Consider the following 44,550-nt stretch of genomic DNA (forward strand, 5'->3'; position numbering starts at 1 on the left):
CCCCGGTTCCCGGCCCCCGCGCGTCCCCGCCCGGCCGCCACGAGCCGGGCAGCGGGGCGCCGCCGGCCGCCGCGCCGAAGCGGACCCGGATCGTGCTGGCCGAGGTCTCCCGGGTCGGCAATCCGGCCGACCGCACCCGCTCCGAGCTCACCCAGCAGACCCCGGTCGGTGAGACGCTCGTGCAGGGGCTGATGCGCGCCCAGCTCTCCCTAGCGCTGCGGCTCAGCCTGCTGGTGCTGATCGGGCTCGGCGGCCTGCCCTGGCTGTTCGCCATCGCGCCCACGGTCGGCCGGGTCACGGTGCTCGGGGTCAACCTGCCGTGGCTGCTGCTCGGCGTCGTGTCCTTCCCGTTCCTGATCGTGGTCGGCTGGGCGTACGTGCGGCTGGCCGAACGCAACGAGCAGGACTTCGTCGACCTGATCCGACGGCCGGAACGCTGATGGCCAACGACTACGTGGTCCCGGCGATCGTCGCCGTCACCCTGGTCACCGTCGGCATCGGCTTCTACGGGTTGCGGCTGGCCCGCACCACCTCGGACTTCCTGGTCGCGTCCCGGGCGGTCAGCCCGACCTGGAACGCCGCCGCTATCGGCGGGGAGTACCTGTCGGCGGCGAGCTTCCTCGGCGTCGCCGGGCTGATCCTCAAGTACGGCGTGGACGTGCTCTGGTACCCGGTCGGCTTCGCCGCCGGATACCTGGCGCTGCTGCTGTTCGTGGCCGCGCCGCTGCGCCGCTCCGGCGCGTTCACGCTGCCCGACTTCTGCGAGGTGCGGCTCGGCTCCCGCCGGCTGCGCACGCTCGCCACCGTATTCGTGATCTTCATCGGCTGGCTCTACCTGGTGCCGCAGTTGCAGGGCGCCGGGCTGACCCTGGCCACGCTCACCGGCTCGCCGTATCCGCTCGGGGCGCTGCTCGTCGCCGTGGTGGTGACGGCGAACGTGGCGCTGGGCGGCATGCGGGCGATCACCTTCGTGCAGGCGTTCCAGTACTGGCTGAAGCTCACCGCGCTCGCCGTACCCGCGATCTTCCTGGCGTTGCAGTGGCAGGCCGACGCCCGCCCGGCGGTGACCCCGCCCGACGGCCCGACGTTCCGGACCGCGACCACCGTCGTGGTCGAGCACCGCGCGACGCTCACCCTGCCCGCCGGCGACATCCGGGAGGTACGCCCCGGCGACCGCCTCGAGTTCGCCGCCGGTGACCCGGTGCCGGAGGTGTCCGGCGCGGCCACCGGAGCCACCGAGTGGCTGCTGCCGGACACCGCGGGCGAGGACGACAGGGGACTGTTCGCCACGTACTCGCTGATCCTGGCCACGTTCCTCGGCACGATGGGCCTGCCGCACGTGCTGGTCCGCTTCTACACCAACCCCGACGGCGCCGCCGCCCGCCGGACCACGCTCGTGGTGCTGGCGCTCGTCGGCGTCTTCTATCTGCTGCCCACCGTCTACGGCGTGCTGGGCCGCATCTACACCCCGCAACTGCTGGTGAGCGGCCAGACCGACGCGGTGGTGGTGCTGCTGCCCGGCGCGGCGCTGGGCGACGGCACCACCGGCCGGCTGCTCGCCGCGCTGGTCGCGGCCGGCGCGTTCGCGGCGTTCCTGTCCACCTCGTCCGGCCTGCTCACCAGCGTCGCCGGGGTGATCTCGACGGACGTGCTGGGCCGCGGCTCGGTACGCGGCTTCCGGCTCGCCACGGTGATCGCCGGTGGGGTGCCGGCGGTGCTCTCCCTGAACGTCTCCGGGCTGGACGTGTCGCAGGTGGTGGGGCTGGCGTTCGCGGTGGCCGCATCCAGTTTCTGCCCGCTGCTGGTGCTCGGCATCTGGTGGCGCGGCCTGACCGACCTGGGCGCCGCCGCCGGGGTGCTGGTCGGCGGCGGCGCAGCGGTCGGCGCGGTGCTGCTCACCGTGCTCGGCCCGCCGCTGACCGGCTGGCCGGCGACGCTGACCACCCAGCCGGCGGCGTGGACGGTGCCGCTGGCGTTCACGGTCATGGTGGTCGTGTCGATGGCGAGCCGGCGGCGGCTGCCCCGCGACGTCCGCGCGACCATGCTCCGCCTGCACACCCCGGAGTCCCTGCGCCTGTGAGGCGGGGCCCGCTCGCGCCGGCCCCGCCGCACACCCGAGCACCAGTCAGCAGGTGTCCGTGCCGGCGCAGAGGCGGTTGACCACCCACCCGACCACTCGCTTGGCCTCGCTCGGCGTGGTCTGGTGGTCGACCCGCAGTTGGGCGACCAGGTCGCCCTGCCGCACCACCACCCAGCGGGCAGGCGTCCCCATGTCGCCGCCCACGAGCACCGCGTCGTCGCCGCCGAGCGACTCCGCCATGATGGACAACGAGTCCTCCGGGCGCGTCGGCCGGCAGCCCGTGACCAACTGGCGGACCCGCTTCATGACAGTGTCGGCGGAGGTGCCCGAGTGCCGCGTCACCCGCTCGACGATCCAGTCGCTGGGTGAGTCGAACTGCACCGACCTGCTGGCCACCTGACCGGCGTTCAGCGCCGGCGACTCGTTCTCGCAGTAGATGGTCACGGACTCCAGGGACCAGTCCCCCTCCACCTTGGTCGTCATCGTGAAGCCCGTCGGCAGGTCGGCGAGCTGGAGCATCGCCGCCGCCGGAATCGTCCTGGTCGGCGCGCGGCCGGTCTCGCCGCCGGTCGTGCCGGGTGGCCGTCCGGTGGTGCGGCTCGGCGTCGGCGACCCGCTCTCGGACGGCTCGGCCGATGGCGTGGAACTCGGCGTGGGCGCCGGCGTCGGCGTCGGCGGGGTGGGAACGACGGTGGCCGGCGGCACGGGTGGCGGTGCGGCGTCGGGACGGGCCAGCGCCACACCCGACGCGACGACGCCCACCGCTACCGCGGCGGCCAGACCGGCGGCGATCTGAATACGCCGCGTCCGCTGCCGACCTCGACGCCGCACCTGCTCGGTGGGTGGCCAGACGAGGTGCTCGGTGTCCCGGTACAGGTCCGAGAAGATCGGATCAGGCATTGCGGATCTCCTCCGGCAGGGTCATGTCGAGCAGGGCGGCGAGGGCCTTGCGGCCCCGGGAGAGGCGAGCCTTGACCGTCCCGCTGGGTACGCCGGTCTGCGCGGCGATCTCCGCGACCGACAGGTCGGCCAGGTGATAGAGGACCACTGCCTGCCGCTGGTCCGCGGAGAGCTGCCGCAGTGCGGCGACCAGCGCCACCGTGTTCTCCGAGGGTGGCCGCACCGGCGGTGGTGGACCGTGCCGCCGGTAGGCGACGACGCTGTTGCGCACCTTGCGCCACCGGTTGACCAGCAGGCGGTGGCCCACCGTACGGACCCACGCCTCCGGGTCGTCGTACTCGCTGACCTGCGACCAGCGCTGCCAGGCCCGCGCGTACGCCTCCTGGGCGGCGTCCTGAGCCTCGGCCCGGTCACCGCCGAGCGCGTACAGCACCGTCACCACGCGTTGTCTGCTGCTCCGGTAGAACTCCTCGAACGCACTGTCCGCATCCATGTCTCTCCCCGCTGCCGTCCCTGGGACTGACACCCACCGCCCGGGTCGCCGGTTGCAGGCCGTCGGCAATGCGACTCGTACCTCTCAGGGATGATGCGAGATCATCCTGCCGTCCGAGCAGCCCCTGGCCGGAGCCCGATACGGTCGGACCATGACCGATCAGCACCCGGCGCTGTCCCTTCGTGGTCTGGCCAAGCGCTTCGACACCAAGGTCGCGGTGGCGGGCGTCGACCTCGCCGTGCCGACCGGCTCGTTCTACGGCCTGCTCGGCCCGAACGGCGCGGGCAAGACCACCACCCTCTCCATGGCCGTCGGCCTGCTGCGGCCCGACGCCGGTGAGGCGCGGGTGCTGGGGTACGACGTCTGGGCCGACCCGGTACGCGCCAAGAGCCTGCTCGGTGTGATGCCGGACGGCGTACGCCTCTTCGACCGGCTGAGCGGGGCGGAGCTGCTGGCGTACCACGGTCTGCTGCGCGGCATGGACCCGGCGGTGGTCGACCAGCGGGCGGCGGAGCTGCTCGACGTGCTGGCGCTCTCCGACGCCGGCCGCACGCTCGTGGTCGACTACTCGGCGGGCATGAAGAAGAAGATCGGGCTGGCCTGCGCGCTGCTGCACGGTCCGCGCCTGCTGGTGCTGGACGAGCCGTTCGAGGCCGTCGACCCGGTCTCGGCGGCGCTGATCCGCGACATCCTGCACCGGTACGTCGGCGGCGGCGGCACGGTGATCTTCTCCAGCCACGTGATGGAGGTGGTCGAGCGGCTCTGCTCCCACGTGGCGATCCTGGCCGAGGGCCGGATCAAGCGGGTGGGCACGCTGACCGAGGTGCGCGGCGACCGGTCACTGGAGGACGTCTTCGTGGAGGTGGTCGGCGGCCGGACCGCGACCGGCGAGGAGCTGTCGTGGCTGTCCCGGTGACCGTGCCCGAGCGCCCGGCCCGGCGGGTGTCGCCCTGGCACTTCGTCCGGCTCAAGCTGCGGGTGCTCGGCAACAACTTCCGGGGCCAGACCTGGCGGGTCGCGTTGTTCGTCCTCGGCCTGCTGTTCGGGCTCTGGTTCGCCGCCGTCGGGTTCTTCCTGCTGGCCGCGCCGGGCCTGGCCGGTGAGTCCCGGTACGCGCTGATGATCGCCGCCTTCGGCGGTGGCCTGCTCACGCTCGGCTGGTTGCTCCTGCCGCTCGTCTTCTTCGGCGTGGACGAGACGCTCGACCCGGCCCGGTTCGCGCTGCTGCCGCTGTCCCGCCGCACCCTGGTCACCGGCCTGCTCGCCGCCGCCCTGGTCAGCGTGCCGGCGTTGGCGACAGCGATCACGGCGGCCGGGCTGGTGGTCACCGCCGGTGCGCTCGGTGGATGGGCGGCCGCACTGGTCGGCGCGCTCGGCGTGGTCGTCGGGCTGCTCGTCTGCCTGGCCGGTGCCCGCGCGCTCACAAGTGCGTTCGCGACGATGCTGCGCTCTCGCCGGGTCCGCGACCTGGCCGCCGTGCTGCTCGCGGTGCTGGCCGCGCTGCTCGGGCCGTTGCAGTTGCTGGTGCTCGCCGCGGTACGGCAGACCGACTGGGACCGGCTGGACGGTGTCGCCCGGGTGGTCGGCTGGACGCCGTTCGGCGCACCGTGGACCGCCGGTCTGGACGTGGCCCAGGGGCGGACCGGCGCGGCGGTGGTGAAGCTGCTGATCGCGCTCGCGACGCTCGGCGTACTCCTGTTCTGGTGGTCCCGGTCGCTGGAGACGGCGATGGTGGGCGCGGCGAGCAGCGGCCCCGCGCGGACGCCGCGCGCTGTGGCCGGCGGCGCGGTCGCGCAGCTCTTCCCCCGCGCGGTGGGCTGGGCCCGGCGGGACCGGTTCGGCGCGCTCGTCGCCCGCGAATGCCGCTACTGGTGGCGGGACGCCCGCCGCCGGGCCAACCTCATTACGGTCGCCGTGGTCGGCGTGTTCGTGCCGGTGATGGTCAACCTCGGCGGCGTGTCGTTCACCACCGAGGGTGGGGCGGAACTCGGTGGCGCCGATTCCTCACCGGCGCTGGTCAGCCTGTCCATGATCTTCGTCGGGGCGCTCGCGTCGCTGACGCTGGCCAACCAGTTCGGCTTCGACGGCAGCTCGTACGCGGCGAACGTGGTCGCCGGTGTGCCGGGGCGGGTGGAGCTGCGGGCGCGGATGGCCGCGTTCTCGATCTACGTGGTGCCGATGCTCGTGGTGATCGCGGTGGCGCTGGCGGTCGTCCTCGGCCGGCCCGAATGGCTCGGCGTGATGGGTGGCGCGTTGTTCGCCGCGTACGGCTGCGGGCTGGCGATCAACGCGTTCGTCTCCGTGCTCGGCGCGTACTCGCTGCCCGAGTCGAGCAACCCGTTCGCCCTGAACAGCGGCGCGGGCTTCACCAAGGGTCTGCTCACCCTGGTCTCCATGGTCGGCTCGGCGGTGGTGGCGGTGCCGTTCGTGGTGGCCGCCGCGCTGCTCGGCGACGTGTGGCTCTGGCTGGCGCTGCCGCTCGGCCTGGCGTACGGCGGGGGCGCGGCGCTGCTCGGCGCGTACATGGCCGGGGACACGCTCGACCACCGGCAGCCGGAGCTGCTGGCGAATGTCACCCCGAGGCGCTGATGCCTGTCGTCGAAGCGGTCGTCACCGTCCCGGTCCCCCCGGAGCTGGCGTTCGCCGTCTCCCAGACCACCGCCCCGGTGCGGTACCGCTGGGATCCGTTCGTCCGGGAACAGCACTTCGTCGACGGCGCGACGCGGCCCGGGCGGGGCGTGCGCACGTACACCCGCTCCCGGCACGGCCTGGTCATGGTCAGCGAGTACGTCTCCTGGTCGCCGCCGACGAACGTCGGCATGAAGATGGTGCGCGGACCGTGGTTCTTCGAGCGGTTCGGCGGCGGCTGGCGGTTCGCTCCCGGCCCGGATCCCGGCACCACTGTCGCGACGTGGCGGTACAACTTCCGCTGCCGCCCGGCGTTCCTGCGCCCCGTCGCCGAGCGGATCGGGGAGTGGCTGCTCGGGCGGGACATCCGGCGCCGGATCGCCGGGTACGCGGCCGGCTGCGCCGACCCGGAGGTGCTGGCCGCCGCCCGCCGGTTGCTCACCGACGACTGATCCGTGCGTCTCGGCCCGCCGTCAGGCGGTGCGGCGCATCGCCGCGTAGACGTGGTGGCCGTCGCCGACACTGGTCATGGTGACCAGCTCCCAGCCGTAGTTGGACAGGTGCTCGACCGCTTCCATCAGCGGCTGGTACGCCCTGCGGCCCCAGGTGTTGTTCGCCCTGACCAGCAGGTGCCGGTGCGGATAGGCACGCAGGTCGACCTGGCCGCCGAGGATGGCGTCGGCGGCGACGACCCGTTCCTGGGCGAGCTGCTGCGGGGGGATGAGATTCATGCCCGGCAGGGTAGGGCGTTCCGTCGAACCTCGCCCGGTGGCGGGCGGCACAATGTTTCACGTGAATCCAGAGCCGGGCGCGCAGATCCACTCCACCGACCCGTTCGCGGCGCCGGCCGCGCAACGCTCGCCGGTACGCCGGCTGCGCGGACGGCTGGCCGCCCCGGTGACGCTCTGGACCGCGCCCGGCCCGGCCGGGCTGACCGTCTCCTCCACGCTGGTAGCCGAGGGTGAGCCGGACCGGCTGCTCGGTCTGGTCGACGCGGAGTCGGACCTGTGGGCGGCCATCGAGGAGGCGGGACGGTTCGCGGTGGCCCCGCTGGGCCCGCAGCACCGGCAGCTCGCCGACCGCTTCGCCAGCCTGTTCCCGTCGCCCGGCGGCCTGTTCGCGCTGGACACCTGGACCGAGACGCCGTACGGGCCGGTGCCCGCGGACGCCGGTGGATGGGCGGGCTGCCGCCTGGACACCGCCCGCGAGTACGGCTGGGCCCTGCTGGTGGAGGCGACGATCGAATCGGTGGACCTGCCCCGGGACACGCCCCCGTTGCTGCACTACCGAGGCCGCTACCACGACCTCCCCGGCTGACCTCCGCTCCGCTTCGCTCCGTCGATCATGAGGTTGGCCGCGTTCCGCGTCCGATTCGTCGCCGCCAACCTCATGATCGACCGGGTGGGGGTGACCGGTTAGCGGAGTGACGTGGGTCACTGGGCGCAGTGGGGGTGCCGTTCGGCGCAGCCGTCCGCCGCCGGGCGGCGGAGCCTTCCCGGGCCGGGAGCGCGCTCTCTACCGTGCGCGAAACTCCCCCACGCCTTGCGAAGGTGGTGATCCACAGATGTCCACGGACACACCCGCGTCCGCACCCGCCGAGTCGGCGGCGGAACGGTACCTCGCCGTCCAGCGGTCGGACGAGTTCGCCGGGTTGCGGCGCACGCTGCGCGGCTTCGTCTTCCCGATGACCGTCGCGTTCTTCCTGTGGTACGCGCTCTACGTCATCCTCTCCGCGTACGCGCGGGGATTCATGGGCACGAAGCTGATCGGCAACATCAACGTCGCCCTGGTCTTCGGCCTGCTCCAGTTCGTCTCCACGTTCCTCATCGCCTGGTTCTACTCGCGGTTCGCCAGCCGCCGGATCGACCCGGTCGCCGACCGGATCCGCGACGAGATGGGGGAGGTGACCCATGAACACGGTCCTCGCGGCTGAGGCGGGCAGCACCACCGCCCGGAACCTCACCATCACGCTGTTCCTGGTCTTCGTGGCGATCACGCTGGCGATCACCGTCTGGGCCAGCCGGCAGACCAAGACCGCCACCGACTTCTACGCCGGCGGCCGGTCCTTCTCCGGCTTCCAGAACGGCATGGCGATCGGCGGCGACTACATGTCGGCGGCGTCCTTCCTGGGTATCGCCGGCATCATCGCGCTCTACGGCTACGACGGCTTCCTCTACTCGATCGGCTTCCTGGTCGCCTGGCTGGTGGCGCTGCTGCTCGTGGCCGAGCTGCTGCGCAACTCCGGCCGGTACACGATGGCGGACGTGCTGGCGTTCCGGATGCGGCAGCGGCCGGTCCGGACCGCGGCGGCGGTCTCCACCATCACGGTGTCGATCTTCTACCTGCTGGCCCAGATGGTCGGCGCCGGCGCGCTCGTCGCCCTGCTGCTCGGCATCAAGCCGGGCACCACGTTCCTCGGCATGGACGCCGACACCGCCAAGGTCGCCACCATCATCATGGTCGGCGCCCTGATGGTCATCTACGTGACGGTCGGCGGCATGAAGGGCACCACGTACGTCCAGATCGTCAAGGCGTTCCTGCTGATGGGCGGCGCGCTGGCGATGACGCTGCTGGTGCTCGCCAAGTACAAGTTCAACCTGTCCTCGCTGCTCGGCGACGCGGCCAGCGCCTCGGGCAAGGGAGCGGCGTTCCTCGAACCCGGGTTGCGCTACGGCGTGGAGACACCCGGGGACGCGCTGAAGACGTTCTACAGCAAGATGGACCTGCTCTCGCTGGGCATCGCGCTGGTCCTCGGCACGGCCGGCCTGCCGCACATCCTGATCCGCTTCTACACCGTGCCGACCGCGCGGGCGGCCCGCAAGAGCGTGCTCTGGGCGATCGGCATCATCGGCACGTTCTACCTGCTGACCCTGGCGCTGGGCTTCGGCGCGGCGGCGATCGTCGGCGGGTCGGAGATCACCGCACAGGACAAGGCCGGCAACACCGCGGCGCCACAGCTCGCCGAGAAGCTGGGCGAACAGTTCCTCGGCGGGGACCTGGGCGGCGCGACACTGCTGGCGATCATCGCAGCGGTCGCGTTCGCCACGATCCTCGCGGTGGTCGCCGGGCTCACCCTGGCGTCGTCGTCCAGCCTGGCGCACGACTTCTACGCCAACGTGATGAAGAACGGGCAGGCGTCGGAGCGGCAGGAGGTGACAGTCGCCCGGGTCTCCGCGCTGGTCATCGGCGCGATCTCGATCGTCCTGTCGATCTACGCGCAGAACCTGAACGTGGCGTTCCTGGTCGCGCTGGCGTTCGCGGTAGCCGCGTCGGGCAACCTGCCGGCGATCCTCTACAGCCTGTTCTGGAAGCGGTTCAACACCTCGGGCGCGGTCTGGGCCATCTACGGCGGCCTGCTCGCCGCCGTGGTGCTCGTCTTCTTCTCGCCGGTCGTCTCCGGCGCGCCGACGGCGATGTTCCCCGACCACGACTGGCAGTGGTTCCCGCTGTCGAACCCGGGCATCATCTCGATCCCGTTCGGCTTCCTGTGCGGCTGGCTCGGCACGATCCTGTCCAAGGAGAGCGACGAGGAGAAGTACGCGGAGCTGGAGGTGCGCTCGCTCACCGGAGCCGGCGCCCACTGAGCACCACAGTCGAGCGGGGCCCCTGCCTTACGCGGGGGCCCCGCCTCGCGTGTATAGGCTGACCGCCATGAAGGTCGCTCCCCGCTTCGGTTCCGGACACCGCATCCTCGTCACCGGCGGCGCCGGTTTCGTCCCGTCCCACCTCGTCGACCGGCTCGTCGAGCGCGGCTGCACCGTCGTGGTGCTGGACAACTTCGTGACCGGGTCCAAGGACAACGTGGCCCACCTGCTGGACGAGCCGACCTTCACGCTCGTCGAGGCGGACATCTCCGACGGGCTGCCGCAGCACCCGGCGATGGCCGAGCGGTTCGACGCGATCCTGCACATGGCGTCCCCGGCCAGCCCCACCGACTTCGAGAAGCTGCCGGTGGAGATCCTCCGGGTCGGCTCGGTGGCGACGCTGGCGCTGCTGGAGCGGGCCACCGACGACGGCGCGCGGTTCCTGATGGCCTCCACCTCCGAGGCGTACGGCGACCCCAAGGAGCACCCGCAGCGCGAGACGTACTGGGGCAACGTCAACCCGATCGGCATCCGGAGCGTCTACGACGAGGCGAAGCGCTTCTCCGAGGCGGCCACCATGGCCTACCACCGCAGCCGGGGCACCGACACCGCGATCGTGCGGATCTTCAACACGTACGGCCCGCGGATGCGCCCGGACGACGGCCGCGCCATCCCGACGTTCATCTCCCAGGCGCTGCGCGGCGAGCCGATCACCGTGCACGGCACCGGCAACCAGACCCGTTCGATCTGCTACGTCGACGACCTGGTGCGCGGCATCCTGCTGCTGCTCGACTCGACCCAGACCGGGCCGATCAACTGCGGCACCGAGCACGAGATGTCGATGCGGCAACTGGCCGAGACGATCGTGTCACTCACCGGAAGCACGTCCGAGGTGAGCTACATCACTCGTGCCTCCGATGACCCGGAGATGCGCCGTCCGGACCTGACCCTCGCCCGCGAACTGCTGGGATACGAGCCGAGCGTCACGCCCGAAGACGGCCTCCGACGCACGATCGAGTACTTCCGCGGGCGTCTCGGGTACTGAACCCGCCGGGGACGCGGCTGACATCGGCGCGCGTACGAGGGCGTCGGTGGCCCGGCCGACCTACCCTCGGTTACATGTCAGCGACCTCGTCTGCCGGCGCCCCGATCCCCCGACACCTCAGCCGGGGCGCGGGCCGCGCCTCGGTTCCCGGCTCCGACCGGGCCGCCACCGGGCGCGCCCGGCCCTCGGAAACCAGGTGGTACCCCGCACACGACGAGGCGCCCCGCTCCGGCGGTCCCGGCGGTCCGGCCGGGCCGACCGGGCCGACCGGGCCCGGTGGTCCGGGCGGTGGCGGTCCGGGCGGGTCCGGGCGGCGTGGCCCCCGGCCGCGCTGGGGGCGCATCGGCTTGGTGGCGGGTGTCGCGGTGCTGGTGCTGGCGCTGCTCGGCGGCCTCGGCGCGTGGTTCTACGCCCGCAACCTGGACGACGACCTGGCGCGCACCGACCCGTTCGCCGGGATCACCGGCGGCCGGCCGGCCAAGCAGGTCGAGGGCGCGTTCAACATCCTGCTCGTGGGCAGCGACTCGCGGGATCCGGACGCCCCTGTCGACGGTTCCGGCAAGTGGCGCGCGGACACCGTGATCGTCATGCACATCCCGGCCGACCACAAGAGCGCCTACCTGGTCTCGGTGCCGCGTGACCTGTACGTGCCGATTCCGGAGAGCGCCGGCGCGTCCTGCGACTCGGGCTCGCGCAACAAGATCAACGCGGCGTTCGCGTTCGGCGGCCTGCCGCTCGCGGTGAAGACCGTGGAGTGCTTCACCGACGTACGGATCGACCACGTCATGGCCATCGACTTCGGCGGTTTCAAGGAGGTCACCGACGCGCTGGGCGGGGTCGACCTCAAGGTGGAGCGGACCATCACCTCGATCCACAAGCCGTACCGGACGTTCACGAAGGGCGTGAACCACATGAACGGCGCCGAGGCTCTGGACTGGGTCCGGCAGCGCAAGCAGTTCCCGGACGGCGACTTCGCCCGGATGCGGCACCAGCAGGAGTTCCTGAAGGCGCTGATGGACAAGGCGGCCAGCACCGGGACGCTCACCAACCCGAAGAAGCTGAACGACTTCCTCAAGGCGGTCACCGCCGCCGTCACGGTCGACCAGGGATTCTCGTTGACCGACATGGCAGTGCAGTTCCGCAGCCTGCGGGGCGAGAACCTGACGTTCGTCACCAGCCCGCACCTGGGCGGCCAGACCATCGACGGCCAGTCGGTGGTGGTCTCCGACCGGGAGAAGGCGCTGGCGATGTACAAGGCGATCGCCGCGGACCGGATGGCCGAGTGGATGCAGGCCAACCAGAAGGGTTCGGGCGACAACGCGGGCGGCTGACGCCGGCACGACATGACCGGTAACGAGCGCTAGGGCCTCGCCACCACGGAGGCCAACCGCCGACCGGCTCCTTACCCCTGCCCGTTCGGCCACAACCCGAGGATGTAGGCCGGTATTGACGGGAATTGCGAGCCTACGAGGTCGCGAATACGGGAACAGATACGTAAAGTGGTCCCGCCCCCGATCACCGAGCTGGAGCACGCATGTCGGTCCAGACCAGCCGTCGCCCGCAGTCACCGGCACCCGGATCATCCGGGCGGGTCCCTCCGGTCATCCCCACACAGCCCGGTTCCGGCGGTCGCGGTCCCGGCGGTGGCAAGAAGAAGCGCACCAAGCGCAAGGACCCGCTCTGGGCCAAGCTCACACTGGTGCTCGGCGCGGTGCTGATGGTGACCAGCGGCGTCGCGATCGTCGGCAGCAAGGCGGTGATCGGCCAGGCCACCGACAACATCGCCCAGCGCAATCTGCTCGGCGAAGCGGGCAAGACCGAGGCCGAGGGCGGCAGCAGCCTCGAAGGCCCGATCGACATGCTGCTGCTCGGCGTGGACGCGCGGGCCCGCTGGGCCGCCGACGACGTCCGGTCGGACACGATCATCGTGTTGCACATCCCGGCCAGCCACGACCAGGCCTACCTGATCTCGATCCCCCGGGACACCGAGGCCCGCATCCCGGCCTTTGAGAAGAGCGGATACCGAGGCGGCGTCGACAAGATCAACGCCGCCTTCTTCCACGGCGCACAGAACGGCGGTGGCTGGGAGGGCGGTGCCCAGCTCATGGCCAAGACGATCAAGGGCATGACCGGCATCAGCTTCGACGGCGCCGCGATCATCAACTTTGGCGGCTTCAAGAATGTCATCGACGCGATCGGCACGGTCAACATCTGCGTGACCCAGGACGTCTCTTCGCTGCACATGTCGTACGTCGACGGCAAGCCGATGTGGAACGCGGACGCCAAGAAGACCGGCAAGAGGATGAAGCCGGTGAGCTACAAGAAGGGTTGCCAGGAGATGGAGGGGTGGCAGGCGCTGGATTACTCCCGGCAGCGCAAGACACTCCGCAACGGCGACTACGACCGGCAGCAGAACCAGCAGCAACTGATCAAGGCGATGGCGAAGAAGGCGAGCCAGAGCGGGACGTTGACCAACCCGATCAAGCTGAACGCGCTGATCAAGGCGGCCGGCAAGGCGTTCGTCCTGGACACTGGCGGTGTGTCGATCGAGGACTTCATCTTCACCATGAAGGGTGTGACCGGCAACGATTTGGTCATGCTCCGCACCAACGGCGGCACCTTCAACGGCAACGGCAACCGGGAGATCCTCAACGAGGTCAGCATGGACATGTTCAGGGCGGTCAAGAACGACAAGCTGGCCGACTTCGTGGTGAACAACCCGGACGTCCTCTCCACCCGTAAATGACCCGCTGACCTGCGCGAAAGCGATACCGGTCGGCCGATCCCCCCGTAGCCTGACGTGAGCGGGTCTCATGTCGCGGCTACGGGGGGATCGTCACGTCCAGGCCAGCACGGAACCGACGCGGGCGGGGTGGACCCGTCCGCTGGGCCCGATTCCTGCTCGGCGCCGGGCTCGCCCTGGTCCTGCTCGCCACGCTCGGCGTCGCCGGGCTGCACTGGCTCACCTCGCGCTACGACCGCACGGTGGCCAAGGAGCAACTGCTCGACCCGGCCGCCCGGAAGAAGCGGACGGACCTGGACGGCGCGCTCAACTACCTGCTGATCGGCTCCGACCACCGGCCCGGCGCCAACCCGGAGGACCAGCGCTCGGACAGCATCCTGATCGTGCACGTACCGGCCGGGATGCGGCAGGCGTACCTGATCTCCGTGCCGCGCGACCTGCTGGTGGCGCTCCCGCCGGCACCGGGCTTCCCTGGCGGCCAGGACAAGGTCAACGCCGCGTACGAGCACGGCGGCGGCGGTGAGGGTGGCGCGCGCCTGCTCAGCACCACCCTAAACCGGCTCACCGGGATCCGCTTCGACGGCGCGGCACTCGTCGACTTCTCCGGCTTCAAGGAGGTGATCGACCAGCTCGGCGGCATCCGGATGTGCGTGGACACGCCGGTGCGCTCGATCCACACCCGGTACCAGTTCGAAGCCGGCTGCCAGCAGATGGACGGCGCGCGGACGCTCGACTACGTGCGGCAGCGCTACGACCTGCCCGGTGGCGACTTCGACAGGCAGCGGCACCAGCAGCAGATGCTGCGAGCAGTGCTCGACCGGGCGGGCGAGACACGGCTGCGCAGCGACCCGGTCAAGCTGGACCGGGTGCTGCGCGCGGCCGGCGGGGCACTGACCGTGGACACCAACGGCGTACCCCTGGACGAGCTGTTGTTCGCGTTGCGCGGCCTGCCCGCGGACGCCCTGCGCGGGGTCCAGGTGCCCTCCTACCCGCAGACCATCGACGGCGTCTCGTACGTGGTGCTGGACGACGGCGGCGCCGGGCTGTTCGGCGCGCTGCGCGACACGCGCGTGCCGGAGTGGGCCGGCGCCAACCCGCGCTGGGTCAACCGGCTGTGAGCGCCGCGGGCGACTAGGCTTGGTTACCGTGTTCGGAGCCTCACTACCCAGCGTGCCCGCGTCGGCCGTGCCCGACGACATCTACCTGCTCGACGTCCGCGAGGACGACGAGTGGGCCGCCGGCCACGCGCCGGCCGCCCACCACCTGCCGATGACCGAGCTGCCCGCCCGGATCGCCGAGATCCCGCAGGACCGCGACGTGGCGGTGATCTGCCGCTCGGGCGGCCGGTCCGCCCAGGTGGTCGGCTACCTCATGCGCAACGGCTGGGACCAGGTCCGCAACGTCGACGGCGGGATGGGCGACTGGGCCGCCGCGGGCCGTCCGGTGGTCACCGACGACGGGCAGCCGGGCCGGGTCGCCTGAGCCGGTGACGCGGCCATGACCGTCCCCCTGGTCTTCGCCCATCGCGGCGCCTCGTACGACCTGCCGGAGCACACACTCGCCGCCTACCTGCGCGCCCTGGACGAGGGCGCGGACGGGCTGGAGTGCGACGTCCGGCTGACCCGCGACGGGCACCTGGTCTGCGTGCACGACCGCCGGCTGGACCGCACCAGCAACGGCCACGGCCTGGTCAGCGCGCGAACGCTCGCCGAACTCGAGGCGCTGGACTTCGGTTCCTGGCACCGGGCCGCGACGCTCGCCGAGGACGACGTGCCGCTCGACGAGTCGCACACCCGGCTGCTCACGCTGGAGCGGCTGCTCGACGCGGTGCTGGCCGCCGGGCGGCCGGTCCGGCTGCTGATCGAGACCAAGCACCCGTCGCGCTACCGGGGCGAGGTCGAGCGGCGCCTGGTCGAGATGCTGCGCCGGTACGGGCTGGCCGAACCACGGCCGGAGCATCCGGTCCAGGTGACGGTGATGTCGTTCTCGCCGCTCGCCGTACGCCGGGTCCGGGAACTCGCGCCGGCGCTGCCCACCGTGCTGCTGCTGGAGGTGCTGCCGCGCCTGCTGCCGCTGGGCCGGCTGCCGTTCGGCGCCCGGATCGCCGGCCCCGGCGTGGACCTGGTCCGGGCCCGCCCCCGCCTGGTCCCCTCGCTGCGCGCCGCCGGCAACTCGGTGTACGTCTGGACCGTCAACGAGCCGGAGGACCTGGAACTCGTGCTGGAAGCGGGCGTGGACGGGGTGATCACCGACCGGCCGGCCCACGCGCTGGCCCGGTTGGGCCGGTGAGCCCCGTCGATCGGTACCGGAGACGGTCGACCGGCCGGGGGTGTCCCGGACGCGGACGGCGCGGCACACTCGGGACATGCCGGAGCGAACCGACTACCCCGCCTTCATCGCCGGCCACACCGCAGTGATCAACATGATCAACTCGGGCGAGTCCGGCCTCGCCGTCCTCACCCGCCTGCTCCGCGAGGTCGAACCCGCGGTCGGCGCGGCCGGCCTGGTCTTCGTGGAGTTCACCCCGGCCGGCGGACGGGTCGTCGCCGCGACCGGCAGCGCCGAGTTCGTCCTCGGCCGCCCGCTGCCCGCCACCGACCCGGCCACCGTCTGCCTGCTCGCCGGCCCGCCGGTACGGGAGGTCCGGGTCGACGCGATCCCCGGTGCGCTCGCCGACGAGGTCGCCGGCCGGGGCCTCTGCCGGATGATCGTGGCGCGCGCCGAGATCGGCGGGCTCACCATCGGCAGCCTGCACGCGCTCTACCCGCTGGGCGAGCCGCTGCAACCCTCGCAACGCGCCGTCATCGGCTACATCGCCGCCTGCATCGCCCACATGTACGGCGACCAGACCGGCCTGCCCGTACACGGGGACGGCCCGGTCGTGGCGGCGCTCGCCGACGGCCTCGCGGTGGTGGACCGGGACGGCCGGGTCCGGCTCTGGAACCCGGCCGCGGTCGAGGTGACCGGCCGGCCGGCGGACGAGGCACTGAGCCGGCCGCTGCCGTTCCCGCTGCCGCCGCCCGGCCAGGTGCTCGACCACCGGCTGCCGGACGGCCGCTGGCTGCGGATCACCTCCGGCGAACTGCCCGGCCCGAACGCGCTGCGCGTGGTCAGCTTCCGCGACACCACCGACCAGCAGCGCCGCGACCACGACCGGGACCTGTTCGTCGCGGTGACCAGCCACGAACTGCGCACCCCGGTCACCGTCATCAAGGGGTACGCGGACACGCTCACCGACCACTGGGACTCGCTGAGCGACGGCGACCGCAGGCAGGCCGCCCGGATCATCGGCCAGCGCGCCAACGAACTGGCCCGCCTGGTCGACCGGCTGCTGACCACCGCCACCGAGAACCGTCCGGGCGGTGAACCGGCCGCGCCGTTCGACCTGGTCGACGCGCTGCGCGCGGCGGTGGTGGACCTGCCGGCGGACGTCCGGCACCGGGTCGTGCTCGACCTGCCCGCCGACCTGCCCAAGGCGCTCGGCGACCGGCACAGCCTCGCCACGGTGCTCACCGAACTGGGCACCAACGCCGGGAAGTACTCGCTGCCGGACACACCGATCGAGATCACCGCCGAGGCGAACGAGCGGACCGTCTCGTTCCGGGTCGCCGACCGGGGCATCGGCATCCGGCCGGAACACGTGGAGCGGGCCTTCGACCGGTTCTGGCAGGGGGAGTCCGGCGACCGCCGCCGGTATCCCGGTGCCGGGCTCGGTCTCTATCTCGTCCGCCAGATCGTTGAACAGCAGAATGGATGGGTATCCCTCCGGCCCAGACCCGGTGGCGGTACGGTCGCAGAGGTGCGGCTGCCCCGGGGTTGACCGGGGCGCTCACGGGCGGGGAAGGAACGACGTGTCGACTGGTCCGGCCGAACGGTCGTGGTGCGTGGTGGTGCCCCACGACGCCACCGGCGCGCGCCTGGCCCGGCATCGGCTCGCCGACGAGCTGACCGGTGTCGTACCCCCGGGCCTGGTGGCCGACCTGGTCGCGGTCCTCGCCGAGCTGGTCGGCAACGCGGTCCGGCACGCCGACTCCCTGCCCGGCGGGGTGGTGCGGGTCGCCTGGCGGCTGCGCCCGACCGAGCAGGGGCCGAGCGTCGAGCTGCGGGTCACCGACGGCGGTTCCGGTGCCGGCCCGTGCATGCGTACCGCCTCGCCGGACGCGGCCGACGGCCGCGGGCTGCACATCGTCGCCGGGCTCGCCAGCGGCTGGGGCGTGGAGCGCGACGGCTTGGGCCAGAGCGTGTGGGCGCGGTTCGAGCCGGTCCCGGCGCAGCGGACCGACCTGGTCGCCGCCGGCTGACCGACGCGGCGGACGGGTCCGGCCCCCGCCGCCGAGACCCGGCATCTAGGCTGTCTCGCCATGACCGAGCGGAGCGGAGCGGGCGCATGAGCAAGCGTCGGAAGAACCAGCGGGCCGGCGAGGCCACCCCGAAGCGGGAGAAGGTGCGCGACGTCTTCGTGCCCCGGCCGTTCGAGGGCCTGGCGGACGAGCCGGAGTGGATCGCCCTGCGCGAGCTGGTCCCGGCGGCGTCCGCGCCGCTGCGGCTGACCCCGGAACTGATCGAGGAGTACGGCGACCGGCCGGTCACGCTGGCGACTGTGCTGCCGATGGCCGCACCGGCGATGACCAAGCCGGACGGGCGGGTCTTCATCGGCCTGCAGCGGCACCAGCAGTCCGGCGACGTCTCCCGCGACCTGGCCGACGCGCTGATCTCCGCGCTGCGCACCGAGCCGGGCGGCCAGGTGAGCGTGCCGCCGCTGCCCGGGCCGGGCCCCCGCCTCCAGGACATCCTGGTGGACGGCCCGCTGGAGATCACCATGCACGACGGGTTCGACTTCTGGCTCGACCCGGGTGCCGCCGACGACCTGAACGTCCAGGCGTCCCTGGAGCGGGCCAACTCGGCCATCTACCCGACCGTCAAGCTGGCCGCCGCGCCGGCCGCGTACTGGTGCCAGGTGCCGGAGAAGGCCCACGTGCGCCTGGTCCTGCCGGAGGACGAGGACACCGCGCTCGACGCGTTGTCCCGGCTCGCCGCGGCGGGCGCGCTGACGCTCGGCGACGACACGAAGTTCGCGGGCATGTTCCGGGCGCACGGGCGCCTCGCGCCGGTCTGGGACCTGCCGGAGGACACCCCGGCCGCCGAGTGGGAGGCGCCGGTGGCGGAGTTCGCCAAGCGCTACGCCGAGGCGGTCGCGGAGCGGGAGCCGCTCGACGCGGCCGGCCGCCGGGCCCGCCAGGGCCTGCTCGGCCGCCAGCTGACGCTGCGCTGACGTCTCCGGGTCAGGCGGCCCCGCCCTTCTCCCGCACCAGCGGGCAGGACATGCAGCGCGGGCCGCCCCGCCCGGAGCCCAGTTCGGACCCGGCGATCGCGATCACCTCGATACCGGCGCGTTCCAGTTGCGCGTTGGTCTCCACGTTGCGCTCGTAGCCGACGCACAGCCGGGGCGCGAGCGCGAGCGTGTTGTTGCCGTCGTCCCACTGCTCGCGTTCGGCGGTGACCGGGTCCAGACCGGTGTCGATCACCCGGAGCTGGTCCAGGTCCATCGCGTCGGCGGCGGCCCGCAGGAACGGCGCGGGGCCGTCGACCCGCAGGTCGTCGCCGTCCGCGCCGGCGATGACCGTGTACGCGGACAGCTCGTGGGCGACGTTCGGGTACATCAGCACGGCGTCCACGTCGACCATCGTGCAGATGGTGTCCAGGTGCATGGTGGCGCGTTCCTGCGCGATCGGCACCACCAGGATGGTGTGCGCCAGGCCGGCCGCGAACACCTGCCGGGCCAGCCGTTCCGCGCCGGCCGGGGTGGTGCGTTCGCCGACGCCGACGGCGAGCACCCCCGGCGCGAGCAGCAGCACGTCGCCGCCCTCCAGGTGCTCCATCCGGGGGTGGTAGACGAACTCGGTGCCGACGAAGCGCGGGTGGTAGCGGTAGATCGCGTCGGTGAGCGTGGTCTCCCGCCGCCGGGCCGGCATGGCCAGGCTCGTCACGCCGACCCGGTCGCCGATCCAGACCGACGAGTCGCGGGTGAACAGCAGGTTGGGCAGCGGGTCGATGACGAAGTCGTGCCGGTCCATGAGCGTCCAGACCAGGCCGCCGGGGCGGTCGGCGCCGAGCCGCAGTTCCTCGTGGGCGAGCCCGGCGGTGAGCACGTCGGCCAGCCCGGCCGGATCGAGGTACGCCAGATGGTCGGCGACGCGGCGCCGCAGGGTGTGGCCGAGCCGGCGGGACCGCAGCACCTGCTCGGTCAGTTCGGCCCGGGCGTCGGGTACGGCGAGCGTCTCGGCCAGCAGGTCGGCCAGATAGAGCACCTCGACCCCGCGGGACCGCAACGCCGCCGCGAACGCGTCGTGCTCCTCCTGCGCGCGTCCCACCCATGGGATAGCGTCGAACAGAAGGCTGTCGTTGTTGCGTGGGGTGAGGCGGGCCAGTTCCGGTCCCGGGCGGTGCAGCAGCACCGTCCCGAGCCGGGCGACTTCGCTGTCCACATAGTGGGTCACCCACGCAGCCTAGGGCAGGCTTACGCACCATCCGGAAAAGAAGTGTGAATGAATATGGCATTCATCCGCACTCACTCCGGCGGTCCAACTTGCCGAGCCCCCGGGGGCGCAACGTAGGGTAGTGGAGACATAACTTCGAGAGACCTTTTGCCGGAGGTCGCGATGACTGTCTTTCCCGCTCGTCAGGCTGTACCGAGCAGGGCGTTGCCGCCCCGCACGGTGCCGCACTCCCGGGTCGAGCCCACCTCGGTGCTCGAGCCGGCCCGACCGACTCCATTGGAGTGGGCCCGGCGTCGCCGGGCGGAGCGGGGGGCCCGCCGGTTGGAAGCGGCAGGGGCTCGCGCCCTGGGCCAACTCGACCACCTCGGTCCCGCCTGGCACGTCATAGAGTGGCCCCGGACGGACCCGGCCGACATGCTGCTCGACCGCGGCCGCGACGACCGGGCCGGGTTCCTGGCCATCGGCCCGAGCGGTCTGTTCGCGGTCACCATCGCCGACCACGGCCGGGCCCGCGTGCTGGTGGCCGGTGACGTGGTCCAGATCAACGGCAAGCGCCCGCCGTACGTGCAGGAGGCCCGCCGGGACGCCAAGCGCGCCAGCAAGGCCCTCTCCGACGCGGTCGGCCTACCCATTCCGGTGACGCCGGTGCTGACGTTCGTCGGCTCCGGGGTGATCAGCGTCTACGGCCTGCCGAAGGACTGCCTCATGGCCACCCACCGCGAGCTGGACCGCCTGCTCGTGGCCGGTGGGAACCGGATCAGTCCGGCCACCGCCGAGAAGCTCTCCCGCGTCGCGCAGGCGCCGGCCACGTGGTTCAACGGCACGTACCGTCCAACCGCCGACTACCGGTGGTATGACGAGGGCCGAACGGCCGCTGACAAGCGGGCCGCCCGCCGGTAACGTCTCCGGCGACGCCACGCGGCCCACGGCACCGCCCCCGACTGGTTCCGTCGGTCCGCGCCGTCGCCGGCCGCCCGGCAGCCGATGCTTCCGCCGCACCGACCGGCTAGCGTGGACAGACCGTCGGTGTACATAGGAGGCGCGGTGGCCCACGTCGAACTCTCACTCTCGGAAGTGTTCGCGCCTGCGGCATCCACCGAGCAGGAGTCCGACAACTTCGGGCAGTGGTCCGGCATGGTCTCCCGGGCCGCCGAGCCGTGCCTGCTGATCGACGCCGGCACCACCGTCGTGGCGATCTCCTCGTCCGGCTGCGACCTGCTCTGCCTGGGCGCCCCGGAGGACGTGATCGGCCTGCCGCTGCTGGAGGGCGGCCTGCGCCTCGTCGACTTCACGGCGAGCCCGAGCGAGCTGACCGAGCAGGAGACCGACAAGATCCCGCCGCTGCTCGCGCTGCACTCCGGGCGGCTCGCCCGCGGCCTGCTGCGGGTGCAGGGGCCCGGCTCCGACGCCGGCCGGACCGTCGACGCCATCTCCACGCCGGTGCTCACCGACGGCGCGGTGGCCGGGTCGCTCACCTTCCTCTCCGCCGTCTGACCCGGCGCGCTTCACCCGGGCCGGTCCTGCTCCTACGATGACCTCGGCCCCACCGTACGACGACATCCCTCGATGCCCGAGGACGCCCCCGTGCCCCGCACCCCTCACCCCCGACGCCGCCGGCGCCCGCTGGCGCTGCTGACGCTGCTCGCCCTCGCCTCCTGCGGCACCCCGCCCGAGCTGCGAGCCCCGCCACCCGCCGCCGCCACTCCGGTCCCGTCGGCGTCCGCCTCGCCCAGCCCGAGCGCCACGCCGACCCCACCCGTACCGGTTCTCCCGTCCACGCTCTCCCCGTCCGCGCCGGCGTCTGCGGCGCCCTGCCGGGGGCGGCCCTCCGGCGACCGGATCGTCGCGCTGCTGCGCGGCTCCGCCGGCGTGCTGCCCCGCGACGTCCGGGTCACCGTGTCGACCGGTCCGCTCTGCGCCGACGGCTGGCAGTACACCGTGCTGTCGGTCACCGGGCACGAGGAGTTGCAGGTGGTCACGCGCGGCGAGAGCGGCACGCCGCGGCTGGTCACCGCCGGCACGGACGTGTGCGGCGTCGAGGTGCGGACCGTGGCGCCGGCCGGCATCCGTACCCTGGCCTGCGACGGCACGCCGGGTGCGTAGGCTGGTCGGCATGCCGGGAACACCGCCGACCCGCTTCGTCTACCTGGGCCCCGAGGGCACCTTCGCCGAGCAGGCCCTGCGTACGGTGCCCGCCGCCGAGCGCGGGGACCGCACGCCGGCCCGCAGCGTCGGCGAGGCACTCGACGCGGTACGCGCCGGAGAGGCGGACGCGGCGCTGGTGCCACTGGAGAACTCCATCGGCGGCGCGGTCGGGGTGACGCTCGACGAGCTGGTCGAGGGCGACCCGCTGGTGATCACCCGCGAGGTGGTCCTCCCGGTGGAGTTCGTGCTGGCCGCCCGCACCGGCACCACGCTGTCCGACGTCCGTTCCGTCGCGGCCCACCCGCAGGCGTCCACCCAGTGCCGGGGCTGGCTGCGGGAACACCTGCCGGACGCCACAGTGGTCGACGTGCTATCCAACGGCGCCGCCGCGGCCGGGGCGGCGAGCGGCGAGTACGACGCCGCCATCTGCGCCCCGATCGGCGCGAGCCGGCACCGCCTGGCGGTGCTGGCCGACAAGATCGCCGACCACCCGGACGCGGTGACCCGGTTCGCGCTGGTGTCCCGCCCCGGGCCGCCCCCGCCGCCCACCGGCGACGATCTGACCTCGCTCGCGGTGTGCCTCGCCCACGACCGGGTGGGCGCGCTGCTGGCGGTGCTGATGGAGCTGGCCGTACGCGGCGTGAACATGACCCGGATCGAGTCCCGCCCGACCGGCGAGGCGCTCGGCCGCTACGTGTTCTTCCTGGACTGTGCCGGGCACGTCGCCGACGTACGCCTCGGCGAGGCGTTGCAGGGGCTGCGCCGGGTCTGCGCGGACGTTCGGTTCCTGGGGTCGTACCCCCGGCACCGCTGGAGCACGGCGGCGGGTGACCAGCAGACGCCGGTGCCGCCGGGGCTCACCGACGCCGACTACGCCGACGCGGCGGCCTGGGTGGCCCGGCTGCGGGCCGGCGAGCTGAGCTGACCGGCCCGGGGCGACCTCGGCGGACGCCCCGGGCACCGGACGGTCACTGCAACAGGCCGCCGAGCACGCCGCCCTGCTGCTGGGAGCCGCTGCCGGCCACCGGAGGCTCCTCCGAGGGCTGGACCACGACGAAGCCCTGACCGGCGAAGCTCATCGTGAACGCCTCACCGGTGCTGCGGCCGAGCAGCGTGCCGAGGCCGAGCTGTTCGGCACGGTGGTAGCCGGTCTGGAGGTTCGCCGACCAGCAGACGGCCGCCTGCGGGTCCACGTACGTCGGGGCGTCCACGTTGAGCACCACCGGAGTGCCCTTGGTGGTGATGGCGATCCGGCCGTGGCCGGTGAAGACGCAGTTGAACAGGCCGGACGAGGACGCGAAACCGGCACCGCCGACCATCTTGATGTCGTACTGGAGCGTCGAGTCGAACGCCAGCACGCTGGAGCCGTTGATGGACAGCGCGTCGCCCGGCTCCAGGTCGATGATGTGCACGTCCTTGGCGAAGTCGGCGAGGAAGACGTCACCGCGCCCGGAGACCTTCATCAGCGGCACGCCCTCACCGGTGAGCCGCTGCTTGATGAACTTGCCGATGCCGCCGGAGCCGAGCGCCTGGAACTGCACCTGCCCCTGGTAGGCGACCATCGACCCGACCCGGGCCATCGCCTCGCCGTTCAACTCGATCTTCAGCATCTTGGAGTTCTGCAACCGCATGCCCGGCTGCTGGGACTCCTTCTCAAGGTTCTCCGCGGAGAACAGCGCGCTGCGCATGGGTTTTCCTCCTGCATCAGGATCTGCCTGATCCGCAGGTTAGGGGACCGGCGCAACCGCCGGGATCAGCCGGGCGGGGACGCGCCGGAGGCCGGTCAGCCCCAGCCCAGGGCGTGCAGGCGCTCGTCGTCGATGCCGAAGTGGTGGGCGATCTCGTGCACCACTGTGATCGCGACCTCGTCGACGACGTCGTCGTCGGTGTCGCAGATCGCCAGGATCGGGTTTCGGTAGATCAGGATGCGGTCGGGCAGCACGCCGGAGTAGTCCCAGCCGCGAGAGGTGAGCGCGTGCCCCTCGTACAGGCCGAGCAGGTCCTCACCCGGCGGCGGGTCGTCCTCCACCAGGATGACCACGTTGCTCATCAACCCGAGCAGTTCCTCGGGTACCTCGTCGAGCGCCTCGCCGACCAGTTCCTCGAACCGGTCCCGGCTCATCTCCACGGCCACGCGGCCCGGTCACTCCCTCCGGATCGGGCACACCGCACGGCGAGGGCGTCCCGCAGGACACCCCCGCCGTGCCGTACGCGATGTCAGGCCAGACGGGCGTTCAGCGTGATCTGCGCGCCCGGCGACAGCAGCCGGGAGATCGGGCAGTTCTCCTTGGCCGCCTCGGCGAGCTTGGTGAACTCGGCCTGGTCGATGCCCGGAACCTGACCCACGGTCTCCAGGTCGATGCGGGTCACTGTCATGCCGGCGTCGGTCTTGTCGAAGTGCACCTTGGCGGTGGTCTCCACCGCCGTCTCCTGGGCGCCGGCGTCGGCGAGCTGCTTGGAGAGGGCCATCGAGAAGCAGCCGGCGTGCGCGGCGCCGATCAGCTCCTCGGGGTTGGTGCCCTCGCCCTCCTCGAAGCGCGACTTGAAGGAGTAGTTGCCGGACAGGCCGCCCTTGCCGGTGCGGACGGTGCCGGACCCCTCGGTGAGGTTGCCCTGCCAGCGAGCGGATGCGGTACGGATAGGCATGGCACCGACGCTAACCGAAAGCGGGCCGCCCCGCACCGGACCCCGGGGTCGCGATCCGGGCCGGCGGGAGCGGGCTGTGCCATGATTCGACGCAGGCCCGCGTACGGGAAGGGTGGCCATGTCGCAGGATCTCCCCGTTCCCCGGCAGGACAAGCGAATCCCCATGCAGGACACCAGGTCCGACGACACCACGATCGTCGAGTGGGGCGACACCGAGCCGGAGTCGTCCGGCCGGGCCGCGCGCTCGCTCGCCGCGCTGGGCCGGGACCGCCGTCTGCCGCCCGTGCTCACCGGGCTCGGCGCGGTGGCCGCGCTGGCCTCGCTGATCGGCGAATGGCTGACGATCACCGTGCCGGCCGAGACCCGGGGCGAGGACGCACCGGCCCGGTTGACCAGCGGCATCTCCGAGATCGGCGGGCTCGGTACGGCGTACCTGGTGGGCCTGCTCGGGCTGTCGGTGGCGGTGGGGCTGGCGCTGCGCGGTGCCCCGGCGGTGCGGCAGCACGCCCGGCTGGCCGGGCTGGGTCTCGCGGCGGCCGTGCTCGGGGTGCTGGTCGCGACCGCCGCCTCCCTCGAACAGCTGGCCCGGCGCATTCTGTTCTTCGTCAGCGAGCAGAGCCTTCAGGTCGAGCACGGACGCGGCCTGGTCAGCGCGTTCGTCGCTGTCGCACTGCTGGCGGCCGCGCTGCACCTGGCCGGCCGGGCGGCCGGCGTGACCTCCACCGACGGGGAGCCGGACGAGGACCGGCCCGAGCGCCGCCGCCGGGCGGACGAGGACGACGTGCCCCCGGGCCCGGCGGACCTGACGGTGCAGCCCACGGTGCCGTTCGCCGGCCCCGAACGGGCGTACTGAACCAGCTCCGGCAGCGCGTCCGGCGGCCACCGGAGCTTCGCCGCCGATTCGCCGGAAAGCTGTGGTTGCCGTCCGTTCCGCGAGATACGGTTGCTGCCCGCCGTCCCATGGTCGCGGCACCGAGGACCTGGTCGGCCGGCGTGACGGCGGCGGGCGAAGGAGGAACCATGACCCGCCCGGGACTGCCCAAGCTGATCGCCACCGACCTGGACGGCACGCTCGTCCGCAGCGACGAGACCGTCTCCGCGTACACCCATCGGGTGCTGGACCGGGTGCGGTCCGCCGGGATCCCGGTGGTCGGCGCGACCGGCCGCGGACCGCGCCTGACCGAGCTCACCCGTAACGACATCCGGGCCGCCGACTTCCTGGTGATGGCCGGCGGCGGCCGGGTGGTGGACCAGAGCGACCCGGAGGGGCCCCTGGTGCTGCGGGACGAGCGGCTGCCCGGTGAGGTGCTGGCCCGGATCCTCACCGACCTGGAGGCGGCGGTGGGCCCGCTCACCGTGATGGTGGAGGCGTCGGACGAACACGACGCGCCGCTCTGGGGCGACTACCACCCGAGCTGGCCCTACCCGGACCGGTTCGAGGCCCGCAGCCGGGTCGAGTGCCTGTCCTGCGACGTGATCAAGGCGTTCGCCCGTACCGCCGACCACCACGTGGACGAGCTGCTGGCCGCGGCGCGGGCGATCGTGCCGCCGGACGTGGCGACGCTCACCCAGGCCGGGCTCGACTTCGTCGAGATCTGCCCGCCGCGCACCGACAAGGCCAGCGGGCTCAGCGTCATCGCCGAACGGCTCGGCGTGGACCCGGCCGACGTGCTGGTCTTCGGCGACCAGCCGAACGACCTGCCGATGTTCGGCTGGGCGGGATGGGCCCGGGTGGCGGTGGCGAACGCCCACCCGGAGGTACGCGCCGCGGCGGACGAGATCACCTTGCGCAACGACGACGACGGCGTCGCGGTCTACCTGGACCGGCTACTCTCCCGGTGATGGAAGATCCACCTCGGCTCGTCGCCTCCGACATCGACGGCACGCTGCTGCGCGACGACCGGACGCTCAGCCCGCGTACCGCCGCGGTGCTGGCCCGCATCGCCGCCGCCGGCACGCCGGTGGTCCTGGTCACCGGCCGTCCGATCCGCTGGCTCCAGATGGTGTACGAGCAGCTCGCCGAGCCGTTGCCGGCGATCTGCGCCAACGGCGCGGTGGTGTACGACCCGGCCACCGACCAGGTGCTGCGGGCCGACCCGCTCGCCCCGGAACTGCTGGCGGAGGTGGCCCGGCGCCTGCGCGCCGAGGTGCCCGGGGTGAGCTTCGCGGTGGAGATCGTGGACAGCCGGCAGATGCGGCACGAGGCGCACTACCCGCTGCGCTGGGACGCCGACCTCGACGCGATCCGGGCCGTCGAGTCGCCGGAGGAGCTGCTGGCCGCGCCCGCGGTGAAGCTGCTGGCCCGGGCCGGTGAGCAGGACCCGGACGTCTTCGTCCAGGTGGTGGCGGGCGCGCTGGAAGGGCTGGCCGAGGCGACCCACTCGTCGTACAGCGGGCTGATCGAGATCTCGGCCGCCGGCGTGACGAAGGCGGCCGGCCTGGCCTGGTACGCGGAGCGGCTCGGCGTCGACGAGCGGGACGTGGTGGCCTTCGGCGACATGCCCAACGACGTGCCGATGCTGGCCTGGGCCGGACGGGCGGTGGCCGTCGCCAACGCCCACCCGGCGGTACGGGAGATCGCCCACGAGGTCACCGGGCCGAACACCGAGGACGGTGTGGCCGCGTACCTGGAGAAGGTCTTCGAGCTGGGCTGAGCGGCCGGGGCACCGCGCGGCGCCCCGGCCGACGGGTCACAGGTACTGGCCGGGCGCGTGGCCCTCGCCGGCGCCGGGCATCCCCGGCATGCCCGGCATCACGCCGCCCGGGCCGCTGGGCAGCGCCTGGCGGCCGGATCGCATCTGCTCGAGCTGGACGCGGGCGGCCATCTGCTGGGCCACCAGCGCGGCCTGGATGCCGTGGAACAGCCCCTCCAGCCAGCCCACCAGCTGGGCGTGCGCGATGCGCAGCTCGCCCTCGCTCGGCGCCTGCTGCTCGGTGAACGGCAGCGAGATCCGCTCCAGCTCCTCGCGCAGCTCGGGGGCGAGGCCCTCCTTCAGCTCGACGATCGAGCGCTCGTGGATCTCCCGCATCCGGTGCCGGCTCGCGTCGTCGAGCGGCGCCGCCTTCACCTCCTCCAGCAGCTGCTTGATCATGCTGCCGATCCGCATCACCTTGGCCGGCTGCTCGACCAGACGGGTCGGGTCCTCGCCCTTGCCCTCGTCGGTCTGCACCGTGCCGACCGGGCGGCCGTCCGGCCCGACCACCACCACGGTGCCCGGGATGCCATCGTTGCCCTGTTCGTCGTCGTGTCCGGCGGAGTGCGCTTCGGTCATGGCACCCATCTTTACCCACGCCGACCATGTGCACGCGGCCGGTCCGGGGGACGCTACGGTCGCCGCATGCTCTCCGACCCGCGCGAGGTGCTGACCCGCCCGTCCCCGCCCCCGGATGCCACCGTCTCCTACGGCGACCACCCGGACCAGTGCGCCGACCTGCGGCTGCCGGCCGGTGACGGGCCGCCCCGGCCGCTCGTGGTCGTGGTGCACGGCGGTTTCTGGCGGGCGGAGTACGACAGGGCCCACACCGGACCGATGGCGGCGGCGCTGGCCGCGCTCGGCCACCCGGTCGCGCAGATCGAGTACCGGCGGACCGGCCGGCCGGGCGGTGGCTGGCCGCACACGCTGACCGACGTCCGCGCCGGGATCGCCGCGCTGCCGGCACTCGCCGCCGCCGCGCTGCCCGGACGGGTGGCGCCCGTACCGCCGATCCTGGTCGGTCACTCCGCGGGCGGGCACCTGTCCCTGTACGTGGCCGCGCACGCCCCGGAGACGGTCGGCGGGGTGCTCGCGCTGGCGCCGGTGGCCGACCTCGCGCAGGCGTACCGGCTGGACCTGGACGAGGGTGCGGTGGCCGCGTTGCTCGGCGGCGGCCCGGACGACGTGCCGGACCGGTACGCGGCAGCCGATCCATCGGCATTGGTACCCATTCGAACACGCACAGTAGTCATTCACGGTGATCAAGATATTCAGGTCCCGATCGCGATCAGCCGGTCCTGGGTGGCCGCAGACCACGCTGCCGGGGGCTCCGCCACGCTCGTTGAGCTGCCCGAATGCGAGCATTTCGGGCTGATCGCACCGGGCTCCACCGCGTGGCCCCAGGTGGTGGCGGCGTTGCGGTCGCTTCACGATGATCTTCAAGGCATTGACGCAGCGTCGTCGACCAGGTAGAACGCCGAAGGGGTGTGCACCATGGCCACCCCGTCGGGAAGGAAATTCGGTGGCACAGATGAACCGCAGGCGGGCGCTGCAACTGCTGGCCGCGCTGGGTACCACCGGACTGGCGGCGGGTTGCGGCTCCGGGGACGACGAGTCCGGGGACCAGGCCGGATCCGGCAGCCCGATCAAAGTCGGGCTGATCGTGCCCGGCAGTGGAGCGAACAAGGCCATCGGTGACGAGATCACCAACGGCTTCCAGCTCTTCCTCAGCATGCGCGGCCAGCAGATCGCCGGCCACCCGGTCACGCTCGTGACCGCCGAGGAGGGCGACACCGCCGCCACCGGAAAGGCCGCCGTCGACCGGCTGCTCAAAGAGGGCGTGCTCGCGCTCACCGGCGTGGTCAGCCCCACCGTGATGACCGGCATCAAGGACGCGGTCGAGGAGGCCCGGGTGCCCCTGCTGGGCTCCAACGCCTCCCCGTCGACGCTCCAGGGCGTCGTCTACATCTGGCGTACCTCGTACGTGCTGACCGAGCCCGGCGAGGCGCTCGGCGAGTACCTGCGCCAGAAGCTGGACGCCTCCAGCCGGATCGCCATCTTCGGCACCCGCGGCTTGGGCAGCCAGGACGTCATCGAAGGGCTGCGGCGCGCATACGAGCGGGGTCGCCGGCTCACCGAGGACCCGATCTTCACCGAGGACGACCCCAACCCGTCCCGGACGCTCTACTCGGGGCCGATCCGCAAGGCGCTCGAACGCAAGCCGGACGCCGTGTTCTGCCACTACTCCGGGGCGCAGGCCGTGCAGTTCGTCAAGCAGCTCTACGCCCAGGGCTACCGGGGACCGATCTACGCCCCCGGGTTCCTCACCGAGGGCACCGCGCTCGACCAGCTCGACGACGGGGAGAAGGGCCGCGAGCGCAAGCTCATCCAGACGTACGGGATCGAGACCGCGCTGAACTACTCGGCCGACCTCAACAACACCGCGAACCGGATCTTCGCCTCGGCGTACCGGAAGACGTTCAACTCGGCGCCCACCACGTACGCGATGGCCTCGTACGACGCCGCGCTGGTGCTGGACAAGGCGATCCGGCTGGCCGGGGGGAACCCCTCACCGCAGCAGGTCAACCTGGCGCTCGGCAAGGTCGGCCAGGTGGACAGCCCACGCGGCACCTGGCAGTTCAACCAGACCCGTACCCCGCAGCAGAAGTGGTACCTGCGCCGGGTGCAGACCGACGGCCGGCTGCTCTCCAACGTCGTGATCAACGAGCTGGCGACGCTGGGCTGACCGGCCCCCGTACGCGCGCAAGGGCGGTCTCCCACCGGGAGGCCGCCCTTCGCGTCGAGGCGTGACGTCGAGCGTGGCTCAGTGCCGCAGCTCGGCGATGCAGCACTTCACGCTGCCACCGCCCTTCTTCAGCTCGGCCAGCTCCACCGGGACCGGGTGGTAGCCGGCCGCCTTCAGCTTGCCGGCGAGCCGGGTCGCCTCGTTGTTCAGCACCACGTTGAGCCCGTCGCTGACCAGGTTCAGGCCGAACGCCAGCGCGTCCTCGTCGTCCGCGACGATCGCGTCCGGGAAGAGCTGGGCCAGCACCTTCTGGCTGGCGGCCGAGAAGGCGCCCGGGTAGTAGACGACGTTCTCGTCGTCGATCGAGGCCAGCGCCACGTCCAGGTGGTAGAAGCGCGGGTCGACCAGGTGCAGCGAGACCACCGGCCGCCCGAGCGCCTCCTGCGCCTCGGCGTGCGCGGCCGGCTCGGTCCGGAAGCCGTACCCGGCGAGGACCAGACCGCCGTGCGCCTCCGGCAGGTACGCGAAGTCGCCCTCACCCTCGTTCGTCTCGCTCGGCGCGATGAACCGCCAGCCCCGCTGCTCGTAGAACGCCCGGTGCGCGGCGGCCTCGGCGGACCGCTGCTCGTGCTTGAACCGGGCGCCGTAGACCGTGCCGTCGACCACGAACGCGCCGTTTGCGGCGTAGACCATGTCGGGCAGGCCCGCCTCGGGAGTCAGCAGGTGCACCTCGTGGCCCAGCCCGACGAGCGTCTCGCGCAGCCGGTCCCACTGCTTGACCGCCAGGTCGGCGTCGACCGGCGTGGTCACGTCCATCCACGGGTTGATCGCGTACTCGACCGTGAAGTGCTCGGGCGAGCACATGAGATATGTCCGCTTTCGCGAGACTCGCTGCTGGTTCACGGTCACCAAGAGTAGGTACGGTACAACTTTGGTAACAGCCACAAGCATTGCTTCCCGGGAGCGGAACGTTGCAGATAGATGCGGTCGACCAGCGAATCATTGCGTTACTCGTCGCGGATGCTCGCGCCTCGTACGCGGACATCGGCAGCCGGGTGTCACTCTCCGCCCCCGCCGTGAAGCGACGCGTCGACCGCCTCCGATCCGCCGGGGTGATCCGGGGATTCACCGCCGTCGTCGACCCGGCCGCCGTCGGCTGGACCACCGAGGCGTTCGTCGAGCTGTTCTGCGCCGGCCGGACCACACCGGCACAGATCGGCGCCGCCGCCCGCCGCCACCCCGAGGTGGTCGGCGCGTACACCGTCTCCGGCGAGGCGGACGCGCTCGTGCACCTGCGCGCCGCGGACATCTCCCACCTGGAGGAGGCACTGGAACGGCTGCGCGCCGAATCGTTCGTCACCTCGTCGCGCAGCACCATCGTGCTCTCCCGGCTGGTCGAGTCCCCCGGCGTCGGCCCGTCCACGCCTTGACCTCAACCCCGCTTCATGTCGTGCACTGACACCCGTGACCGGCGAGACGCGAGGGGGCGGTATGCGTGCGGTGTGGCTGCGGGAGTTCGGCGGACCGGAGGTGCTCGTGCCCGGGACGGCACCCGACCCGGCACCCGGACCGGGCCAGGTCCTCATCGACGTGGCACACGCGAACATCACATTCGTCGAGACGATGTTCCGGGCCAGCGGCTTCGGGCCGTTCGGCACCGAACTGCCGGTGATCCCCGGTAACGGCGTCGGCGGCACGATCACCGCGCTGGGACCGGACGTCGAGCCGGCGCTCGCCGGCCGCGTCGTGGTCACCGCCACCGGCGGCACCGGCGGGTACGCCGAGCGCGTCGTCGTCGACCGGGGCGCGCCTGTCCCCGTACCCCCGGGGTTGCCGCTGGACGCGGCGGTGGCGCTGATGGCCGACGGCCGGACCGCCCTGATGCTGGCCCGGGCGGCCGGGCTGCGGCCGGGCGACCGGGTCCTGGTCGAGGCGGCGGCCGGCGGCGTCGGATCGCTGCTCACGCAGCTCGCGGCGGCCGCCGGCGCGACGGTGGTGGCCGCCGCCGGCGGCGACCGAAAGGTGGGCCTGCTCCGCGCCGCCGGCGTCGACGTGGTCGTCGACTACCGGCAGGCCGGCTGGACCGGCCGGGTCCGGGACGCCGTGGGCGCCGTCGACGTGGTGTTCGACGGCGTGGGCGGGCCGCTCGCCCGGGAGGCGTTCGACCTGCTGGACCGCGGCGGGCGGATGCTCAGCTTCGGGCTGGCCGGCGGCACCTGGGCGGACATCCCGTACGAGTCGGCAGCCGCGCACGGGGTGACGCTGCTGCGCCCCCGGCCCGGCCCGGACGAGCTGCGCGCCCTCACCGAGGCGGCGCTCGCCGAGGGCGCGGCCGGGCGGCTGCGGCCGCTGATCGGGCAGCGCTTCCCGCTGGAACGGGCCGCCGCCGCGCACGCCGCGATCGAGGCCCGTCAGACCGTGGGCAAGACGCTGCTCGACGTACGGTGAGCTGCCCTCAGAGGTACATGCCGGTGCGGTGCTCCTCGACCCGGGCCGGCTTGTCGCCCTCGCCGAAGAAGCGCTTGCCGCCGAACTCGCCGTGCAGACGGTCGTCCAGCTCGTCGGCGAGACCGGTCATCACCTGCACCGCGAGCATCAGGTGGGTGGCCTGGAAGTTGCGGCCGAACACCGGGATCGAGGCCCACACCGTGTCGTCGGCGCAGTACAGCCGGCCGATCGGCATCCGGTTGGTCAGCTCGGAGAGCTTCACGTAGAGGCGCTCGGTCGGCTCGACCTCGGTCAGCACCGGCGAGAAGACGTCCACGAGCGGCGGGTTGTCGCGCACCCGGACGAAGACCATGGCCGAGCCGGCCCGGATGTTGATGTCGCCGTCGGAGTCGACCTGGAGCTGGTCGGACGCGGACTTCAGCATCGTCGACACGACGGTGCGGACCCGCTCCTCCAGGGCCAGCACGTCGTTCTCGCCGGACTGCGCGGCCGCCGCCGCGGCCAGCGCCTCGTCCAGGTCGGCCTCGACGTCGCGGTCCGGGCCGAACTCGCTGCGCGCGGTACCGAGCGGCTCCACGGGAAGCGCCTCGCCCTCGGCGTCGTGCACGAGGTAGACGAGGAAGGCCGGGTGCGGGGCGCCGTAGACGTCGCGCAGCGTGCGGGACAGCACCGCGGCCAGCCGGGTCGCCTCGTCGGTGCCGCAGTCCAGCCCGAACTGCTCGCCGGAACCCGGCACCACGCCCGGCGGCGACCAGCCGAGCGCCACCATGTCGGCCACCGCCGCCCGGTCCAGCCGGTAGCCCTGCGGCAGCGTGGCGTTTCCGACCGCGCGGGCCGAGAGACGCCCCTCCTCGCCCGCGTCCACGCTCACCGAGTAGACGGCGTCCCCGGTGCCCGAGGCGGTCGGGTCGAGCGTGACCTCCAGGTGCCCGCCGGAGGGCAGCCCGCGCAGCCGGTCGGCGAGCGCCCGGGCGAACTCGCGCCAGGCCTCGGTGACCTTGGCCCGCAGATCAGCAGTGGTCGGCTCGTCGAGCAGGATCGACTCGTGGTGCTCCGGCGTACCGCCGGTGGCTTGATGCGCCGACGTCGCGCCGGTGGCGTGGTGCTCCGGCGCGCCGCCGGCAGGCTCGTCGACCGGCTCCGAGGGGTGGTCTGCCGTCATGATCGCCTCCGTCCGTTCCCGCCACCCTACCCAGGCGCCAAGGGGACCGAATCCCGCGCGAGGCGCTAATCCTCAGGCGTGGAACCACCCAGGTCCACCGGCCAGGAACCGGCCAGCGCACTGAGCCGCTCGGCCGCCGCGGCCGGGTCCGCGCCGCGCCCCACCGCCAGCCCCAGCAGGTACGCGGTGACCGGCGCGCCCGGCCGGACCACCTGGTGGGCCACGTCCCGGGCCACGTCGAGCACCGTCGGCACGGGCACCCCCGCCGGGTCCAGGTCCAGCTCGGCGCAGACCGCCGTGACCCAGTCGTCCAGCACCGTCATCTCGTCCACTCCTCCGCCCGGCGTACGTCCTCGTCAGTGTCGCAGTCGAACCAGGGCGGCGGCCCCGAGCCGGACCAGGACACCTCGCGTACGGCGAGGTCGGCCAGCAGCCCGCGTACCGGCGCGCCGTCGAGCGAGCCGCCCCGCGTCGCGGCGAGCCGGTCGACGGCGGATCGCAGGGCCGATACCCGCCAGAGGGCGCAGAGGTGCTGGCGTCGGCCGTCCCCGTCCACGTAGCAGGCGAGCGCGGCGGACCGGCCGTCCAGCGCCTCCCGCCAGGCGGCGGGTACGTCTTCCGGCCCGGCGGCTGCAGGTGCGTCTTCTGGCCCGGCGGCTGCAGGTGCGTCTTCTGGCCCGGCGGCTGCGGCGTCGAGCGCGGGCGGCGGGTAGTCGCGGGAGTGAGCGGCGGCGAGCGCGGGCGGTGGATCGTCGCGGGAGTGAGCGGCGGCGAGCGCGCGTCGCAGCTCGGCCACCGCTGCGGTGGTGAGCAGCGGCAGGTCGGCGGCGAGCACTGCGACTGTCGTCGTACCGGGGTCGAGCAACGCCAGCCCGGCTGCCGTAGCGGCCACCGGGCCTCCCCCGGGCGGCTCTTCCCGGGCCGTCCGGACTCCCCTGGGCAGCGGGCCGGACGAGCCGACCACGATCCGCTGGTCCGCGTCGGCCACCGCGTCCAGCACCCGGTGCAGCATCGGCCGGCCGCCTACTGCCCGGGCCGGCTTGTCCACCCCGCCCATCCGCCGGGCCGCCCCACCGGCGAGCAGGATCGCCGCGTACCCCGTCACCGCCTCACAGTAGCCACAGCCACGTCGCCGCATCCCGGCTCGGACCTCTGCCCGGCGTTGTCGGCGGTTTTCCGACGTTGATCGACTGCTTTCCGCCGAAGTGGTGGCATCCAGGGCCCTCCGACACCGCCACTTCGCCGAACTGGTGTCGATCATCGGGCCCGGGGCCGGCCCTGGCCGGCCGGGGTGGGTCGGTGGGGGTGGGAAGACCTGGGGCGACGTGCGGGCGGCGGGGTGGCCGGGGAGGATGGCGGCATGGGACGGGCGACTGATCGGCGTGGTGTGCTGCGGATCGACCTCGACGCGGCCGGGGACGGCCGGGGGCGGATCCGGCGGCAGGACACCCTGGCCGTGGAGGAGCCGCTGGAGATCCGCGTCGGCGCGGCCGGGCCCGGCCGGCGCAGGCCGCTGGCGGTGACGATGCGTACGCCCGGCGACGACCTCGACCTGGCGATCGGCTTCCTGCTCACCGAGGGGCTGATCCGGTCGGCGGAGGACGTGCACACCGCGCAGCTCTGCGCCGGGGCGGAAACGCCGAACACGTACAACGTGGTCGACGTGGTGCTCTCGCCCGGTGTGCCGGAACCCGTCACCGACCCTTCGCGCAACTTCTACACCACCAGTTCGTGCGGCGTGTGCGGCAAGGCCAGCATCGACTCGGTACGCACCCGCTCGCAGTTCGCGGTGCGGGACGACCCGCTGGTGGTCACCGCCGACCTGCTCGCCGGGCTGCCGGACCGGCTGCGCGCCGCGCAGCGCGCCTTCGACCGCACCGGCGGCCTGCACGCCGCCGGCCTCTTCACCCCCGACGGGGAACTCGTCGTGCTGCGCGAGGACGTCGGGCGGCACAACGCGGTGGACAAGGTGCTCGGCTGGGCCACCCGGGAAGGGCGGCTGCCGCTGGCCGGGCACGTGCTGCTCGTCTCCGGACGGGCCAGCTTCGAACTCACCCAGAAGGCCTGGATGGCGGGCGTGCCGCTGCTCGCGGCGGTGTCCGCGCCGAGCACGCTCGCGGTCGAGCTGGCCGAGGAGGCGGGGATGACGCTTGTGGGCTTCCTGCGCGGGCCGACCATGAACGTCTACACCGGGGCGGCGCGCATCGGCGGCTGACGGCCGGGCAGCACCGGGCATCGGCGTGACGGGCGTCGGCGGCCCGGTGGCCGGCCCGGCAGGCGCGTGAGCGCTCACCGGCGTGGCCGGCGTCGGCGGCGCCGCAGCACCGCGCCGTCGTTCGAACCGCCCCGGCCGTCCAGCGCGGACGGGGCGACGCCGCGCCGGAGCGCCTCGTCGAGCAGCACCGCGAGCGAGTAGCCGGGACGGGCGGACAACACCCGTTCCAGGGCGACAGCGGCCAGTGCCCCGTGCCCAGAGCGCCACGCGGCGAACGCGAGCAGGCAGCCCGGCGCGGCGATCAGGTCCGGCTCGGCGCGTCGCAACACGTCCGTCCAGAGGCTGATGTCCTCGTCCCGGCCGTCGGTGCGCGACCAGGCGTGGTCGCGTACCGCGACGTGGACGAGGAGCACTGTCAGCCAGGCCACCTCGTCGTCGTCCAGCCGCTCGCCGCGCCGCTGCCGGCGAAAGGCGGCTCGCACGGCCGCCGTGCCCGCCGTCCGCACCGCCCGCGGCTCCCCACCCGATCCGGGGCCACCTGCCGGCACCTGGGACTGGCCGCCCGGTCCGGGCCCGCCAACCGGGACCGACGACTCCCCCTCCGGCCCAGCACCGTCCGCCGGGACCGGCGGCTCCCCACCCGCCCTCGAACTGTCGGCTGGAAAGCCTCCGGCCGGGCTCCCGGCCGATGATGCGGACGGGGGTCCGGTGAGCGCGGCCAGGCGGAGACGGGCCCGAGCGGTGGCCCGGCGCATGGCGAGCCGGACCGGCCCGTCGAGCGGGGACACCTGTGCCGCGAGCGCGGCCCGGTCGGGCAGCGCGACCTGACCGGCGAACACGGCAGCCGCGCTGACCTCGCTGGCGGCCGGGTCGTACGGGGTGCCCTCGGGCGGGCAGCAGGACGGCTCGGCGCACAGGTACGACCACCAGCGCCCGTCGGTGACCCGCAGCGCGTCGAGTACCACCAGCCCGGTGGCGGTCAGCGCGTCACCGATCGCGTCCACGATCCCCGTCACCCGGGCGGCCGGACCGTAGCCGACGACTGTGGCGGCGTCGGCGTCCTGCCGGGCCACCACCTGCGCCAGGTGCCGGGCCGCCGGGCCGGGGTCGGTGCCCGGTGCGGGCAGGTCGCCTCGGGCGGCGAAGACGACGCGCCGGCCGCGTACCGCGACCACCACGACGCTGTCGGCGGGATGGAAGCCGAGCAGGTAGGGCACGGCCGCGACCATGTCGGCCGGCGAGCGGACGGAGAGGCGCGCTGGCTCGGTGGAGTTCATGCCGGGAGCGTGGGCGGTGCAGTGCCACCGCGTCCGCCCCTGTGGACGACACGCCGTCCGTCCACAGATACGGAGCGTATCGGTGCAGCTCAGCGGCGATCGGCGGCGTCGCTCGGCACACGGATGTCCGGGGTACCGGCTACCTTGCGCACATGGACCTGGCGTACCTGCGGGCACACCCGGAGCACCTGCCGACCTTCCTGACCCACCAGCGGATCCGGGAGACGCCGGTCTCCGGTGGTGACATCTGCGCCGCCTCCCGGCTCACGCTGGACGACGGGCACTCGGTGTTCGCCAAGACCTGGCCGGAACGGGCCGCGCGTCCGCTGCCGGAGGGCTTCTTCGCCGCCGAGGCGGCCGGGCTGCGCTGGCTGCGCGAGGCCGGCTCGGTGCCCGTACCGGATGTGCTCGTCGCGTTGCCCGGCCTGCTGGCGCTCGACTGGGTGGAGCCCGGCGAGCCGACGCCGGAGGCCGCGGAGGCGTTCGGCCGCGACCTGGCCGGGCTGCACCGCGCCGGGGCGCCCGCGTTCGGCGCGGACTGGCCGGGGTTCATCGGCGCGCTGCCGCAGGACAACACGCCCGACCCCGGTCCCTGGCCGGACTGGTTCGCCCGGCGCCGCCTCCTGCCCTACCTGCGCATGTCTGTCGACGGTGGCGCGATCGACGGCGCCGGGGCGGCGCTCGTCGAGCAGGTCGTCGACCGGATCGGCGAGTTCGGCGGTGACGAGCCGCCCGCCCGGCTGCACGGCGATCTCTGGCCGGGCAACCTGCTCTGGGGCGCCGACGGCCGGGTGTGGCTGGTCGACCCGGCCGCGCACGGCGGCCACCGCGAGACCGACCTGGCGCAGCTCGCGCTGTTCGGCGGCCCACCGCACCTGGACCGGATCACGGCCGCCTACCGGGAGGCGTGGCCTCCGGCCGACGGGTGGCGGGAACGGGTGCCGTTGCATCAGCTGCATCTGCTGCTCGTGCACACCGCGATCTTCGGCGCGGCGTACGCGGACGCCGTGGGTTCCACCGCTCGTGCCGCCCTCCACGGGCTCGACCGCGCTACGGTCGACCGATGAGCACCCCCCGGACGACGACCGACGGCGTCCTCGCCGACCGGTACGGCCGTGTCGCCCGGGACCTTCGGGTCTCGCTCACCGACAAGTGCAACCTGCGCTGCACCTACTGCATGCCGGCCGAGGGCCTGCCCTGGCTGTCCGGCCCGCAACTGCTCAGCGACGACGAGATCGTCCGGCTGGTGGGTGTCGCGGTGACCCGGCTCGGCATCACCGAGGTGCGCTTCACCGGCGGTGAGCCGCTCATCCGGCCCGGCCTGCCCGGCATCGTGGCGGCGGTCGCCGCGCTCACGCCCCGGCCGCGCATCTCGCTGACCACGAACGGCATCGGCCTGGCCCGGATGGCGCCGGCGCTGCGCGCGGCCGGTCTGGACCGCGTCAACGTCTCGCTCGACACGCTGGACCGGGACCGGTTCACCGCGCTGACCCGCCGCGACCGGCTCGCCGACGTGCTCGCCGGGCTGGCCGGGGCCGCGGACGCCGGGCTGACCCCGGTGAAGATCAACTCGGTGCTGATGCGGGGCACGAACGACGACGAGGCGCCCGCGCTGCTCCGGTTCGCGCTCGCGCACGGCTACGAGCTGCGGTTCATCGAGCAGATGCCGCTCGACGCGCAGCACGGCTGGGACCGCTCGACGATGGTCACCGCCGACGAGATCCTGGCCTCCCTGCACGCCGCGTTCGCGCTGACGCCGGACCCGTCCGAGCGGGGCGCGGCACCGGCCGAGACGTGGCTGGTGGACGGCGGGCCGGCCCGGGTCGGCGTGATCGCCAGCGTGACCCGGCCGTTCTGCGGCGACTGCGACCGCACCCGCCTCACCGCCGACGGCCAGGTGCGCAACTGCCTGTTCGCCACCGAGGAGTCGGACCTGCGCAGCGCGTTGCGCGCCGGTGCGGACGACGAGGAGCTGGCCCGGCGCTGGCGGTCCGCGATGTGGGCCAAGCGGGCCGGGCACGGCATCGACGACCCCACGTTCCTCCAGCCCGCGCGCTCGATGTCGGCGATCGGAGGCTGAGGGTGGAGCTCACCGTCCGCTACTTCGCCGGCGCCCGCGCGGCCGCCGGACGACCCGAGGAGACCGCATCCGCGGGCGTGTCCCTGGACGAACTCCTCGATGAACTGGCCGCCCGGCACGGCGAACGCCTCGCGGTGGTGCTGAAGGCGGCGAGTTTCCTGGTCGACGGCGTGGCCTGTCATGATCGACGGGCACTGTTGCCGGCCGGGGTGACGGTGGACGTGCTGCCGCCCTTCGCGGGCGGCTGAGGGGGGCACACGTGCTGGCCATGGCGACATTCCTGGGCTTCGTCGTGCTCGTGATCGGCCTGATCCACTTCTACCTGTGGAAGCGGCTGGTCCGGGACACCACGCGTCCCGGGCGGTGGCGCCGGGCCGGTGGAGTGGCGATCGCGGCGCTGGCGGTGCTCGTACCGGTGACCATGGCCGGCACGCGCAACGGCTGGTACTGGCTGGCCTGGCCCGGCTATCTCTGGGTCGCGCTGATGTTCTACCTGCTGGTGCTGCTGCTGGTGCTGGAGGTGCCGACCGCTGTCGTCCGGCTCGTGCTGCGTCGCCGGGCCCGCGCGGCGGTCGCCGCCGACCCGGAGCCGGAGCCCGCGCTCGTCGGCGCCGCGACGGCGGAGGGTGCGACGCCGCCGCCTGTCGACAGCACCGACGCGCCGCCGCCCGGCACCCACGCGCCGGACCACGACCCCTCGCGGCGGCTGCTGCTCGCGCGCGGGGCGGCGATCTTCGCCGGACTCACCGCCGCCGGCGTCACCGGGTACGGCGTACGCACCGCGATGGGTCCGCCGCAGCTGGACCGAGTGCAGATCCCGCTGGCCAAGCTGCCCCGCAGCATGGACGGCCTGCGTATCGCCACCGTCTCGGACATCCACCTCGGGCCGCTGCGCGGCAGGGCGCACACCGAGCGGATCGTCGCGATGATCAACCGGATGGATGCCGACCTGGTCGCGGTGGTAGGTGACCTGGTCGACGGCACGGTGGCCGAGCTGGGCGAGGCCGCCGAACCGCTGCGCGACCTGCGGTCCCGGTACGGCAGCTTCTTCGTCACCGGCAACCACGAGTACTACTCGGGCGTCGAGGAGTGGGTCCGCGAGGTGGACCGGCTCGGCCTGCGCGTGCTCCAGAACGAGCGGCAGGAGATCCAGGCCCGGGGCGGCGTGCTGGACCTCGCCGGGGTGAACGACGTGAGCGCCGCCGGCACCGGGGTGGCCGCGCCCGCCGACTACGCCGCCGCCCTCGGCGACCGCGACCCGAGCCGGCCGGTCGTGCTGCTGGCGCACCAGCCGGTGGCCGCGCAGGAGGCGGCGAAGTTCGGCGTCGACCTGCAGCTCTCCGGGCACACGCACGGCGGCCAGATGGTGCCGTTCAACCTGGCGGTGAAGCTCGAACAGCCCGTGGTCTCCGGTCTCGGCGAGGTCGACGGCACGAAGGTCTACGTCACGAACGGCGCCGGCTTCTGGGGCCCGCCGGTGCGGGTGGGCGCGCCTCCCCAGGTGACGCTCGTCGAGCTGCGCGCTCAATAGCGTGCACGGGCCGCCGAGTCCAGCACCGCATTGCTCAGGTCACCCGTACGCGTGGCGACGGGCGGGCGGGGGACCGGACGTGACAGGATGCGGCGTGCCTCCGTTCAGCGCCGCACCCCCCGGTGGCCTCCCGCCGTACGTCGCGGATCTGCACATCCACTCGAAGTACTCCCGCGCGTGCAGCCGCGACCTGACCCTGCCGAACCTGGCCTGGTGGGCCCGGCGCAAGGGCATCGGCGTGCTCGGCACCGGCGACTTCACCCATCCCGCCTGGTACGACCACCTGCGGGAGACGCTGCACCCGGCCGAGCCGGGCCTGTACCGGCTCTCGCCCGAGGCGGAGCGGGACGTGGCCCGGCGGTTGCCGCCCCGGCTCGCCAGCGAGGCGGAGGCCGACCCGGTCCGGTACATGCTGAGCGTGGAGATCTCCACGATCTACAAGCGCGACGACCGGACGCGCAAGGTGCACCACCTGATCTACCTGCCGGATCTGGACGCGGTGGCCCGGTTCAACACCGCGCTGGGCCGGATCGGTAACCTCGGCTCGGACGGTCGGCCGATCCTCGGGCTGGACTCCCGCGACCTGCTGGAGATCACGCTGGAGGCGAGCCCGGACGGCTACCTGGTGCCGGCGCACATCTGGACGCCGTGGTTCTCCGCGCTCGGCTCGAAGTCCGGCTTCGACGCGATCGCCGACTGCTACGCCGACCTGGCCGAGCACATCTTCGCGGTGGAGACCGGCCTGTCGTCCGACCCGGAGATGAACTGGCGGGTCGGCAGCCTGGACCGCTACCAGCTGGTGTCGAACTCGGACGCGCACTCGCCGCCCGCGCTGGCCCGGGAGGCCACGGTCCTGACCGCCGCGCGCGACTACTTCGCGATCCGCGAGGCGCTGCGGACCGGCGACGGTCTCGCGGGCACCGTGGAGTTCTTCCCGGAGGAGGGCAAGTACCACGCCGACGGGCACCGCCTGTGCGGGGTGAACTGGTCGCCGGAGCGGACCCGCGAGGCGGGCGGGCGCTGCCCGGAGTGCGGCAAGCCGCTGACGGTGGGCGTACTCAGCCGGGTCGAGGAGCTGGCGGACCGCCCTGCGGGGCACCGTCCGGAGCACGCCCGCGAGGTGACGCATCTGGTGCCGCTGGCCGAGATCCTGGGCGAGCTGAACCGGGTCGGCGCGCGGTCGAAGAAGGTAGAGGGCAGGCTCAACGAGCTGATCGCCGCGCTCGGCCCGGAGCTGGAGATCCTGACGCGTACCCCGATCGAGGAGATCGGCCGGGTCGGCGGCGAGCTGCTCGCGGAGGGCATCGGCCGGCTGCGCCGCGGCGAGGTGCGCCGGGTGCCGGGCTACGACGGGGAGTACGGCGTGATCACGCTGTTCGACCCGGCGGAGCTGGGCGCTGCGGGTGGCCGGGCCGGGCAGGAGACGCTGTTCGACGTACCGGTGCCCGCGCAGCGGCGGCCGGCGGAGTCGGCGCCGAAGCCGAAGGCCAAGCGCCCGGCGGCGGCCCGGCCGGAGCCGAAGCGGACGCCGCCGCCGGCGCCCCCGATCGCGCCGCCGCCGTCTCCGCACGAGCCGTTCGAGCCGATGCTCGCCGGGATGGAGGAGGTCGGCACCGGCCTGCTGGATCGGCTGGACGCGATGCAGCGGGTGGCCGCGTCGGCGCCGGGTGGCCCGCTGCTGATCGTGGCCGGTCCGGGCACCGGCAAGACGCGGACGCTCACCCACCGGATCGCGTACCTGTGCGCGGAGCTGAACGTCTTCCCCGACCAGTGCCTGGCGATCACGTTCACCCGGCGGGCGGCCGAGGAGCTGCGGCACCGGCTGGACGGGCTGCTCGGCCCGGTCGCCGAGGACGTCACAGTCGGCACGTTCCACTCGCTCGGCCTGACCGTGCTGCGGGAGAACGCGGCAGCGGCCGGGCTGCCGGCGGACTTCCGGATCGCCGACGACGCGGACCGGTCGGCGGCGCGCGCCGAGGCCGGTGACGACGACGAGCGGTACGTGGCGCTGCTGCGCAAGCGGGACCTGGTCGACCTGGACGAGTTGCTGACGCTGCCGGTGGCGCTGCTGAAGGGTGACCGGAAGCTGGTCCGGGAGTACCGCGAGCGGTGGAAGTGGATCTTCGTCGACGAGTACCAGGACGTCGACGCGGTGCAGTACGAGCTGCTGCGGCTGCTCAGCCCGCCGGACGGGAACCTGTGCGCGATCGGTGACCCGGACCAGGCGATCTACTCGTTCCGGGGCGCCGACGTGGGCTACTTCCTGCGTTTCTCGCAGGACTTCACGGACGCCCGGCTGGTCCGGCTGAACCGCAACTACCGCTCCTCCGCGCCGATCCTGGCCGCCGCCGTGCAGGCCATCGCGCCGTCGTCGCTGGTACGCGGCCGTCGTCTCGACCCGGCCCGGCTGGACCCGGAGGCGCCGCTCGTCGGCCGGTACGCGGCGAGTTCCGCCTACGACGAGGCCGACTTCGTGGCCCGTACCGTGGACGAACTGGTCGGCGGCCTGTCCCACCGCTCTCTCGACTCGGGGCGGATCGACGGGCGGGCGACCTCGCTGTCCTTCTCCGACATCGCGGTGCTGTACCGCACCGACGCGCAGGCCGCACCGATCGTGGACGCGCTGGCCCGGGCGAACATTCCGGTGCAGAAGCGCTCGCACGACCGGCTGCGCGACCGTCCGGGCGTGCCGGCGATCGCCCGCGAACTGCGCCACGCTGGTCTGGACGGCTCGCTCGCGGCCCGGGTACGCCAGGCCGGGCAGATCCTGGCCGAGCGCTTCGCGGTGCCCACGCTCGACGGCTCCGGCGCGGTACGCCCCGAAGACGTCCGCACGGCGGTGGACCTGCTCACCCCGCTGGCCCGGCGCTGCGGCGACGACCTGGAGCTGTTCCTCAACCAGCTCGCCACCGGCGCGGAGGTGGATGCGCTGGACCCGCGCGCCGAGGCGGTCACGCTGCTCACGCTGCACGCGGCGAAGGGCCTGGAGTTCCCGGTGGTGTTCCTGGTCGGCGCGGAGGACGGCCTCCTGCCGCTGCGCTGGCCCGGCGCCGAGCCGGACGACGACGCGGTGGCCGAGGAGCGGCGGCTGTTCTTCGTCGGGCTGACCCGGGCACAGGACCGGCTCTACGTCAGCCACGCGGGCCGGCGCGCCCGGCACGGAGCGGAACGGGACACCCGCCCGTCGCCGTTCCTCCACGTGATCGACCCGGCGCTGTTCGAGCGCCTGGACGCGACCGAGCCCCGCCGCCCGAAGGACCACCAGCTCCGGCTGATCTGACGGCACCTCTCAGGTGAGGACGGCGGCGAGCCACGCGCCGCCGAGCAGCGCCGGGCCGAACGGCACCGGCGTGTCCCGGCGTACCCGCCCGGCGGCGAGCAGGACGAGCACCGCGACTCCGGCGAGCACGTGCGGCAGGAGCAGCCCGAGGCGCAGCGCCGGCCAGCCGAGCCAGCCCAGCGGCAGCCCGAGCGCGGCGGCGAGTTTCACGTCGCCGAAGCCGAGCCGGGCGCGGGGCAGCAGGGACAGCAGCGCGTACCCGATGAAGGAGAGCGCGGCCCCGGCCACCGCGACGGCCAGGCGGCGCGGTTCGCCGGTCGCCGCCGTGGCGGCGGTCAGGCCGAGCCCGCCGCCGAG

Annotated in this window: 48 protein-coding genes; 34 read left to right on the plus strand and 14 right to left on the minus strand. The window is 73.2% G+C overall.

The window, feature by feature from the left end; genetic code table 11:
* Positions 1-89: 89 nt before the first annotated feature.
* Positions 90-440 carry a hypothetical protein gene (locus AC2CHG_RS01755; RefSeq protein WP_262013029.1) on the plus strand — a complete coding sequence of 117 codons (351 nt, stop codon included), beginning with the start codon at positions 90-92 and terminating at the stop codon, positions 438-440.
* Positions 440-2,080, plus strand: a complete 1,641-nt coding sequence (locus AC2CHG_RS01760; RefSeq protein ID WP_357210219.1) for a sodium/solute symporter — start codon at positions 440-442, stop codon at positions 2,078-2,080. The genes AC2CHG_RS01755 and AC2CHG_RS01760 overlap by 1 nt, the downstream gene beginning before the upstream one ends.
* A 45-nt stretch (positions 2,081-2,125) precedes the next feature.
* On the opposite strand, the gene AC2CHG_RS01765 is transcribed toward AC2CHG_RS01760, so the two are convergent.
* Positions 2,126-2,980, minus strand: coding sequence for a hypothetical protein (locus tag AC2CHG_RS01765; protein WP_262012979.1), 855 nt, complete (start codon positions 2,978-2,980; stop codon positions 2,126-2,128).
* Complete coding sequence (locus tag AC2CHG_RS01770) at positions 2,973-3,473, minus strand: SigE family RNA polymerase sigma factor (protein ID WP_262012978.1); 501 nt, start codon at positions 3,471-3,473, stop codon at positions 2,973-2,975. Before AC2CHG_RS01770 ends, AC2CHG_RS01765 begins: the two co-directional genes overlap by 8 nt.
* A gap of 151 nt (positions 3,474-3,624) precedes the next feature.
* Between AC2CHG_RS01770 and AC2CHG_RS01775 the strand changes: the two genes are divergently transcribed.
* The 3 genes from AC2CHG_RS01775 to AC2CHG_RS01785 are packed head-to-tail and all read left to right on the plus strand — an operon-like array spanning position 3,625 to position 6,553.
* Complete coding sequence (locus tag AC2CHG_RS01775; RefSeq protein ID WP_135242523.1) at positions 3,625-4,389, plus strand: ABC transporter ATP-binding protein; 765 nt, start codon at positions 3,625-3,627, stop codon at positions 4,387-4,389.
* Complete coding sequence (locus AC2CHG_RS01780; RefSeq protein ID WP_262012977.1) at positions 4,374-6,062, plus strand: ABC transporter permease; 1,689 nt, start codon at positions 4,374-4,376, stop codon at positions 6,060-6,062. Before AC2CHG_RS01775 ends, AC2CHG_RS01780 begins: the two co-directional genes overlap by 16 nt.
* The gene (locus AC2CHG_RS01785; RefSeq protein ID WP_402812188.1) at positions 6,062-6,553 is read left to right on the plus strand and encodes an SRPBCC family protein; all 492 of its coding nucleotides are present in this window, start codon (positions 6,062-6,064) and stop codon (positions 6,551-6,553) included. Before AC2CHG_RS01780 ends, AC2CHG_RS01785 begins: the two co-directional genes overlap by 1 nt.
* A gap of 21 nt (positions 6,554-6,574) precedes the next feature.
* On the opposite strand, the gene AC2CHG_RS01790 is transcribed toward AC2CHG_RS01785, so the two are convergent.
* Positions 6,575-6,832: a hypothetical protein gene (locus AC2CHG_RS01790; protein WP_262012975.1), complete on the minus strand. Its 258-nt coding sequence runs from the start codon at positions 6,830-6,832 to the stop codon at positions 6,575-6,577.
* Here AC2CHG_RS01790 and AC2CHG_RS01795 point away from each other — a divergent pair.
* The 12 genes from AC2CHG_RS01795 to AC2CHG_RS01850 all read left to right on the plus strand — a co-directional run bounded on the left by AC2CHG_RS01795 (position 6,822) and on the right by AC2CHG_RS01850 (position 18,745).
* Complete coding sequence (locus AC2CHG_RS01795) at positions 6,822-7,418, plus strand: flavin reductase family protein (protein ID WP_484524027.1); 597 nt, start codon at positions 6,822-6,824, stop codon at positions 7,416-7,418. The genes AC2CHG_RS01790 and AC2CHG_RS01795 overlap by 11 nt on opposite strands.
* Positions 7,419-7,665: 247 nt before the next feature.
* A complete protein-coding gene (locus tag AC2CHG_RS01800; protein ID WP_013289297.1) occupies positions 7,666-8,034 on the plus strand; it encodes a DUF485 domain-containing protein in 369 nt (122 codons plus the stop codon).
* The gene (locus tag AC2CHG_RS01805; RefSeq protein ID WP_262012973.1) at positions 8,012-9,685 is read left to right on the plus strand and encodes a solute symporter family protein; all 1,674 of its coding nucleotides are present in this window, start codon (positions 8,012-8,014) and stop codon (positions 9,683-9,685) included. Before AC2CHG_RS01800 ends, AC2CHG_RS01805 begins: the two co-directional genes overlap by 23 nt.
* Positions 9,686-9,752: 67 nt before the next feature.
* Positions 9,753-10,730, plus strand: a complete 978-nt coding sequence (locus AC2CHG_RS01810) for an NAD-dependent epimerase/dehydratase family protein (protein ID WP_355508534.1) — start codon at positions 9,753-9,755, stop codon at positions 10,728-10,730.
* Positions 10,731-10,804: 74 nt separating this feature from the next.
* Positions 10,805-12,061, plus strand: a complete 1,257-nt coding sequence (locus tag AC2CHG_RS01815; protein ID WP_484524028.1) for an LCP family protein — start codon at positions 10,805-10,807, stop codon at positions 12,059-12,061.
* Between the two features lie 203 nt (positions 12,062-12,264).
* On the plus strand, positions 12,265-13,476 hold the full coding sequence (locus tag AC2CHG_RS01820) for an LCP family protein (RefSeq protein WP_357210227.1): 1,212 nt from the start codon (positions 12,265-12,267) through the stop codon (positions 13,474-13,476).
* Between the two features lie 239 nt (positions 13,477-13,715).
* Positions 13,716-14,591 carry an LCP family protein gene (locus AC2CHG_RS01825; RefSeq protein ID WP_135242531.1) on the plus strand — a complete coding sequence of 292 codons (876 nt, stop codon included), beginning with the start codon at positions 13,716-13,718 and terminating at the stop codon, positions 14,589-14,591.
* 28 nt (positions 14,592-14,619) lie between these two features.
* Positions 14,620-14,955: a rhodanese-like domain-containing protein gene (locus tag AC2CHG_RS01830; RefSeq protein ID WP_262012969.1), complete on the plus strand. Its 336-nt coding sequence runs from the start codon at positions 14,620-14,622 to the stop codon at positions 14,953-14,955.
* A 15-nt stretch (positions 14,956-14,970) separates the two neighbouring features.
* Positions 14,971-15,762, plus strand: a complete 792-nt coding sequence (locus AC2CHG_RS01835) for a glycerophosphodiester phosphodiesterase (protein WP_262012968.1) — start codon at positions 14,971-14,973, stop codon at positions 15,760-15,762.
* Positions 15,763-15,838: 76 nt separating this feature from the next.
* Positions 15,839-17,293, plus strand: a complete 1,455-nt coding sequence (locus AC2CHG_RS01840; protein WP_262012967.1) for a sensor histidine kinase — start codon at positions 15,839-15,841, stop codon at positions 17,291-17,293.
* A 31-nt stretch (positions 17,294-17,324) separates the two neighbouring features.
* Positions 17,325-17,774 carry an ATP-binding protein gene (locus tag AC2CHG_RS01845; RefSeq protein WP_355508526.1) on the plus strand — a complete coding sequence of 150 codons (450 nt, stop codon included), beginning with the start codon at positions 17,325-17,327 and terminating at the stop codon, positions 17,772-17,774.
* An 86-nt stretch (positions 17,775-17,860) separates the two neighbouring features.
* Entirely contained in the window at positions 17,861-18,745 is an 885-nt protein-coding gene (locus AC2CHG_RS01850) for a DUF5926 family protein (RefSeq protein WP_484524029.1), read from the plus strand.
* Between the two features lie 10 nt (positions 18,746-18,755).
* On the opposite strand, the gene AC2CHG_RS01855 is transcribed toward AC2CHG_RS01850, so the two are convergent.
* Positions 18,756-19,970, minus strand: a complete 1,215-nt coding sequence (locus tag AC2CHG_RS01855; protein ID WP_262012964.1) for an arginine deiminase — start codon at positions 19,968-19,970, stop codon at positions 18,756-18,758.
* 162 nt (positions 19,971-20,132) lie between these two features.
* On the opposite strand from AC2CHG_RS01855, the gene AC2CHG_RS01860 reads away from it, so the two are divergent.
* From AC2CHG_RS01860 to pheA, 4 genes are all read left to right on the plus strand, one after another.
* On the plus strand, positions 20,133-20,870 hold the full coding sequence (locus AC2CHG_RS01860; protein WP_194800337.1) for a hypothetical protein: 738 nt from the start codon (positions 20,133-20,135) through the stop codon (positions 20,868-20,870).
* Positions 20,871-21,014: 144 nt separating this feature from the next.
* A complete protein-coding gene (locus tag AC2CHG_RS01865) occupies positions 21,015-21,464 on the plus strand; it encodes a hypothetical protein (RefSeq protein ID WP_013289310.1) in 450 nt (149 codons plus the stop codon).
* 72 nt (positions 21,465-21,536) lie between these two features.
* Positions 21,537-22,073: a hypothetical protein gene (locus AC2CHG_RS01870; protein ID WP_262012963.1), complete on the plus strand. Its 537-nt coding sequence runs from the start codon at positions 21,537-21,539 to the stop codon at positions 22,071-22,073.
* Positions 22,074-22,083: 10 nt separating this feature from the next.
* Positions 22,084-23,040 (plus strand): prephenate dehydratase, encoded by a 957-nt coding sequence (gene pheA, locus AC2CHG_RS01875; RefSeq protein WP_262012962.1) that lies wholly within the window; start codon positions 22,084-22,086, stop codon positions 23,038-23,040.
* A 43-nt stretch (positions 23,041-23,083) separates the two neighbouring features.
* On the opposite strand, the gene AC2CHG_RS01880 is transcribed toward pheA, so the two are convergent.
* The 3 genes from AC2CHG_RS01880 to AC2CHG_RS01890 form a co-directional block, all read right to left on the minus strand.
* On the minus strand, positions 23,084-23,803 hold the full coding sequence (locus AC2CHG_RS01880) for an AIM24 family protein (RefSeq protein WP_262012961.1): 720 nt from the start codon (positions 23,801-23,803) through the stop codon (positions 23,084-23,086).
* A 95-nt stretch (positions 23,804-23,898) separates the two neighbouring features.
* Positions 23,899-24,243, minus strand: coding sequence for a metallopeptidase family protein (locus tag AC2CHG_RS01885; RefSeq protein WP_262013027.1), 345 nt, complete (start codon positions 24,241-24,243; stop codon positions 23,899-23,901).
* 89 nt (positions 24,244-24,332) lie between these two features.
* Complete coding sequence (locus AC2CHG_RS01890; protein WP_013289315.1) at positions 24,333-24,761, minus strand: OsmC family protein; 429 nt, start codon at positions 24,759-24,761, stop codon at positions 24,333-24,335.
* Positions 24,762-24,924: 163 nt separating this feature from the next.
* Here AC2CHG_RS01890 and AC2CHG_RS01895 point away from each other — a divergent pair, with 163 nt between their 5' ends.
* The 3 genes from AC2CHG_RS01895 to AC2CHG_RS01905 all read left to right on the plus strand — a co-directional run bounded on the left by AC2CHG_RS01895 (position 24,925) and on the right by AC2CHG_RS01905 (position 27,415).
* Positions 24,925-25,614 carry a hypothetical protein gene (locus AC2CHG_RS01895; RefSeq protein ID WP_262012960.1) on the plus strand — a complete coding sequence of 230 codons (690 nt, stop codon included), beginning with the start codon at positions 24,925-24,927 and terminating at the stop codon, positions 25,612-25,614.
* A gap of 167 nt (positions 25,615-25,781) precedes the next feature.
* Positions 25,782-26,603, plus strand: coding sequence for an HAD family hydrolase (locus AC2CHG_RS01900; RefSeq protein WP_262012959.1), 822 nt, complete (start codon positions 25,782-25,784; stop codon positions 26,601-26,603).
* Entirely contained in the window at positions 26,603-27,415 is an 813-nt protein-coding gene (locus tag AC2CHG_RS01905) for an HAD family hydrolase (protein WP_262012958.1), read from the plus strand. Before AC2CHG_RS01900 ends, AC2CHG_RS01905 begins: the two co-directional genes overlap by 1 nt.
* A 36-nt stretch (positions 27,416-27,451) precedes the next feature.
* Here the strand turns inward: AC2CHG_RS01905 and AC2CHG_RS01910 are convergent, their stop codons facing one another.
* The gene (locus tag AC2CHG_RS01910; protein WP_135242545.1) at positions 27,452-28,042 is read right to left on the minus strand and encodes a bacterial proteasome activator family protein; all 591 of its coding nucleotides are present in this window, start codon (positions 28,040-28,042) and stop codon (positions 27,452-27,454) included.
* A gap of 57 nt (positions 28,043-28,099) precedes the next feature.
* On the opposite strand from AC2CHG_RS01910, the gene AC2CHG_RS01915 reads away from it, so the two are divergent.
* Positions 28,100-28,927, plus strand: a complete 828-nt coding sequence (locus AC2CHG_RS01915; protein WP_262012957.1) for an alpha/beta hydrolase family protein — start codon at positions 28,100-28,102, stop codon at positions 28,925-28,927.
* A gap of 49 nt (positions 28,928-28,976) precedes the next feature.
* On the plus strand, positions 28,977-30,200 hold the full coding sequence (locus tag AC2CHG_RS01920) for an ABC transporter substrate-binding protein (protein WP_262012956.1): 1,224 nt from the start codon (positions 28,977-28,979) through the stop codon (positions 30,198-30,200).
* A gap of 78 nt (positions 30,201-30,278) precedes the next feature.
* On the opposite strand, the gene ddaH is transcribed toward AC2CHG_RS01920, so the two are convergent.
* Positions 30,279-31,112: a dimethylargininase gene (gene ddaH, locus AC2CHG_RS01925; protein WP_262012955.1), complete on the minus strand. Its 834-nt coding sequence runs from the start codon at positions 31,110-31,112 to the stop codon at positions 30,279-30,281.
* A gap of 59 nt (positions 31,113-31,171) precedes the next feature.
* Between ddaH and AC2CHG_RS01930 the strand changes: the two genes are divergently transcribed.
* Positions 31,172-31,630, plus strand: a complete 459-nt coding sequence (locus AC2CHG_RS01930; protein ID WP_013289323.1) for an Lrp/AsnC family transcriptional regulator — start codon at positions 31,172-31,174, stop codon at positions 31,628-31,630.
* 61 nt (positions 31,631-31,691) lie between these two features.
* On the plus strand, positions 31,692-32,648 hold the full coding sequence (locus AC2CHG_RS01935) for a zinc-binding dehydrogenase (RefSeq protein WP_484524030.1): 957 nt from the start codon (positions 31,692-31,694) through the stop codon (positions 32,646-32,648).
* Between the two features lie 7 nt (positions 32,649-32,655).
* On the opposite strand, the gene AC2CHG_RS01940 is transcribed toward AC2CHG_RS01935, so the two are convergent.
* From AC2CHG_RS01940 to mobA, 3 genes are all read right to left on the minus strand, one after another.
* Positions 32,656-33,810 (minus strand): T3SS (YopN, CesT) and YbjN peptide-binding chaperone 1, encoded by a 1,155-nt coding sequence (locus AC2CHG_RS01940; RefSeq protein ID WP_355508507.1) that lies wholly within the window; start codon positions 33,808-33,810, stop codon positions 32,656-32,658.
* A gap of 65 nt (positions 33,811-33,875) precedes the next feature.
* Positions 33,876-34,133, minus strand: a complete 258-nt coding sequence (locus AC2CHG_RS01945) for a DUF6457 domain-containing protein (protein WP_013289326.1) — start codon at positions 34,131-34,133, stop codon at positions 33,876-33,878.
* Positions 34,130-34,915 (minus strand): molybdenum cofactor guanylyltransferase, encoded by a 786-nt coding sequence (gene mobA / locus AC2CHG_RS01950; protein ID WP_484524031.1) that lies wholly within the window; start codon positions 34,913-34,915, stop codon positions 34,130-34,132. The genes AC2CHG_RS01945 and mobA overlap by 4 nt, the downstream gene beginning before the upstream one ends.
* Before the next feature lie 255 nt (positions 34,916-35,170).
* Between mobA and fdhD the strand changes: the two genes are divergently transcribed.
* Positions 35,171-36,025 (plus strand): formate dehydrogenase accessory sulfurtransferase FdhD, encoded by an 855-nt coding sequence (fdhD, locus tag AC2CHG_RS01955; RefSeq protein WP_357210236.1) that lies wholly within the window; start codon positions 35,171-35,173, stop codon positions 36,023-36,025.
* Positions 36,026-36,099: 74 nt separating this feature from the next.
* Here the strand turns inward: fdhD and AC2CHG_RS01960 are convergent, their stop codons facing one another.
* Positions 36,100-37,302: a DUF4192 domain-containing protein gene (locus tag AC2CHG_RS01960; protein ID WP_484524032.1), complete on the minus strand. Its 1,203-nt coding sequence runs from the start codon at positions 37,300-37,302 to the stop codon at positions 36,100-36,102.
* A gap of 152 nt (positions 37,303-37,454) precedes the next feature.
* Here AC2CHG_RS01960 and AC2CHG_RS01965 point away from each other — a divergent pair, with 152 nt between their 5' ends.
* The 5 genes from AC2CHG_RS01965 to AC2CHG_RS01985 all read left to right on the plus strand — a co-directional run bounded on the left by AC2CHG_RS01965 (position 37,455) and on the right by AC2CHG_RS01985 (position 44,193).
* Positions 37,455-38,369: a fructosamine kinase family protein gene (locus AC2CHG_RS01965; protein WP_262012949.1), complete on the plus strand. Its 915-nt coding sequence runs from the start codon at positions 37,455-37,457 to the stop codon at positions 38,367-38,369.
* Complete coding sequence (gene moaA / locus AC2CHG_RS01970; protein ID WP_484524033.1) at positions 38,366-39,382, plus strand: GTP 3',8-cyclase MoaA; 1,017 nt, start codon at positions 38,366-38,368, stop codon at positions 39,380-39,382. Before AC2CHG_RS01965 ends, moaA begins: the two co-directional genes overlap by 4 nt.
* A 2-nt stretch (positions 39,383-39,384) precedes the next feature.
* A complete protein-coding gene (locus AC2CHG_RS01975) occupies positions 39,385-39,630 on the plus strand; it encodes a MoaD/ThiS family protein (protein ID WP_194800319.1) in 246 nt (81 codons plus the stop codon).
* A 20-nt stretch (positions 39,631-39,650) separates the two neighbouring features.
* Positions 39,651-40,913 carry a metallophosphoesterase gene (locus AC2CHG_RS01980; RefSeq protein ID WP_484524034.1) on the plus strand — a complete coding sequence of 421 codons (1,263 nt, stop codon included), beginning with the start codon at positions 39,651-39,653 and terminating at the stop codon, positions 40,911-40,913.
* Between the two features lie 94 nt (positions 40,914-41,007).
* On the plus strand, positions 41,008-44,193 hold the full coding sequence (locus tag AC2CHG_RS01985; protein WP_484524035.1) for a UvrD-helicase domain-containing protein: 3,186 nt from the start codon (positions 41,008-41,010) through the stop codon (positions 44,191-44,193).
* 9 nt (positions 44,194-44,202) lie between these two features.
* On the opposite strand, the gene AC2CHG_RS01990 is transcribed toward AC2CHG_RS01985, so the two are convergent.
* On the minus strand, positions 44,203-44,550 hold a 348-nt coding region (locus AC2CHG_RS01990; protein WP_484524036.1), incomplete at its 5' end, for a prepilin peptidase.

The organism is Micromonospora sp. ATLC20 (assembly GCF_057196585.1).

Coding starts and splice junctions, on each gene's coding strand:
- AC2CHG_RS01760 (WP_357210219.1), top strand. CDS start 440: ATGGCCAACGACTACGTGGTCCCGGCGATCGTCGCCGTCACCCTGGTC.
- AC2CHG_RS01765 (WP_262012979.1), bottom strand. CDS start 2,980: ATGCCTGATCCGATCTTCTCGGACCTGTACCGGGACACCGAGCACCTC.
- AC2CHG_RS01770 (WP_262012978.1), bottom strand. CDS start 3,473: ATGGATGCGGACAGTGCGTTCGAGGAGTTCTACCGGAGCAGCAGACAA.
- AC2CHG_RS01775 (WP_135242523.1), top strand. CDS start 3,625: ATGACCGATCAGCACCCGGCGCTGTCCCTTCGTGGTCTGGCCAAGCGC.
- AC2CHG_RS01785 (WP_402812188.1), top strand. CDS start 6,062: ATGCCTGTCGTCGAAGCGGTCGTCACCGTCCCGGTCCCCCCGGAGCTG.
- AC2CHG_RS01795 (WP_484524027.1), top strand. CDS start 6,822: ATGAGATTCATGCCCGGCAGGGTAGGGCGTTCCGTCGAACCTCGCCCG.
- AC2CHG_RS01790 (WP_262012975.1), bottom strand. CDS start 6,832: ATGAATCTCATCCCCCCGCAGCAGCTCGCCCAGGAACGGGTCGTCGCC.
- AC2CHG_RS01800 (WP_013289297.1), top strand. CDS start 7,666: ATGTCCACGGACACACCCGCGTCCGCACCCGCCGAGTCGGCGGCGGAA.
- AC2CHG_RS01805 (WP_262012973.1), top strand. CDS start 8,012: ATGAACACGGTCCTCGCGGCTGAGGCGGGCAGCACCACCGCCCGGAAC.
- AC2CHG_RS01810 (WP_355508534.1), top strand. CDS start 9,753: ATGAAGGTCGCTCCCCGCTTCGGTTCCGGACACCGCATCCTCGTCACC.
- AC2CHG_RS01815 (WP_484524028.1), top strand. CDS start 10,805: ATGTCAGCGACCTCGTCTGCCGGCGCCCCGATCCCCCGACACCTCAGC.
- AC2CHG_RS01820 (WP_357210227.1), top strand. CDS start 12,265: ATGTCGGTCCAGACCAGCCGTCGCCCGCAGTCACCGGCACCCGGATCA.
- AC2CHG_RS01835 (WP_262012968.1), top strand. CDS start 14,971: ATGACCGTCCCCCTGGTCTTCGCCCATCGCGGCGCCTCGTACGACCTG.
- AC2CHG_RS01840 (WP_262012967.1), top strand. CDS start 15,839: ATGCCGGAGCGAACCGACTACCCCGCCTTCATCGCCGGCCACACCGCA.
- AC2CHG_RS01850 (WP_484524029.1), top strand. CDS start 17,861: ATGAGCAAGCGTCGGAAGAACCAGCGGGCCGGCGAGGCCACCCCGAAG.
- AC2CHG_RS01860 (WP_194800337.1), top strand. CDS start 20,133: ATGACTGTCTTTCCCGCTCGTCAGGCTGTACCGAGCAGGGCGTTGCCG.
- AC2CHG_RS01870 (WP_262012963.1), top strand. CDS start 21,537: ATGCCCGAGGACGCCCCCGTGCCCCGCACCCCTCACCCCCGACGCCGC.
- pheA (WP_262012962.1), top strand. CDS start 22,084: ATGCCGGGAACACCGCCGACCCGCTTCGTCTACCTGGGCCCCGAGGGC.
- AC2CHG_RS01880 (WP_262012961.1), bottom strand. CDS start 23,803: ATGCGCAGCGCGCTGTTCTCCGCGGAGAACCTTGAGAAGGAGTCCCAG.
- AC2CHG_RS01890 (WP_013289315.1), bottom strand. CDS start 24,761: ATGCCTATCCGTACCGCATCCGCTCGCTGGCAGGGCAACCTCACCGAG.
- AC2CHG_RS01895 (WP_262012960.1), top strand. CDS start 24,925: ATGCAGGACACCAGGTCCGACGACACCACGATCGTCGAGTGGGGCGAC.
- AC2CHG_RS01900 (WP_262012959.1), top strand. CDS start 25,782: ATGACCCGCCCGGGACTGCCCAAGCTGATCGCCACCGACCTGGACGGC.
- AC2CHG_RS01905 (WP_262012958.1), top strand. CDS start 26,603: ATGGAAGATCCACCTCGGCTCGTCGCCTCCGACATCGACGGCACGCTG.
- AC2CHG_RS01910 (WP_135242545.1), bottom strand. CDS start 28,042: ATGGGTGCCATGACCGAAGCGCACTCCGCCGGACACGACGACGAACAG.
- AC2CHG_RS01915 (WP_262012957.1), top strand. CDS start 28,100: ATGCTCTCCGACCCGCGCGAGGTGCTGACCCGCCCGTCCCCGCCCCCG.
- AC2CHG_RS01935 (WP_484524030.1), top strand. CDS start 31,692: ATGCGTGCGGTGTGGCTGCGGGAGTTCGGCGGACCGGAGGTGCTCGTG.
- AC2CHG_RS01940 (WP_355508507.1), bottom strand. CDS start 33,810: ATGACGGCAGACCACCCCTCGGAGCCGGTCGACGAGCCTGCCGGCGGC.
- AC2CHG_RS01945 (WP_013289326.1), bottom strand. CDS start 34,133: ATGACGGTGCTGGACGACTGGGTCACGGCGGTCTGCGCCGAGCTGGAC.
- fdhD (WP_357210236.1), top strand. CDS start 35,171: ATGGGACGGGCGACTGATCGGCGTGGTGTGCTGCGGATCGACCTCGAC.
- AC2CHG_RS01960 (WP_484524032.1), bottom strand. CDS start 37,302: ATGAACTCCACCGAGCCAGCGCGCCTCTCCGTCCGCTCGCCGGCCGAC.
- AC2CHG_RS01965 (WP_262012949.1), top strand. CDS start 37,455: ATGGACCTGGCGTACCTGCGGGCACACCCGGAGCACCTGCCGACCTTC.
- moaA (WP_484524033.1), top strand. CDS start 38,366: ATGAGCACCCCCCGGACGACGACCGACGGCGTCCTCGCCGACCGGTAC.
- AC2CHG_RS01980 (WP_484524034.1), top strand. CDS start 39,651: ATGGCGACATTCCTGGGCTTCGTCGTGCTCGTGATCGGCCTGATCCAC.